Below are 57,488 nucleotides of genomic sequence, written 5' to 3' on the forward strand. Positions count from 1 at the left end.
TGCCGATGATCACGCGTGCAATGCCCTTGTCGAGCCAGGCCTCGATGGTCTTGAGATCGCGAATACCGCCGCCGAGCTGCACCGGCATGGTGACCGCCTTCAGCATGCCTTCGACCGCCAGCGCGTTCATCGGCTTGCCGGCAAAGGCGCCGTCGAGATCGACGACATGCAGATATTCAAAACCCTGATCGGCGAAGGCCCGCGCCTGCGCCGCGGGATCGAGGTTGAACACGGTCGCCCGCGCCATGTCGCCCTGTTCGAGGCGCACGCACTGGCCGTTTTTCAAATCGACGGCGGGAAAAAGGATCACGGCTTCCATTTCAAAAAGTTCGAGATCAGACCGAGCCCAAAACGCTGGCTCTTTTCCGGGTGGAATTGCGTACCGATAGCGGTGTCCTTGCCGACCATCGCCGTTACCGGCCCGCCATATTCGGCGCGCAGCAGCACATCCGCTTCATGCGAGGCGTTGAGGTGATAGGAGTGCACGAAATAGGCGTGGCGGCCCTTCGGCCCCAGCGGCAGGCGCTCCAGCACCGGGTGCTCGCGCACCATGTCGAGCGTGTTCCAGCCCATGTGGGGAATTTTCAGATTCTCCTCGCGCGGCGTGATCTTCTCGACGTCGCCTGCGATCCAGTTGAAGCCGTCGGTGGTGACATGCTCCTTGCCGCGCGTCGCCATCAGCTGCATGCCGACACAGATGCCGAAGAACGGCCGCGCCTTGGAACGCACGGCTTCCGTCATCGCCTCGAGCATGCCGTCGACGGCATCGAGGCCCCTGCGGCAATCGGCGAAGGCGCCGACGCCGGGCAACACGATGCGATCGGCGCGGAACACCGCTTCGGGATCGCGCGTCACCATGATCTTCGGCGGATTTTCAATGCTCCGCGCGGCGCGCTCGAATGCCTTCGCCGCCGAGTGCAGATTGCCGGAGCCGTAATCGATGATCGCAACGCTCATCGTGATCCTCCCGGCTCGGGAAACAGGCCGATGATGCCGCCTTGCGGCATCGGCGGCGGTTTCGAGAACGGCTGTCCCGGAACGTTGCGGGTCGGCGGCGGCCCGCCGCGCTCAACCGCCCATTGGTCGTTGGTGAGGCCGCGCTGCCTTGCGGTCCAGCGATCGAAGAAGCGCTGCTCGGCGGCTTCCTCATCTTCGGCCACCACGATATCGAGCTGCCGCCAGTTGCGCCGCGAGAACGTCCAGCGCCGCAGGCTGGCCGCTTCAAAGCCCATCAGAAGCGCAACCAGGAAATTGGCGAACAGGATGGTACCACCGCCGGCGCCCAGCGCCCTCAGGCCGAATGCGATCGCAACTGTCAGCGCGATCCAGCCGATCAGCGCCAGCCACAGACGATGCCAGACAAGCCACGGCAGGCTCATCACCACGGCCCAGTAATGAAAGCCGTCACGGACGAAAATAAACCTGTCGGTCGCCGCCAGACCGGCGCCGCCATTGACCGGGGCATGCACTGTATAGACCGGCATCGTCACTCTCCGCCGCGAACCAGATCGAGCTGATTGGTCAGTCCGATCAGCCTTTTAGTTCAAGCATGGACCGTTTCGGGAAAACCGGTTCCCACTTTTCGCCAGCGGGGCCCTCCGGGTCCAGATCATGGTCCAATATCAGCCGCCGAGCTGACCCTTGGTGGATGGCACTTCGCCCGCGGTTTTTGGATCGATGGCAACCGCCGTACGAAGCGCCCGGGCCAAACCCTTGAAGCAGGATTCGGCGATATGATGGCTGTTCTCGCCATATAAGGTTTCGACATGCAAAGTCACGCCGGCGTTGATCGTGAACGCATTGAACCATTCGCGAACCAGCTCGGTGTCGAACTCGCCGATCTTGTCGCGCGGAAAATCCACCTTGAACACCAGCACCGGCCGGCCCGAAATGTCGATCACGACGCGCGACAGCGTCTCGTCCATCGGCATATGGATCGAGGCATAGCGGGTAATTCCGGCCATGGTGCCGAGCGCCTGCTTCACGGCCTGACCCAGTGCGATGCCGACGTCCTCGGTGGTGTGGTGATGGTCGACATGAAGATCGCCATCCGCCTTGACGGTGATGTCGATGCGCGAATGCCGGGCCAGGAGGTCGAGCATGTGGTCGAAGAAGCCGATACCGGTCGAAACCTTGGACACGCCCGTGCCGTCGAGGTTTACCGCCACCTCGATGTCGGTCTCCTTGGTCTTGCGCTTGATGGTCGCTATGCGCATGAAATGTGCTTTCCTTTGCCTCTTCCCGGCCGAAAACGCGGCCCTTTTAACAGGCCGAAGTCGCCTTCGCCACTGCGGGATCGTGCTTAAAAGGCTCAACTTCCCCCTATAGTGACCAAATCCGACCGATTGTAACGGTGCGCTCGAGCCCCTAAATCTGGTCGGACACGAGGTATTCCATGCAAGCATCCCCCAACGAGCCGTCGGTCTGGCACGGCACCACCATTTTAACGGTCCGCAAGGGCGGCAAGGTGGTGATCGGCGGCGACGGCCAGGTCTCGATCGGCCAGACCGTGATCAAATCCAACGCCAAAAAGGTCCGCAAACTCGGCAAGGGCGACGTCATCGGCGGCTTTGCCGGCGCCACCGCTGATGCTTTCACCCTGTTCGAGCGGCTGGAGAGCAAGCTGGAGCAGTATCCGGGTCAATTGACCCGCGCCGCGGTCGAACTCGCCAAGGACTGGCGCACGGACCGCTATCTGCGCCGCCTGGAAGCGATGATGATCGTCGCCGACAAGGACGTCTCGCTGGTGCTGACCGGCACCGGCGACGTGCTGGAGCCGGAGGCCGGCGTGATGGCGATCGGCTCCGGCGGCAATTATGCGCTGGCCGCCGCCCGTGCACTGATTGATACCGACAAGGACGCCGAGGCCATCGTTCGCCGCGGGCTGGATATCGCCGCCGATATCTGCGTCTACACCAACCGCAACGTGACCATCGAGGCGCTGGGCGGCTGATTGATGGCGGCTTACGTCTTTCGCGCCATGACCTCAGCGGATCTGCCGGTGATCCGGCAATGGCTCGCGCATCCCCATGTCCGGGAATGGTGGGGCGATCCGGACGAGCAATATGCGCTGGTCAGCGGCGATCTCGACGAGCCGGCCATGGATCAATTTGTCGTTTCGACAAACGGCGCCGATTTCGGCTACATCCAGTGTTATGATCTTACCGCCTGGAATTCCGGCTTCGGCACTCACCCCAAGGGCACCCGTGGCATCGATCTCTTTATTGGTGAACCCGGCATGATCGAACGCGGCCATGGCTCGGCGCTGATTCGAGCCTTCGTCGACGCGCGGCTGGCGCATGGCACGCCGCGCATGGTCACCGACCCCGATCCCGCCAACCACCGAGCCGTGCGCGCCTATGAGAGGGCTGGATTCGAAAGAGCCCATATGGTCGATACACCCGATGGTCCTGCGCTGCTGATGGTTCGCAACCCATGACCACCGACAGCGCCGCCGCACGGCCTCCCCTCGCCAACAGTGTTACGGCCTGGCACTGGCTGCTGATGGCCGCCGGCATCCTGGTGCTGCAGGCCTCGATCCTCTATGCGATGGGCCGCCTGCCGATCTGCGCCTGCGGCTACGTCAAGCTCTGGCACGGCGTGGTGCAGAGCTCGGAAAACTCGCAGCACATCGCCGACTGGTACACGCTGTCGCACATCCTGCACGGCTTCCTGTTTTATGGAGCTGCCCATCTTCTGTTTCCACGTCTCGCCTGGCCCGCACGCCTGATACTTGCGATGCTGGTCGAGGGTGCTTGGGAGCTGGTCGAGAATTCGAGTTGGATCATCGATCGCTATCGGACCGGCACCATCTCGCTGGACTATTTCGGCGACACCATCGTCAATTCGATTTCCGACAATTTCGCCATGATCGGCGGTTTCCTGTTGGCTAGGAAGTTACCGGTCGCGGCCACTGTGGCGCTGGCACTGGCGTTCGAAATCGTGTTGGCGCTGCACATTCGCGACAATCTGGCGCTGAACATCATCATGCTGCTCTACCCCTTCGAGGCGATCAAGCAATGGCAGGCCGGCCCGCCGATTATCTAGAGCACGATCCGAAAAGTGGGTACCGGTTTTCCCTCGGGACAAACGCAAAGCGTTTGCCCGGAGGTCATGCTAAGAAGATTGGACTTCCAGCCGCCTTGCCGTGAACGAAATTTCACCCTAGCTAAAGCCAATGACCGACTTTTCCCCCCGTGAAATCGTCTCCGAACTCGACCGCTTCATCGTCGGCCAGTCCGACGCCAAGCGCGCCGTCTCGATTGCGCTGCGCAACCGCTGGCGGCGGCTGCAGCTCACCGGCAATCTGCGCGAGGAGGTGCTGCCGAAGAACATCCTGATGATCGGGCCAACCGGCGTCGGCAAGACCGAGATCGCGCGACGGCTGGCGAAATTGGCTGGCGCCCCCTTCATCAAGGTCGAAGCCACGAAGTTTACCGAGGTCGGTTATGTCGGCCGCGACGTCGAGCAGATCATCCGCGATCTCGTCGAGGTCGCGATCTCCCAGACCCGCGAGCGCAAACGGAAAGACGTGCAGGCCCGCGCCCAGCTCGCGGCCGAGGAGCGCGTGCTCGACGCGCTGGTCGGGCCGGCTTCCAGTCCTGCCACCCGCGATTCGTTCCGCAAGAAGCTGCGCGCCGGCGAACTGAACGACAAGGAAATCGAAATCGAGACGTCGTCATCGGGCGGCATGCCGATGTTCGAAATCCCGGGCATGCCCGGCGCCCAGCTGGGTGCGATTTCGATCGGCGATATCTTCGGCAAGATGGGCGGACGGACCAAGACCCGCCGCCTGACGGTCGAGAGTTCGCACGAGACCCTGGTCAACGAGGAATCCGACAAGCTTTTGGACAGCGATCAGCTGGTGCTGGAAGCGATCAACGCGGTCGAGAACAACGGCATCGTGTTCCTCGACGAGATCGACAAGATCTGCGTGCGCGACGGCCGTACCGGCGGCGATGTCTCGCGCGAAGGCGTGCAGCGCGACCTGCTGCCGCTGATCGAAGGCACCACCGTCTCGACCAAGCACGGCGCGGTCAAAACCGACCATATCCTGTTCATTGCGTCCGGCGCGTTCCACATTGCGAAACCATCGGACCTGTTGCCCGAGTTGCAGGGCCGGTTGCCGATCCGGGTCGAACTGGAAGCGCTTACCCGCGACGACATGCGCCGCATCCTGACCGAGCCGGAGGCGTCGCTGATCAAGCAATATATCGCGCTGATGCAGACCGAAGGCGTCACGCTCGACATCACCGACGGCGCCATCGACGCGCTGGCTGACGTCGCGGTCGCCGTCAACTCCACCGTGGAAAATATCGGCGCGCGGCGTCTGCAGACGGTGATGGAGCGCGTGCTCGACGAGATTTCCTTTGCCGCCCCGGACCGCCACGGCGAGACCATCAAGGTCGATGCCGACTACGTGCAGAAGCATGTCGGCGATCTCGCCAAGAACGCGGATTTGAGCCGGTTTATTTTGTAGCAAATTGTCGTCCCGGCCTAGTGCGCAATTGCGCACGGGAGCCGGGACCCATAACCCCGGTCATCTATAGTTGGAAGACGCCATCGGCCATTGTGCTAAAGCAACCACGGCCGCGGCGTATGGGTCCCGGCTCCCGTGCGCAATTGCGCACTAGGCCGGGACGACAATGAGCTTGAATCTGTTTATCCGGGAAAACCCCTGGCGCTTGATGCTGGCCGTCAATGTCGCCGTGTTCGTCGGGGTGTTCCTGCACAAGATCACTCTGCCGCCCTTTGTTCCCTACATTCATCTCCTGGTCGACTATCATTTCGGCTTCACCAAGCGCGCGCTGATCGGCGCCATCGTGGCGCTGTTCACCGCGAAAGTGCCGGTGTGGCTGGTGTTCGCGATCAGTGGCGCCGTCTGGCTCATCACGGCGGGCCTGTTCGTGCGGCTGTTCAAGCGGACGTTCGGCTTCGACGACGCGCATCTGCCCCTGTTCGTGTTCATGGCCGGTTCGCCGTTCTTCCTGAAGAATTTCATGCACACGCTCGGGCATTTCGACATCTACGGATGCCTGTTCGCAATTGTCCTGCTGCTGATTCCGGCGCGCTCGCTGTTCTATGTGCTGCTCGCCACGCTGTTCTCGATGATCCTCGTGCTGATCCACCACATTCACCTCTTGATGTATGTGCCGACCATCGCGGCCATCGTGGTGCTGCGTTACTATCTGGCGCAGGGTGTGAGCCGCCCAGGCGCGATCGCGGGCATTGCCGCGCTCGCGGCCACCGGCATTCTTTTCATCGCCGCGCAATTCTACGGGACGATGGCGATTCCTGAATCGGAGTTCGCCGGTTACCTGCAAGGCAGGATGGCCGACCCATCGCGCACCAATCTGCTGAGCTTCAGTTACATCTGGTATCAGCCGCTATCGAAGGAAATGTTGGATACCTGGGCGCGTCTGCCGTCGAACCTGCTCGGCATCCCGGTGTTTGCGCTGCTGATCTGGTTGCATAGCCCGCTGTGGCGATATTTTTCGAGGTTGATCGCAGCGCTTGCAGTCGACGCGCATCGCCGCATCGTCATCGCGGCGATAGCAATCGTCACCCTCGCCTATCTGGTGATGTTCGTGATCGTGTTCGATTACTCGCGCTGGATTTCGAACTGGGCGGTGTGCCTGTTCCTGATCCTGCATGCGGTGAAGATGCTGCCCGCAGCACGCGAGGCGGTGCTGATATCGACCGATGATCGGAAAACCCAGATCTTCGGCTGGATCGTCACGCTAATCCCGCGCGTCGGCATCGTGCGGCCGTTCTAAATACTCACCTGACCCTCCGCACCCGCACATACAGCGCGCCCTCGCCGCCGTGGCCGATATGGGCTTCCTCGAATCCGACCACCAGCGAGCGGAATTCCGGCAGGCTGAGCCATTGCGGCACCTGACGGCGCAACACGCCGCGCTCGGCCTCGGAGCCGCCCACTTTGCCCTTGCCGGTGATGACGAGCACGAAGGTGAGGCCATCGCTGTGCGCGCGCTGCAGGAAGGTCAGCAGCACGCGGTGCGCGCGGATCTGCGTCATGCCGTGCAAATCGAGCCGGGCGTCGATCTCTTTCCGGCCACGCGAAAGCTGTGAGCGTTCACGGCGTCCGACCGGCGCCAGTGGTGGCGGCTCCGGCCGTGACGGAGGAATGATTCGTGGCGAAGGCATCGCCTTCGGTGACGCAACGGGGTTGGCGGCGACACCGGCTTCCGCCTCCGGCGCGGCTGCCGGCGGCTTGACGGCGCGGCGCCGCTTGCGCAGCGGCTTGACCTGCTTGGCCACGCTTTCCCACAGCGCACGCTCCTCTTCGCTGAGGCTGCGCTGGCGCCGCGGCGGCATTGGTATTTCGGGGATCGAGCTCGACGTCCGGCGTTTCATTGACGGTGGCGGAAGCGGCGAGTGTGGCGGTGGCGGACCGGTTCGGAAACCGGTTTGACATCGGGACGGGCCGCCGGCAGCGGCACCGGTTTTACCACAGCAGCCTGCGCGGCGGATGTGGGTGCGGTCACGGCCGGCGTTGCAGCGGGAGTGGCGTTCTTCGGATCCTTTAACGGATCAACCTGCGGAAACAGCTTTGCGATTTTCTCCGACGGCCGCTCGTCCGGCACCGGCATCTTGCGGCCACGCGCGGAAGGATCGAGGCTCTTCGGCAGCAGCATGACAAAACGCATAGGATGGCGGAAGCGGCCTGCTACCTTGCCGGCGTCAGCCCCGGCGCCGAGATAGAGGTCGGCGCGGGCGGGCCCGACGATCGCCGAGCCGGTATCCTGCGCTATCATCAGCCGCCGAAACGGCGTTTTGGATATATCGGTTTCGATCGGCAACTCGCCCTCGATGAAGAACGGCGTGCCGTAGACATGCAGTGCTTTATCAACCGCGATCGAGCGGCCCGGCGTCAGCGGCACGCCCTGGGCGCCGACGGCTTCGTCCTTGTCGGAGAGGTTTACCTCGCGGAAGAACACGTAGGACCGGTTCTGGCGACGCAACTCGTTGGCGCCATCGGGGTTCGCCGTCATCCACTCCCGGATCTTCTGCATCGACATCTGATCCCTGGGGATGATGTTGCGTTCGATCAGGATGCGGCCGACCGGCGTATAGGGATAACCATTATGCGCATCGTAATTGATGCGAACGGTCGAGCCATCATCGAGGCTGACCCGCGCCGAACCCTGGATCTGCGAGAACAGCAGATCGGTCTGGTCTTTCAGCCAGCAGATCTCGAGGCCGCGGCCCTCAATCGCACCGTCCTCGATCTCGGCGCGATCGTAATAGGGCACCAACTTGCGGCGGCCAATCTTGCGAAACACCTTGCCCCCGTTGGGCAACCCGGCCGAGCTCTGCGTGGCGCCGCGAACGAACAGATTGGACGGCCGGCGATAGACCGGCACTTTGTAGACCTCGTTCTCCGTCCGCGAGCCGTCGACGATGGGCTCGTAATAGCCGGTGACAAAGCCCTCGGGCTCGCCGAGCCGCGATATCCGCAAGGGCAGAAAATGCTCCTCGAAGAACGCTTTCGCCCTGGCGCCGTCGGTTAGCTCGAGGCCCCTGGCGACCCGGCAGGGATCGCGCAGCGAGGTACCAATCGCTTTCGGTTCGGATGGTGGCTTGGTTTGCGCTGCTATCGGCTTGCAGCTGTCGCGAAAGGTCTTGTAGGCGGCGAGATGATCGTCTTCGCGCCAGCCGGTGATGTCGGACCAGGCGACCGGCGCATATTGGGTGTTGGTGATCTGGAACGGCAAATCCAGCTGCGGATAAGGAAGGTGACGCTCGGATACCGGATGCGATGGCGGATGTGAATGCGACCGCGTCCGACGCGCGGCAGATGCGTCCAGGGGAGCCAGTGACAACGCGATAGCGATCGCAGCCAGCGCCAGCCTTGCAAGAGACCTTACAAGGCTGTGCGCGCTAGCTGGCGCTTCCGGTGCCAACCAACTTCCAGTTCGGATCGCGGGAACTCGTGTCGCGGGCAAATGTCCAGACATCGGTGATATCGGCGACCTTATCCGGCGTTCCATCGACAATGGCGCCGGTCTTGTCGCGGGTGACCGAGATCATCTGCGACACGAACCGCACCGTCAGCTGTGCCGCCTTGTCGCGGGCTTCCGCACCCACCAGTTCGGCCTTGTCGATCGAAACAAACCGCGTTTCGGTTTTCTGCTCGTGCTTCTCGCGATCCTTGATCACGGAGTCGAAACTCTCATAGACCTCGCTCGACAACAGATCCTTGAGCGCGCGGCGGTCGCCATTGGCAAACGCCAGCACGATCATCTCGTAGGCGCTGCGGGCACCGGAGAGGAAGTGACGGGGATCGAACGAGGAATCCTGCGCGACAAGCGCGTCGAGCCCTTGCGCCAGCGGCGTGCCCGCTTCCGCAATGCCCTTCCAGCGGTCGGTCGCCGGCGCAACGTCCGCGGTCGGCGCCAACGGCGTCTGATCGATCACGGCACCGGGCATCGGCACGACGTTGTTGTCCTGCGTACGCTGCACGACGTTCGGCGCGGCGCGATCGTAGGGCGGCCGTTCGCCCCCAGTGCGCTGTCCGAGGACGCTGCGCAGGCGCAGGAAGATGAAGACGGCCAGCGCCAGGAAGATGATAGTGTAAATATCCACGTCGTATTCGCTTTCTGGTTCTAACGCCGGCAACGGGTCCGGCGGTCGAGGGTTCCCTCATGAGCCCGGGAACGGCAGAGATTACATCTTCAATCGACACTGCAGCATGTAGGCATGAAACTTTGCCCGGCCAATGGCGCGTTTTGGCGCGGGTGAATTGTAGCGCGTTTTGGCCGCGAGGGGAAATCCGATCATGTCCGGAAATCACGCATATTCAATTATTTAGGATGACCCCAAAGGGGCTCGCTGGGAGGCTGGCCGCGCGCTATTAGCCATATCTGTCACAAATGGCGGTTGGCCGGACCCGCCTTCAGTCCGTCGTCCTTGTGGAATAAGGCGGGGCTATGATAGCCACTCGCCCGGCAATGGCATTTCCGCCCGCCGAGCGAATTCAGACTATAACCCGGGCTCCGCTCGCCAGCGTTTTTAGGAGAGTTTCATGACCAACGGTAACGGCGCGCCCGCAGAGCAGGCCCCTGCCCAGCTCAACGTATTGGCGCAGTATACCAAGGACCTGTCGTTCGAGAATCCGAACGCCCCGGGATCGCTGGCGCCTCAGCAGCAGCAGCCGGCCATCAATATCCAGATCAATGTCGGCGCCAATAATCTCTCCGAAAGCGAGTTCGAGGTGACGCTTTCGATCGAGGGCAAGGCGGAAAATGCCGGCAAGGTCATGTTTTCGTTCGACCTCGCCTATGCGGGCGTGTTCCGCATCGTCAATGTGCCGAAGGAAAACCTGCACCCGCTGGTCATGATCGAATGCCCGCGGCTATTGTTCCCGTTCGCACGCGAGATCATTGCCACCGCGGTGCGTGACGGCGGGTTCCCCCCACTGATGCTCGATCCTGTGGATTTCGTCGGCCTCTACCGCCAGAACATGGAGCGGCAGGCGGCGGCGCAGGCTGCTTCGGGCGCGAAACCCAGCTAACGGACGCTCAGCGGCTAAACGCCGCTGCAGCGTTTCAAGCGGCTCCCAGAAACTCGTTCCAGATCGGCTTGTCGCCCAGCGTGGCGACAAAGGCCCGGTGCGCCTCGCGGTCGGCATCGGTGATTCGGGGTGCGAGCGGCGTCTCGCGCTGCCGGCGCGGCATGTCGCCGGTCCGCTCCGCCCGCGACTCGCGTGTCTCCGAGGCCAGGACCAGCTGCGACTGCCGTGCTCCGATCAGGTCGATATAGACCTCAGCCAGCAATTCGGAATCAAGCAGCGCGCCGTGCTTGGTGCGGCGGGAATTGTCGATCGAATAGCGCGAGCAGAGATCATCGAGCCTGTTGGACACGCCGGGATGCTTGCGGCGCGCCAGCAGCAAGGTATCGACCAGCCGATCACGTGCGATCACCGGCCGTTTGATGCGGTCGAGTTCGGCATTGATGAAGCTGATGTCGAACGATGCGTTGTGGATCACCAACGGCGCATCGGCGATGAATTCCAGGAACTGCTCCACGACTTCCGTGAACAGTGGCTTGGTGGACAGGAACTCGGCGGACAGACCATGCACCGCGAACGCCTCGGCCGGCATGTCGCGTTCGGGATTGATGTAAACGTGAAACGTCTGCCCGGTCGGCATGCGGTTGTAGATCTCGATACAGCCGATCTCGACCAGCCGGTCGCCGCGCAGCGGATCAAGGCCGGTGGTTTCGGTATCGAGAACGATTTCACGCATGGGTTTTCTCTAAAGCGTTTTCGAGCGAAGTGGGTACCGGTTCGCGTAAGGAAAACGCGTCAAACAAAAGGACCGGGCCGGAAAGTCAGCGAATCACGTCCGCCGCTGCGGCATCTTAACAACCTCGGCCAGAATGTCCCTGATACGGGCGCGCACGGGGTCGAGACCATGCGAGGTATCCACCACGAAATCAGCGCGCTTGCGCTTTTCCGCATCAGGTAGCTGCCGCGCCACAATGGCGTCAAAGCGCGCTTCGTCCATCGTGCCGCGCGCCAGCACGCGTTCGCGCTGCATTTCGGGCGTCGTCGTCACCACCACGACCGCATCGACACGCTTCTCGCCGCCGGTCTCATACAGCAGCGGGATATCCAACAGCACCACCGGCTTGCCCGCCGCTTCCGCATCTTCGAAGAATGTCTTTCGCGAGGCGCTGAGCATCGGATGAACGATCTGCTCAAGCTGCTTCATGGCATCGGGATCGTGCACCACCTGGACGGAGAGCAGCGCGCGATCGACCTTGCCGTCCACGGTGGTGCCGGGAAACGCCGCTTCGATCGCCGGCGCAGCCTCACCCTCGTAGATTTTGTGCACCTCCGCATCGGCGTCGTACACGGGAACCCCCGCCTCCGCGAACAGTTTTGCGGTGGTGGATTTTCCCATTCCGATCGAACCGGTCAGTCCAAGGATCAGCATTCAGATCGCCGTTGTTTGAGAGTTCAGACACCAAGCAGTCGCTCGCTGCGCAAAAGTGCGAGCAGCGGCAGCAACGGCAGGCCGAGGATGGTAAAATGATCGCCTTCGATCCGTTCGAACAGATGCACGCCGAGCCCTTCCAGCTGATAGGCGCCGACGCTGGTCGTTACCGCGTCTCCCGCCTGGTCCAGATAGGCCTCGATTTCGTCCTTGTTGAGAGATCGCATGGTCATGTGTGCAACGCTAATATCTGCGGACAGTATCTTGCCGTCGCGGGCAACGGCAAATGCCGAGTGCAATTCGTGGCGCTTGCCGGCGAGCAAACCCAATTGCTCCGCTGCTGCGGCGCGCCCGGCGGGCTTGCTGAACAACCGGTCTCCGAGTGCGAGCGTCTGGTCGGCACCGACGACGTAGCGGCCGGGTTTTTGCCGCGAGACCCACAGCGCCTTTTCCCGCGCCAGCAATTTTGCGATCTCGCCGGGTGCGACAAGACCGGAATCCTTTTGCACGGCGCGCTCGTCGATATCGGCCGGAACAGCTTCAAAGGCGATGCCGGCGTTGGAAAGCAGCATCTGCCGCGCGCGGCTCTGCGAGGCCAGGATCAGCGGGTCTTTTCCAAGCCAGATGCTCATGGCCGACGATCGTTGTTTTGACGCGTTTTCTTGACGCGAACCGGGGTCCACTTCGCTGGAAAACGCTTTGGTTTCATTCCGGAAGCCGTTGCCGCTGCCGGTCGGTGAAAAGTTTCAAAATGGCCGCCGCGGTTTCCTCGATCGACCGCCGCGTCACGTCGAGCTGCGCCCAGCCGAATTTTGCGCTGAGCCGCCGCGCATACGCCACCTCATCGGTGACCGACTGACGGTCGATGTAATCGTCGTTGTGAGTATCGCCCATGCTCAACAGTCGATTCTGCCGGACCTGAATCAAGCGCTCCGGCGTCGCATGGAGGCTGACCACCAGCGGCTTCTTCAGCGTCTCCAGCTGATGCGGCGCCGGAATGCCCGGTACCAGCGGGACATTCGCGGTGCGGATGCCGCGGTTGGCCAGGTAGATCGAGGTCGGCGTCTTGGATGTACGGGATACACCGACCAGTACGATGTCGGCATCTTCGAGGCCTTCCACATGCTGGCCGTCATCATGGATCATCGTGTAGTTCAGCGCGTCGATGCGCTTGAAATATTCGGCATTGAGCACGTGCTGGGCGCCGACGCGCCCCGTGGTGGCCGCACCGAGATAGGCTTCGAACAATTGCATCACCGGCCCGATGATCGACAGGCTCGGGATGTTGATATCCTTGCACTTGGTCTCGAGCCGGCCAACCAGATCCTTTTCCAGCAGCGTGAAAAGCACGATGCCCGGCGCCTCCTCGATCTCATCGAGCACACGGTCGAGCTGCTTCTGGCTGCGCACCAAGGGATAGACATGTTCGACCGCGGTGACGTTGGCGTACTGCGCGGCCACCGCGCGCGCCACGGTGATCAGTGTCTCACCGGTCGAATCGGAGACCAGATGGAGGTGAAAATAATTGCCGGTCGTGGGCACCAAAACCCCTGTGTATCCTGTGAATCCTTGTGGACCTTAGCCCAGAGATTTGGCCCTGGATCGCCCTCTCGGGGATAACCCGGCTTTTTCTTCACAGGGCTCCCAAAAGGATAAGTCAGATCCCCAATCCGAACGATAGTGAGAATTTGTGGATTTGTCTCTGCATAAGCTCCGGGCAAACCAACGCAAGCGTTTGATGCAAGGCGCATTATTCGAGCGACCAGATTGTCTCGCCGAAATGTGGATGGATGTGAACAAGCCGGGAGAACTGCTGGACAGTTTGTTGTGAGTCCAATTCACCGCTACTTAGACTCAAACCTAAGATTCTAAAAATATTAGTTAGAGAAGCGGTGCATTGAGGATATGTCTCCGTCCCGCCGCTGGCGAAAGCTTTTCAGGCAATGCTGAGAGCGTCTGAACGTTCCAAGCGGCGATGAGGACGAGGCGACGCGCGATGTACGAGTGGATCACGATCACGGCCTACCCGTGGATCAAGGCACTGCATGTGATTGCGGTCATCTCCTGGATGGCCGGCATGCTCTATCTGCCGCGGCTGTTCGTCTATCATTGCGATGCCGAGGTCGGATCGAAGCAATCCGAAACCTTCAAGGTGATGGAACGCCGGCTGCTGAAGGCGATCATCAACCCGGCGATGATGGTCACCTGGCTGGCCGGGCTGTATCTGGCCTGGAGCGGCCATTGGTACGTGTCCGGCTGGTTTCACGCCAAGTTCGCACTGGTGATCGCGCTGTCCGGCGTCCACGGCTTTTTTTCGCGCTGGGTGAAGGATTTCGCCGCCGACAAGAATATGCGAAGCCAGAAATTCTATCGTATTATCAACGAGGTACCTACTGTTCTGATGATCGGGATCGTTATTCTGGTCGTGGTTAGGCCGTTCTAGGCGGCCTTTTTGGCGCGAGGAGTACTTCAGGCCTGCTTGCGAAGCGGCGGGCGATTTTCTATATTAGCCAAATCCCACCCCACGCAGGCGGATGTGGTTGTGTCCCGGTCTCCTCGTTGAGCCGGCCACCGCATCAGGTTTGAAGCCTTACCGGCACTTTCCTCGCTTAGACCTGCGGACCTTCCGTTTTTCGTGTCCGCTTTTCGTTCGAAGCCCCTCGCACCCCTCCTCCAGTTATTCTCCACAGGACCACCCCAATGCGGGAAATGAAACTCCAAGACCTCAAAGCAAAAACGCCGGCCGAGCTCGTCTCGTTCGCGGAAGAGAACGGGGTCGAAAATGCCAGCACCATGCGCAAGCAGGAGCTGATGTTCGCCATCCTCAAGCAGCTCGCGATCCAGGAAACCGACATTATCGGCGAGGGTGTCGTTGAGGTTCTCTCCGACGGCTTCGGCTTCCTGCGCTCGCCTGACGCGAATTACCTGCCGGGCCCGGACGATATCTACGTCTCGCCCTCGCAGATCCGCCGCTTCGGGCTTCGCACTGGCGACACCATCGAGGGCCATATCCGCAGCCCGAAAGAAGGCGAACGCTATTTCGCGCTGCTCAAGGTCAACACGCTCAATTTCGAAGACCCGGAAAAATCCAAGCACAAGGTCAATTTCGACAATCTGACGCCGCTGTTTCCGGACCAGCGCTTCCGCCTCGAACTTGAAGACCCGACGCGAAAAGACCTTTCTGCAAGGGTTATCGACATCGTCGCCCCGATCGGTAAAGGCCAGCGCGCCCTGATCGTGGCGCCGCCACGCACCGGCAAGACGGTGCTGATGCAGAACATCGCGCACTCGATCACCGCCAATCATCCTGAATGCTATCTGATCGTGCTTCTGATCGACGAGCGTCCGGAAGAAGTCACGGACATGCAGCGTTCGGTGAAGGGCGAAGTCGTCTCGTCGACCTTCGACGAACCGGCGGTGCGTCACGTCCAGGTCGCCGAGATGGTGATCGAAAAGGCCAAGCGGCTGGTTGAACACGGCCGCGACGTCGTGATCCTGCTCGATTCGATCACGCGTTTGGGCCGCGCCTACAACACCGTGGTGCCGTCATCCGGCAAGGTGCTGACCGGCGGTGTCGACGCCAATGCGCTGCAGCGGCCGAAGCGCTTCTTCGGTGCCGCCCGTAACATCGAGGAGGGCGGTTCGCTCACCATCATCGCGACCGCGCTGGTCGATACCGGCAGCCGAATGGACGAAGTCATCTTCGAAGAGTTCAAGGGAACCGGTAACTCCGAACTGATCCTGGACCGCAAGGTCTCGGACAAGCGGACTTTCCCGGCGATCGACATCTCGCGCTCCGGCACCCGCAAGGAAGAGCTCATCACCGATCCGCAGCTCCTCAAGAAAATGTACGTGCTGCGCCGTATCCTCAATCCGATGGGCACCATGGACGCGATCGACTTCCTGCTCGACAAGCTCCGCAACACCAAGAACAACTCGGAATTCTTCGATTCCATGAACACCTGATCCGTCAGGCGAGGTTTTGGGGAAGGGCGCCTCGTGCAGACGGGGCGCCCCTTTCGTTGGTCGACCATGTTGCAGCTATTGCTGCAGCAAAGGTGCAGTATGGCCGGGGAGGCGCATCGGAGCGGACTTTCTATTAAGTATATGATATTGCTTGGTTTAGATAGGGACGGGCCACGAAACTCAGCCAAGCCATCGGTTTTCGCAGCAAAATTGCTGCACAAATGCTGCAGCAAATTGGCTCTCGGGAAGGGCGTTTCCCCTTCTGATCGGGATGTCGACCCGCAGCTCAAATTGCGTTGCCTTTTCAAGCACTCCTGCACAAATAGGCGATGCATCCGCGGGATCAGACCATTTTTGCGCTGTCGTCGGGCCGTGCGCCCAGTGCAATCGCGATTGTGCGGGTATCGGGGCCGGGGGCCGGTCCGGCGCTAATGGCGCTGGGGGGCAAAATCCCGCCGGCGCGGGCAGCGACCCGGATGCTTCTCCAGGACGCCAGCGGTCTGCCATTGGACGATTCGATGGTGCTCTGGTTCCCGGGACCAGCGAGCGCCACCGGCGAGGACGTCGCCGAGTTCCAGGTCCATGGTGGGCGGGCGGTGCTGGCCGCGATCTTTGCGGCGCTGGCCGCTTTGGAAAATATGCGGGCCGCCGAGCCCGGCGAATTCACGCGGCGCGCGTTCGAGAACGGCAAGCTCGATCTGACCGAGGCCGAAGGTCTGGATGATCTCATTCACGCCGATACCGACCGGCAACGCCGCCAGGCGCTGCGCCAGCTGAAGGGGTTGCTCGGCGACAAGGCACGCGACTGGCGTGCGCGCATCATCGAGGCGTCAGCGCTGATCGAAGCCGGTATTGATTTTTCGGATGAGGGCGATGTGCCCGCGGAATTGATCGCGCCGGCGCTGGCGAAAATCAAAACGCTCTTAATCGAAATCGAAGAAGTGCTTGCGGCACAGGGCCAAAGTGAACGCCTGCGCGACGGCCTGGTGGTGGCGATCGCCGGACCGCCGAATGTCGGAAAATCGACCTTGATGAATCAGCTGGCGCGGCGCGAGGTGGCGATCGTATCGCCGCACGCCGGCACCACGCGTGACGTCATCGAGGTGCAGCTCGATCTCGACGGTTATCCGGTGACCGTCATCGACACCGCCGGTATTCGCGAGACCGACGATCCGGTGGAGCAGGAGGGTGTGCGTCGCGCGCGGGCTCGTGCCGCGGAAGCCGATCTGGTGCTGTGGCTTGCCGATGGGGCGGACGCGAGAATTGATCACGCAGGCACCGCGCCGGTCTGGCGCGTGCGCAACAAGATCGACCTGGATCCGGCCGGTCGGCCATTGGCCGAGGTACCGGGCCGAGGCGAGTTTGCGATTTCGGCCAGGAGCGGGGACGGGCTTCCCGAGCTGATCGCGGCCTTGGTCCAGTTCGCCCAGGATTATTTCGGCGCCAGCGAGGGCGGGTTGATCAGCCGAACCCGGCAGCGGCAGTTGCTGCAGCAGACGGCGACTTCGTTGCGGCGCAGCATTGAGGTGGTCGGAGAGGGCGAGGAACTGGCGGCCGAGGAACTTCGCGTCGCCGCGCACTCCCTTGGGCGGCTGCTGGGGCGCGTCGATGTCGAGGACATACTCGACGTGATCTTCCGGGAATTCTGTGTAGGGAAGTAATACTTCTTTCTCTTAGTTCTTAATTCATTTCATGGCTGACGTGTTTCACGTGAAACAGTTCCCGAGGCGCTGGTGGAACCCGCTGTTTCACGTGAAACAGATCCATTCCTTTCAATTTCCCGCAACTTCCCGCTTCCGCGATTTCTGACTCCGCGATAGAAGTCCGCCATGATTTCGCGCTCAGATTCCTTCGACGTTATCGTCATCGGCGGCGGCCATGCCGGCTGCGAGGCCGCGAGCGCGGCAGCCCGGATGGGCGCGAAGACAGCGCTGGTCACCCACAGCTTTGCGACCGTCGGCGCGATGTCCTGCAATCCCGCCATCGGTGGTCTGGGCAAGGGTCATCTCGTCCGTGAAGTCGATGCCCTCGATGGTCTGATGGGCCGGGTCGCCGATGCCGGCGGCATCCAGTTTCGGATGCTGAACCGTCGCAAGGGTCCTGCTGTTCGCGGACCGCGGGCCCAGGCCGACCGCAAACTCTATGCGGCCGCGATGCAGGCGGCGATCATCGAGACCGCCAGTCTGAGTGTGGTCGAAGGCGAGGCGGATGAGCTGATCGTCTCAAACGGGCGTGTCACCGGCATTCGTCTCGGCGACGGCCGCGAACTTGGCTGTGGTGCCGTCGTCATCACCACTGGGACGTTCCTCCGTGGTCTGATCCATCTCGGCGAAAAGAACTGGCCTGCGGGGCGGGTCGGCGAGGCTCCGGCGATGGGGCTTTCGACTTCCTTCGAGCGTGCTGGGTTTACGCTCGGCCGTCTCAAGACAGGGACGCCACCGCGGCTGGATGGCACGACTATCGACTGGTCCGCGGTCGAAATGCAGCCCGGCGACGATCCGCCGGAGCCGTTCTCGGTCATGACCGACCGCATTACGACCCCACAGATCGAGTGTGGGATCACCCGCACCACGCCGGCGACCCATGACGTGATCCGGGCCAATGTACATCGCTCGCCGATGTATTCCGGTCAGATCAAGAGCAGCGGTCCGCGCTATTGCCCCTCGATCGAAGACAAGATCGTCCGCTTTGGCGATCGCGACGGCCATCAGATCTTCCTGGAGCCGGAAGGCCTGGAAGACTCCACCGTCTATCCCAACGGCATCTCGACTTCGCTTCCGGAGGAGGTGCAGCTCGCGATCCTCTCGACCATTCCTGGTCTCGAACAGGTCAAGATGGTCCGCCCGGGCTATGCGATCGAGTACGACCATGTCGATCCCCGGGAGTTGGAGCCGACGCTGCAGGCCAAGCGGCTGCCGGGACTGTTCCTGGCCGGGCAGATCAACGGCACCACCGGCTATGAAGAGGCTGCGGCACAGGGAATTGTTGCGGGGCTGAATGCGGCACTGTCCGCCAGCGGCGGCGAGGCGATCGTTTTCGACCGTGCCGACGGCTATCTCGGCGTGATGATCGATGATCTCGTGACCCGCGGGATATCAGAACCCTATCGCATGTTCACTTCGCGGGCCGAGTATCGCCTGACGCTGCGGGCGGACAATGCTGACCAGCGCCTGACCGACAAGGGGATCGCCTTGGGTTGCGTGGGGCAGGCGCGTTCGCTGCGCCACGGCACCAAGATGGCCGCGCTCGAAGCCGCGAAGTCGCTGGCGAAGTCTTTGACGATCACGCCCAACGAAGCCGGCAAACGCGGCCTGGCGCTGAACCGGGATGGCCATCGCCGCTCGGCGTTTGAACTCCTCGCTTATCCGGAGATCGAATGGTCGGCGCTACAGGGCATCTGGCCCGAGCTATCCGCCATTGACCCACCGATCGCCGTCCACCTCGAGATCGATGCCAAATATGACGTCTATCTGAAGCGCCAGACCGCTGACGTCGACGCCTTCAGGCGCGATGAGGGCCTGGTTCTGACCGACATCGATTATTCTGACGTGCCCGGCCTCTCCAATGAGGCGCGCTCAAAGCTTGAGGCGGCGCGCCCGCGAACCGTGGGGCAGGCGGGGCGGCTGGATGGTTTGACTCCGGCCGCGCTCGGTATCCTGGCGGCATATCTGCGGCGTGAAGCCCGGCGAAAGACTTCGAAGGTGACGGCTTAAAACGTTTCACGTGAAACGGGGAGGCCCACAGTCCAGAGGGGGCAGGCGACGACCTGTCCGCAGTAACTCATGAGCGAAGGCGGACGCAATCCACCTCCGTTATGCTGCGCGATGGATTGCTTCGCTTCGCTCGCAATGACAGCCTCAGCAGCGGCGGCCTTCGAGCGAATCGATAAGATGCCGAGCAAGTAAAATTCATGGTCCCAACCTCCGACAAAGCCGCCGCCCTCGCCCTCACCCCCGTTTCACGTGAAACAGAGGCGCGGCTGGATCGCTATGTCGATCTGCTCCGGGAATGGCAGGCCAAAACAAACCTGGTGGCGCCATCGACACTTCCACATCTCTGGACCCGCCATATCGCCGACTCGCTGCAGCTGCTGAGCTTGGCCCCCACTGCAACCAGGTGGGTCGATCTCGGCAGCGGCGGCGGCTTTCCGGGTGTGGTCCTCGCCTGCGCTTTGGCCGAGACGCCGGGCGCCAATATTCAGCTGGTCGAACGCAACGCCAAGAAAGCCGCGTTCCTGCGCGAAGCAATTCGTGTGACCTCGGCGGCCGGGACCGTGCATCTCGCTGACATCGGGGATATCGTGGATAGAATCGCCGGCCCTGTCGATTGCGTCACTGCGCGGGCGCTGGCTCCGTTACATCAGCTCATCGGTTTCGCGGAACCGCTGATAGGAAAGGGCGCAAAAGCGTTATTTCTAAAGGGCCAAGATGTAGAGGCTGAATTGACCGAAGCCACTAAATATTGGAATATTGAGCCGCAACTTCATTCCAGCCGCACGGGCGGACAAGGCTGGATCGTCGAACTCGACCGCATCGAGCGACGCGGAACTTCCGCGATGGGTACCGGGTATGACCGTGATTGATGAAGTATATCAAGAGGATAAGGCGCCTACGCCGGCAGCCCATCCGCGCATATTGTCGCTCGCCAACCAGAAGGGTGGCGTCGGCAAGACTACCACCGCGATCAATCTTGGCACCGCACTCGCTGCGATTGGCGAGCGCGTGTTGATCGTCGACCTCGACCCCCAGGGCAACGCCTCCACCGGTCTCGGCATCGATCGCCGCAACCGCAACTGTTCAACCTACGATGTGCTGATCGGTGAAGCCCCGCTGCGCGAAGCTGTCGTTGTAACCGCCGTGCCGCGTCTGCATATCGCGGCTTCCACCATGGACTTGTCGGGTCTCGAATTGGAGCTGGGATCGACGCCCGGCCGCGCCTTCCGGCTGCGCGACGCCATCGCGGCGCTGAACAGCAACGCGGCGCCCGACTCCGATTACACCTATGTGCTGATCGACTGCCCGCCGTCGCTCAACCTCCTCACCGTCAATGCGATGGCGGCATCCGACGCGATCCTGGTGCCGCTGCAATGCGAGTTCTTCGCGCTCGAAGGTCTGTCGCAATTGTTGCAGACCGTGGAGCAGGTGCGCTCGACGTTGAATCCTACCCTGTCGATCCACGGCATCGTGCTGACCATGTTCGACTCGCGCAACAATTTGTCGAACCAGGTCGTCGCCGACGTCCGGCAGTTCATGGGCGCCAAGGTCTACAACACCATGATCCCGCGCAACGTGCGCATCTCCGAGGCGCCGTCCTATGGCAAGCCGGTCTTGGTTTACGATCTCAAATGCGTCGGCAGCGATGCGTATCTGAAACTCGCAACCGAGGTGATCCAGCGCGAGCGTGAGCTGCGAACGCATTAGCGCGAAATCGTAGGGTGGGTAGAGCGCAGCGAAACCCACCGCCACATACGCGATCAAGATGATGGGTTTCGCTGCGCTCTACCCATCCTACAAGAAACACAGTTTCTAATTTCGGAGTAAGTTGCGTGAATCCAAGGGAGCTGGCGATGGCCGACGAAGCGCGTTCGCGACTGGGCCGCGGTCTTGCAAGTCTGATCGGCGATGTCGGCGGTGAGGCCGCGCACGTCGAGCGCCCGCGCAATCAGCGCAAGGTGCCGATCGAATTTCTAAAGGCAAATCCGCGCAACCCGCGCCGGACGTTTGCCGATGCCGAACTCGGTGAGCTCGCTGCTTCCGTCAAGCAGCATGGCGTGATCCAGCCGATCGTGGTGCGTCCGGTGAAGGGCGTTGCTGATCGCTACGAGATCATCGCCGGCGAACGCCGCTGGCGCGCCTCGCAGCTGGCCGGCCTGCATGAAGTGCCGATCGTGCCGATCGAGGTCAGCGACAGCGACGCGCTCGAGATCATGATCATCGAGAACGTGCAGCGCGAAGACCTCAATGCGATGGAAGAGGCGCAGGGCTATCACGCGCTCGCGGAAGAATTCAAACGCAGCCAGGAAGAGATCGCCAAGGAGGTCGGCAAGAGCCGCAGCCATGTCGCCAACATGATGCGGCTGACGAAGCTGCCGGCGGAAGTGCAGGCCCTCATCGCCAACGGCGAATTGTCCGCCGGCCACGCCCGCGCGCTGATCGGCGTGCCGGATCCGCTTGCCTCCGCAAAGCGCATCGTCGCCGAAGGCCTCAACGTCCGCCAGGCCGAAGCGCTGGCGCATGAAGAAGGCGTGCCGGAGCGCAAGCCGCAGAAGGCCCGCAGCGGCGGCAAGACCAAGGACCCCGATACGATAGCGTTGGAGAAACGCGTCAGCGACGCGCTAGGGCTGGCCGTCACCGTCAATCACCGCGATCCCGGCGGCAGCGTCCAGATCAGCTACCGCAACCTCGAGCAGCTCGACGAAGTGATGCGGCGGCTGGCGAAGGGCGGTTGAACGGAGCGCTCGAATTTATTTTCGGCGTCCCGGCCTTGAGCTCAGATGCGCAATTGCGCATCGGGGGACCCATAACCACCAGCGGTCATTGTTTTACCCGCTGGTCGTTGGCTTCCTTTTCCAATAACGCCGGCCGCGGCGTATGGGTCCCGGCGTTCGCCGGGACGACGAGGAAATTTCATCCCCGCCGTTTCGCGTTCGCCGCGATCGACAGCAGCGTGCGTTGCGCGATCGCGGCTGCCAGCGTGGCTTGTTTGCGCATGTCGAATGCGGCGGTCGCGAGCTGGTCGATAATCGCGACCAGCCGCGCGGCGCTGAAATTCCGCAACGCGACTTCAACTGCGCCCTTGCGCGAAAAATGCAGCCGCGGATACCCGCTCTCCAGCAACGTCGAGACCGGCGTGCCCTCGACCACCGCAAGCGCCGATTTGTGCAGCCATGCGGCCTGACGTTGGGCTGCCGAAATGATCACGCCGGGATAGGTGCCGGCGATCATGGCTTTGGCGAATTCGCTTTCGACCAGATCAGGCTTTCCCGCAAACGCGCCGTCGACGATCGGGTCGAGCTTCAGCTCGGATGCGTCAGCGACAACCGCCATCACGTCGTCGATCGACACCTCGCCCTGGCCGTGGGCGTAGAGCGCGAGCTTGCGCAATTCGTTGCGCGAGGCCTGCCGGTCGCCGCCGAGCAATGCGGTCAACACCGCGCGGGCGTCGGGCGCGATGCGCAGATTGGACGGCCGCAATTCGTCATCGATCAGCTTGGCAAGGTCGCGTTCGGTGTCGGGATAGCAGGCGATCGCGACCGCGGTCTTGGCGCGCTCGCAGGCCTTTCGCAGCGGCGATTCCGGCCGGAGTTCGCCGGCCTCGATCACGATGCGGCAATCCTTGAGCGGCATCTCCGCCAGCGTGTCGATGCCGCCAGCAAAACTGCGCGAGCCGGCACGCACGCGGATGGCGCGGCGGCCGCCGAACAGCGGCACCGTCATCGCTTCATCGACCAGCCGCGACGGCTCGGCCGACAGCTCGTCGCCGTCCAGCCGCACCATTGAGAACGGATCGTTGGGATCGTCGACGGCGGACGCCAGCAATGCGTCGGCGCGTTCACGCACCAGGCCGGCGTCCGGGCCGTACAGCAGAATGATGGGACGGGCGGAATCAGGCCGGGCGAGAAAGGCGTCGATTTCTTTTCCGCGAAGCGCGACCATACCAACCTTGTCATTCCGGGACACGCGTCTTCGCGTGGACCCGGAATCTCGATCGAATAATCTCTGGATTCCGGGTTCGCGCTAACGCGCGCCCCGGAATGACGGGCTCTTAGCTTCCAGCGACGAAGAACGACGCCAGCCGTGTCTGGATGTTCTCGGCGATCTCATTGGCGGAGCGATCCTCGGCGTCGCGGAAGGCGCGGGCGCGGGCGAAACGCTGCATCTGGCCCGGGATGTCATAGGACACGCGGGAGAAGGTCGTGCCGGTCATGACAGATTTGTTCGTCGCCAGATCGATCAGATTGTACTGCGCATCGATGCCGTAATTCTCGCTCGACGGCAGCGCTGTGGTCGGATCGAGCATCAGCGACGAGCGGGTGGTGGAGAACCGCAGCACCAGCCGATGGGTCGGCGGCATGCCGGTCGCATTGCCATAAAGCTTGAACGCCAGCTGGTTGCGGATTTCGACCTGGATGCGGGCCTCGCGGGAGGCGTTGTTCTTGTCGACGGGCGGGATTTCCACGCCCATCAGCTTCTCGCGCAGGCCGGGCGAGCCGTCGGCGCGTTCGGCATACATCGGCTGAAAACAGCCGGCCGTCAGCGCCGCCAGAGCGACAACGGCCAGCAGCCGAGCGGCGATCCGGGTCCTAGCCAACGACATTCACGATCCTCATGGGAACAACAATCACCTTGCGGACGGCCTTGCCACCCAAGGCCAGTTTTACCGCATCAAGGGCCAGAACGGCAGCCTCAATTTCCGGATTTTGGGCGCCCCGTGGCACGGTTACATCACCCCGTTTTTTGCCATTGACCTGAACCACCAGCGTCACCGTGTCTTCAACCAGCAAATCGCGTTCGATTTGGGGCCAATCGGCTTCCGAAATCAGCCCGGATTGCCCCAATACCGTCCAGCACTCCTCGGCCAGATGGGGCATCATGGGCGCGAACAGTTGAACAAGGATGACCGCGGCCTCCCGGACCGACCAAGAAAGATCTGGACTCAGGTCAGGCGCCGGCTGCCCCTCGCGCCCCAGCACTTCGGCCAGCGCATTGGTGAATTCGCGGATATGGGCGAGGCAGACGTTGAAATGCAGCCGCTCGATGCCGTTCGACACCTTGTCCAGCGCGCCATGGGCCGCCTTGCGCAGGCCCAACGCATCGTCGCCGAACGAGGCCGGCCGGGCGGCCGGGGCCATTTTGGCGATCTCGGCCGATTCGTTGACCAGCCGCCACAGCCGCTGCACGAAGCGCGAGGCGCCCTGCACGCGCTCGTCGCTCCAGATCACGTCGCGATCGGGCGGTGAGTCCGACAGCATGAACCAGCGCGCGACGTCGGCGCCGTAGGTCGCGATGATATCGTCGGGGTCGACGGTGTTCTTCTTCGACTTCGACATCTTCTCGATCGCGCCGATGGTGATCTCTTCACCCGTCGTCAGCAGAAGGGCGCGCTTGCCATTGCCGCCGGTCTCGACCTTCACCTCGGCGGGCGTGACGTAAGAGCCATCGGCCTTCTGGTAAGTCTCGTGCACCACCATGCCCTGCGTGAACATGCCGGCGAACGGCTCGTCCATACCGATGTGGCCGGTCGCCTTCATCGCGCGGGTGAAGAAGCGGCTGTACAGCAGATGCAGGATCGCGTGCTCGACGCCGCCGATATACTGGTCGATCGGCAACATCCGGTTCACGACATCAGGCGTCGTCGGCGCGTTCTCGTTCCAGGGATCGGTAAAGCGCGCGAAGTACCACGACGAATCCACGAACGTGTCCATGGTGTCGGTTTCGCGCTGGGCCTTGCTGCCGCATTTCGGGCAGGCGACGTGCTTCCAGGTCGGATGATGGTCGAGCGCGTTGCCGGGCTTGTCGAAGGAGACATCCTCCGGCAGCACTACCGGCAGGTCGCTGTCCGGCACCGGCACCACATCGCATTTCGGGCAATGGATCACCGGGATCGGGCAGCCCCAATAGCGCTGCCGCGAAATGCCCCAGTCGCGCAGGCGGAAATTCACCTGCCGCTCGCCGACCGGCATGTTGCCGCGCAGTTCACTTTCCAGCCGCTTTGCGACCTCTTCCTTGGCCTGTTCGATGGTCATGCCGTCGAGGAAGCGGGAATTGATCATGCGCCCGTCACCGTCATAGGCGGTGTCTGTGATCACGAACGTCTTCGGGTCCTGGCCTTCGGGGCACACGACAGGCGTAACGCCGAGCGCGTATTTATTCACAAAGTCGAGGTCGCGCTGGTCGTGCCCGGGGCAGCCGAAGATGGCGCCGGTGCCGTATTCCATCAGCACGAAGTTGGCGACGTAGACCGGCAGCTTCCAGTTCGAGTCGAACGGGTGCACGGCGCGGATGCCGGTGTCGAAACCCTGCTTTTCGGCGGTGTCGATGATTTCCTGGGCGGTGCCGATGCGTTTGACCTCGGCGATGAACTCCGCGAGCTTCGGATTCTTCGCTGCCGCCGCGATCGCCAGCGGATGGTCGGCCGCGATCGCCATGAACTTGGCGCCGAACAGCGTGTCGGGGCGCGTCGTGAAAATCTTCAGCTCAGACTCGCCGGCCGGCGTCGTTGCCGCATCCAGCGCGAAGCGCACCAGGAGGCCCTCGGAGCGGCCGATCCAGTTGCGCTGCATCAGCCGCACCTTGTCGGGCCAGCGATCCAGCCCGTCCAGTGCGTCCAGCAGTTCCTGCGAGTACTTCGTGATCTTGAAGACCCATTGGCTCATCTCGCGCTGTTCGACCACGGCGCCGGAACGCCAGCCGCGGCCGTCGATCACCTGCTCGTTGGCGAGCACGGTCATGTCGACCGGGTCCCAGTTGAGCTTGCGCTTCTCGCGCTCGGCGAGACCGGCGCGCAGCATGTCGAGAAACATCTTCTGCTGATGCTTGTAATAGCTGGGGTCGCAGGTCGCGAATTCCCGGCTCCAGTCGAGCGACAGTCCGATCGACTGCAGCTGCTTCTTCATCGCGGCGATGTTGTCGTAGGTCCAGGCCTTGGGCGCGACCTTGCGCTCGATCGCGGCGTTCTCGGCCGGCAGCCCGAACGCGTCCCAGCCCATCGGGTGCAGCACGTTGAACCCCTTGGCGCGCATGAAGCGCGCCAGCACGTCGCCCAGCGTGTAGTTGCGGACATGCCCGATATGGATGCGCCCGGACGGGTAGGGGAACATCTCGAGGACGTAATATTTCGGCCGGGAATCGTCGTTTTTGGAGGCGAAGATCGCCTTCTGGTCCCACTGGCGTTGCCAGCGCGGCTCGGAGTCACGGGCGTTATAGCGTTCGGAGGTCATGGAATCGCTGGGCTTTTATGGATTCGGGGCCGTCTGAAAGACGGCGGACTAGGCCACAAAAGCGGTTGCGGGGTCAACGGGTTGGCGCAGATCGACAGGCCCCCCGGGGCGTCTGGAGCCGCATTGCCGGCGGGTCGGTTGAGGGGCATTTAACGAATTCGTGGGAACCTGCCTATGAAAAGAGCACCAATTCACCGGTAGGAAGCCATCAAAGCCGTGACCGCGGGATTCGACGAGCTCGATTTCGAGTACGCGACGTCGGTCGCTGAAACGGCCATGCGCTCAATGGCCGAGCATCGCGTGCCGCCGACGCCGAACAATTTCCACGTCTGGTTCAATTATACGCTCGGCACGCCGCCGGTGCTCAAGCGGGCGATCGATATCCTGATCGGCAACAAGCGCAAATTCGACGCCCAGACCAATCGCGAAATCTATGAGAGCTATGTCGGATCGAAGGCCACCGACGAGGCGGTGGCCTATGAAGTCTCCCAGCAATTGCATTCGGTGATGGCGTCGGCCAAGCAGTTCCTGACCACGGCGATCGCCGACAACCGCACGCAAATGGCTGCCATCAACGATGTCACCGAGCGCACCGAGGCCGGCGTCGATCCCAAGCAGCTGATCGAGAGCCTGATGGGCGAACTCGCCAAGGCGACGACGCGCGCCACCAAGCTCGAAGTCAGCTTTGTCGAGAAATCACGCGAACTGGCGACGATCCGCGACTCCCTGGTCAAGTCCGAGGAGCGGGCCAAGACTGACACGCTGACCGGCTTGCCGAACCGCCGGGCGCTGGAGGAGTTCTTCCGCAAGGCTCAGCTCGCGGCGATGGAACAGGATGATCCAGTGAGTGCGCTTCTGATCGATATCGATCACTTCAAGCGCTTCAACGACGAGTTCGGTCACGGGGTCGGCGACCAGGTGCTGCGCCTGATGGCGAGGGTGCTGCGCGAGGCCGTGCGGGACATCGATCTGCCGGCGCGCTACGGCGGCGAGGAGCTGATCGTAATCCTGCCGAACGCCGGCCTGACGACGGCTGCCACGATTGCGGAACGTATCCGGCGTCTGGTTGCTGAATGCCACATCTCCCGCCGTTCGACCGGCGAAGCACTGCCCGGCATCACCATCTCCATCGGCGTGGCCCAGTTCCAGGGCGGCGAATCGATGTCCGACCTCATCGAGCGCTGCGACCGCGCGCTCTATCAGGCCAAGAAGACCGGCCGCAACCGGGTCGTCACCGAGGCTGAACTCGTGCCTGAGCAGCAGGTGGCGGGCTAACCCGCCAGCGCCATTCCGGCCTGATCCGCCATCCGCGCAAATCCATGCTCGACCACGGTGTTGCGGCCGCGGTGCTTGGCGGCGTAGAGGGCGGCGTCGGCGGCTTCGATCAGGTCGCCCGGGCGCAGCGCGTCGTGCGGCAGCGTGCCGGCCACACCGATGCTCACGGTGACGGTGTGATGGCTGCTGGTGTGGTGCGGTATTTTCAGGTCCAGAACCGCGGTGCGCACCATCTCGCCGATCGCCAGTGCCTTGAGCGAATCGGTGTTCGGTAGCAGCAGGCAGAATTCCTCGCCGCCATAGCGGCCGGCGAAGCCCATGGTGTCGGCGGCGATCCCGGCCAGCGTTTCGCCGAGCCTGGTCAGGCAGGCGTCTCCCTCGGGATGGCCATAGGTGTCGTTATAGAGCTTGAAGTGATCGACATCGATCATCAGCAGGGACAATTGGCTGTTGTATTGCTGCGCCTTCATCCACTCGAAATCCAGACGGCTCTGAAACCCGCGGCGGTTGGCAAGACCCGACAACATATCGATCGATGCGATCACAGTGAGGCGGTCGTTGTTGGCGAGAAGCTCGCGCTCGCGCTGGCTGAGCTGGGTGGCCATCGCGTTGAAGGCGCGCGCCAGCGGCATGAATTCAGCAGGCAGTTTGCTGCGCGCGACGCGCGCCGACCGGTCGCCCTCGCCGAAGCGCTTGGCCATGCCGGTCATCACCTCGATCGGGTTGATGATCAGCTTTTCCGCGCCGATCAGCGCGCCCAGCAGCACGAACAGGCAAACGAATCCCAATTGAAGATAGGCGGTGCGGATCTCGCGATTGATCGCGGCGGTAACCCTGGTTTCGTCGATGCTGACGATCAGGCGGGATTGCGTTCCGGAAATGCGGGAGAAACTGATCGTGCGATTCGAGCCGTCGGAAGCGGTGAACGAAAGCGAGCCGGTCGGTGCGTCGGAGCTCAGGGCCTTCTCCGCCACGGCGGACATCAGCGGCACCGAATCCAGCGGCCGGCCGATCATGCTGGTCTGATCGGTGGGCGCGGCGAGGACGACGCCGGCGCTGTCGACCAGCAACGACGAAATTCCCGGCCGCCCGCCGAGATTGGTCATGATCTTCGACAGCCAGTCGATATTGATGCCGGCGACGACGACGGCATCTTCCTCGGGATTGATGGCAGACACCGGATAGGCCGCCATCATCATCGGCCGCCCGTTTGTCTTGCCGAACAGATAGTCGCTGAAAACGAAGTCGCGGCTTGCCTGCGCCTTCTTGAAGTATTCGCGGTCGCCGATTTGCAGTCCCACCTGAATGTTCAAGGTCGAGCACTGCACGAGGCCGTCCTTGGACGCGATCATGATGCTGCGGATCCAGGGCAGGTTGCTCGGCAGGCTGGCGCGCAGGATTTCGCAACCGCGACCGATGCCGCTGGACGCGCGGATATAGGCCGCCGATTTCAGCATCGTCTCGACGGAGGAGACGACTTCGCGCTGGGTATCGGCGCTATGCTGCGCGATGTTGAGGAATTCTTCGGTGGCAAGGGCGATTTGCTTGGAGCGGGCATGTTCGAGCGAACGGACGCGTTCCAGCATCAAGGGCGCCACCAGGATCAACGCCAGCAGCACCAGCCGCGTCCGGATCCCCAGAAGCTTCTTGAGTTTCACTCTGTTGCGGTTGAAAGTAACGGCAGACATCTTGTTCCCCACCCCGCGTGGCAGGGTAAAGCGAAGGATTCAAAAAGCCCTTCCCGAACTTGGTAAAATCCAAGGAAATCCCGTAAATGTACGAGCCACAATTCACATGACGCCTCCGACGACCAGCTCGCTAACAGAACCTTTACCTGGCGGACTTGCTACCGTGGAGCAGGACATCGCGCGCGCTTGCAAGGAAGCGCGCCGCGATCGGGCGACGGTACAATTGATCGCGGTGTCCAAGACGTTCGACGCGTCGGCGATTTCGCCCATTATCGACGCCGGACAGCGCGTATTCGGCGAGAATCGCGTGCAGGAAGCCAAAGCGAAATGGCCTGGGTTAATGTCCGCTTACCAGGGGCTGGCGCTGCATCTGATCGGGCCGCTGCAATCCAACAAGGCGAAAGAGGCCGTGGCGCTGTTCGATGCCATTCATTCTGTCGACCGCCCGAGCATTTGCGAAGCGTTAGCCAAGGAAATCAATTCCCAGAAAAAACAGCCGGAATTGTTCGTCCAGCTCAACACCGGCGAGGAGCCGCAGAAGGCCGGCGTCGCGCCCGGCGAGGCCGATGCGTTCATTGCAAGCTGCCGGGAGAAGTATGGCCTGCTGATTTCCGGATTGATGTGCATTCCACCGGTCGACGAGGCGCCGGCGCCGCATTTTGCGCTGACCGCAAAGATCGCCGCGCGCAACGGCTTGAAGAGTCTGTCGATGGGCATGAGCGCCGATTTTGCGATCGCGATCCAGTTCGGCGCCACGCATATCCGCGTCGGCTCGGCGATTTTCGGGCATCGCTGACTTGTCGTCCCGGCGAAGGCCGGGACCCACGCCGCGGCTTCTCGGTGGTGCACGGTCGGAGTTGATACACTTTGTAAACAATACATAGCGGTGGTTATGGGTCCCGGCCTTCGCCGGGACGACACCGAGTGTGAAGCCGTCTACTCGAACCCCACCGACACTTTCCCGAGCACCCCGAAATCGACCGCGCAGAAATCGCCAGCCTGGATCGGCAGCGGCGGATGGCAGGTGCCTGTGGTGACGACCCGGCCCGCCTTCAGTGTCACGCCGAGCTGGCGCAATTCGTTGGCGAGCCAGGTCAGCGCCAGCCGGGGGTCGCCCAGCACGTTCTTGCCGTGACCGATGAATTGCTGGCCGCGCAGCGTGGTGACAGGTCGTTCCTCGACCAGGTCGCGCGCGCGCCAGTCCGCCGTCGTGGCCGGGCCGAGCACGAACAGATGCGCGCAGGCGTTGTCGGCGATGATCTGGGCGTCGCCGGCGCTGACGAAATCCGAAAAGCGCGAATCCGGAATCTCGATCGCCGGATGCAGCGTGTCCACGGCATCGAGCACCTGGCTCATCGTGTAGGGCGTCGATCGCGACGGTAGATCGTAGCGCATGCGAAACGCGAATTCCGGCTCGGCAACGCGCATTTCGTTGCCGGCCATCGACGCCATGCCGCCGTCAGGGATCACGGTCTCGGCGAGAATGCGTCCGGCCATCGGACCGTCGACATTGATGTGTTTCTGCCCGGCCTCGCTGGTGGCTGCGATCTTCCAGCCGAACAGATGGGTCGTCGAAAATCTTTCGATCGCGGCCTGGATCGCATACGCCTCGATGCGGTCCTGTGGCCGCAGCCAGTTGTCGAGCGCGTCAAGCTTGGTGCCGGCGCGCCAATGGCCGTGCAACGTCTGCGATGCAGACGCAATCTGATGTCTGTCCTGCATAATCCCCGCATCCTGAAATGAAGTTCATCCAATAGTAATTTTGGTTTGCGGCCCCATCCGCCGCAGCAACCGCAGCATCGCAGATTTTGTCATCGAAACGCAGCCTGCTGTGGCGGAAAAATTCGTGCGCGCCAGATGCAGGAACACCGCGCTGCCGCGGCCGGCAATACGCGGCGCGCTGTTGTGATCGATCTCGACGATGAAGTCGTAGAGGTGATCGTCGCGTGTGAGGCGGTCGCCGGTCTGGTCACGCATGAGCTGTATTGGCTGGTTGTAGTGACGGTCCTTCGGGTCTTCGCACCAGCCGTCCTCGGGCCGGATTGGCCGGACCGGCAGAAAGGTTGGCGGGCGCGAGTGGCGGTCGGCGCGCCACCATAATTGCAGTGGCCGGTAGGTGCCCCGCGGGGTGCCGCCATCGCCTTCGCGCTTGTTGGCGAGGATGCCGCCGCGACCAAGTGCCACCGGGACGGTCCAGCCGTCCGCCGTCAGCCAGCCCCGGCGCGGGTCGCCGGCGCCGCGGTGAACCCTGATCGCCGAGAGCGGCCGATCACGCGCTTCTGTCCCATAAGTGATTGAAAAATTGGTGCTTCCCATGCCAAACGTCCAAATCCTGGGGTTGCCTCCCCGGCCGCAATTGCTCTATTTGACGCCCATTACAGGACATTCATCCAACAGCCCCTCGAATATGGGATACACTGCGGTTCGCCTTGTGAAATTGTAACAATCTCCTACCTGATTCCGTACCCGATGGCCGAGGTTCGCCCGCGAACCAGTTTCGTCATCGACCAACCGACCAAGACCGGCTTGAGACGCTCCCACTTGTGTCCGCCGCCTGCCTCAAGAGGATCGTACCTATGGCCAATGCCCGCAAGATCCTGATCGTGGATGACGATACCGATCTGCGCGACACGCTGGTCGAGCAATTATCACTGCATGAGGAGTTCGAAGCCTCCGCGGTCGATACCGGCGCCAAGGGCGCCAGCGCCGCCAAGGCCAATTCCCCCGATCTGGTGCTGATGGATGTCGGCCTGCCCGATACCGATGGCCGCGAAGTGGTCCGCTCCCTGCGCAAGGGGGGCTTCAAGGCGCCGATCATCATGCTGACCGGCCACGACACCGATTCGGATACCATTCTGGGCCTCGAATCCGGCGCCAATGACTACGTCGCCAAGCCGTTCCGGTTCGCCGTGCTGCTGGCCCGGATCCGGGCGCAACTGCGCCAGCACGAGGCCAGCGAGGACGCGGTGTTCTCCGTCGGCCCCTACAGCTTCCGGCCCGGCTCCAAGATGCTGACCGGCGCCAACGCCCGGAAGGTGCGGCTGACCGAGAAGGAAACCGCGATCCTGCGCTTCCTGTACCGGGCCGGCCAGATGCCGGTGTCGCGCGAGACGCTGCTGCAGGAAGTCTGGGGCTATAATTCGGGTGTCACCACCCACACCCTGGAAACCCACATCTACCGGCTGCGGCAGAAGATCGAGAAAGATGCCGCCAATCCGGAGATCCTGGTCACGGAAGCCGGTGGCTACAAGCTGGTGCCGTGATACGATTCGGCCCACGAATCGTACCTCCCTGGGCATCACCGGTTCCGTATGTCGATCGAAGATGATGTAGCTCTGCTCGAGCGCGTCCCGACACTGCGCCTGTTGGGGACGACGGCGTTGCGCATGCTGGCGATCGGCTCGGAGCAGCGCGAATTCGGCCGCGGCGACCAGTTGTTCAACGCCGGCGACGAGGCGGATGCCGGCTATATCGTGCAGCGCGGTGCGTTCCGGGTCGAGGACGGCGGCGCTGAAATCATCGCAGGCCCCGGTGCCCTGATCGGTGAGCTGGCGTTGATCGTGGCGATGAAGCGGCCGTCGAGCGCGATCGCGATCGAAAATTCCACCGTGATCCGGGTGTCGCGCAGCCTGTTTCAGCGCGTGCTCGAGAGCGACCCTGCCGCGGCGCGGGCGCTGCGCGACGAACTCGCCACCCGCACCAGCCAGCTTGCCAGCGATATTCTGATGGCCGGCGCCAAGCTCTCGACCTGATCGCAATCACACCTCCAGCGTCACCGTAACCGGCACGTGATCCGACGGCCGCTCCCAGCCGCGGGCATCGCGCGTGATGCGGAAATCGCTGACGCCATCCTTCAGCGCCCGCGAAACCCAGATGTGGTCGAGCCTGCGGCCGCGGTCGCCGACGGTCCAGTCGGCGGCGCGGTAGCTCCACCACGTGTAGACCTTCTCCGACATCGGGATGCGCTCGCGCGCGACGTCGAACCATTCGCCATGGGTCTGCGCCGCCAGCAGCTTTTCGCATTCGATGGGGGTGTGCGAGACCACCTTTAGCAGCTGCTTGTGCGACCACACGTCGTTCTCATGCGGCGCCACGTTGAGGTCGCCGACCAGGATATGCCGGTCGTCGCCGCGCGGATGCAGCGGCTCGCAGGCTTTCATCTCGTCGAGAAATTTGAGCTTGTGATCGAACTTCGGATTGAGCGCGGGGTCGGGGATGTCGCCGCCGGCCGGGACGTAGAAATTATGCAGCACCAGCGGCTTTGCGAGCTGGGCTTTTTCGCCGAACGCCACCGAGATGTGCCGCGAATCGATGTTGTCGCAGAAGGTACGGATATCCTTGGTCTCGAACGGCAGTTTCGAGACGATGGCGACGCCGTGATATCCCTTCTGCCCGTTCAGCGCGACATGCTCATAGCCGAGGCGTTTGAAGCGCTTCAGCGGGAAGGCATCGTCGATGCATTTGGTCTCCTGCAGGCAGAGGACGTCAGGCCGTACCGATTTGAGGAATTTGGCGACGATGTCGATGCGCAGGCGCACCGAGTTGATATTCCACGTTGTCAGGGAAAAACGCATGCGGGCCCGAAATGAAAAAGACGTGCGGTTGATGACGCACGTCCTTTGCCCCTAATCAAGAATGTTCAGCCTGGTGGCATCGAATAGTTGGTGAAATCGATCCTGAACAGGCCGGGGTCGACCTTCTTGGAGGTATCCAGATTATAGACCGCGATCGTGGTGTCGTAGCCCTGCGGGTCGGTCACGGTCCATTGCTTGAGCTGGCCGTCCTTGGTGCCGACCATCAGCATCAACCGGCTGGTGCCGATCAGCGCCTGCTTCTCCTCGATGGTGACGCTGATGAAGACGTCATCGGCGGTGACGCTGACGACGTTGGTATCCTTCAACAGATCGATACGGTCCGACAGCAGGAACCGGAGCGGCGTCTGCGACAACGGATAGATGTCCTGGGTCGCGAGCTTCTTGTCGCGCACAGCGAGCGAGGATCCGTCGGCGACGATCGCGATCTGGCTCGGCGCGTCATATTCGAAGCGCACCTTGCCCGGCTTCTGGATCACGAAGTCGCCCTTGGTCTTGCTGCCGTCCGGCCCGACCTGGACGAAATTCCCGACCAGCGTCTGCAGCGACGACAGATACGAGCTCACCCTGGCGGCCTGCGCCTTCTGGTTGGCATCGAAGGTCGCGAAAATATTGGCGGGCACATTGCGATTTCGATCGGGGATGACAGGGTTCGGCGGCGCCTGGGTCGTTCCTGTCTTTGACGGCGCCTGGGTCGCACCTGTCGTCGCCGGACCTTTTTGCGAATCCTGCGCGCTCATCTGCACGCCGCCGTCGCGGGCCTTGGGTGCGGGCTTTGGGACCGGAACGTTCTGCGAAAAGCCTGATGTCGCTGCGCCGGCAACGGACATGGCGGTCACAAGCGCCAGTCCGTAACGGACGCCGCGAAGGGTAAAGTAGTGTGTCATCAGATATTTCGAATCTCTATTCAACGGATCGTCCCACTGCCGGTGGTTTTATCGCGCTTTCGACCAAAGGAGATATCGTTTTTCCGTGAGAATTATTACGCCAAACTCAGTTCGTTAGTGGGTCCAATCGCTTGAAATCGCTCTAGAAACCGCTTTCTTCTTCCTCGACCAGAATTTCGCGTTTGCCGGCGTGGTTGGCCTGGCCGACGATGCCTTCGAGTTCCATCCGCTCCATCAATGACGCCGCGCGGTTGTAGCCTATTTGCAGCCGGCGTTGAATGTAGGAGGTCGAGGCCTTGCGGTCGCGCTTGACGATCGCCACGGCCTGCTGGAACAGGTCGCCGCCGCCGTCGCCACCCATGCCGGTGGAATCGAATACCGCGCCGTCCTCGCCCTCGGCAGGTTCTTCCGCCGTAACGGCCTCGAGATATTCCGGCTGGCCCTGCGTCTTGAGATGGCGCACCACCTTCTCGACTTCCTCGTCGGAGGCAAACGGGCCGTGCACGCGGCTGATCCGTCCGCCGCCGGCCATATAGAGCATGTCGCCCTGGCCGAGCAGTTGCTCGGCGCCCATTTCGCCGAGAATGGTGCGGCTGTCGATTTTCGACGTGACCTGAAACGCGATGCGGGTCGGGAAGTTCGCCTTGATGGTGCCGGTGATGACGTCGACCGACGGACGCTGCGTGGCGAGGATCACGTGCAGGCCCGCGGCGCGCGCCATCTGCGCCAGCCGCTGCACCGCGCCTTCGATGTCCTTGCCGGCGACCATCATCAGGTCGGCCATTTCGTCGACGATGATGACGATGTAGGGCAGCGGTTCGAGGTCGAGCTTTTCGTCCTCGTAGATCGCCTTGCCGCTTTCCTTGTCGAAGCCGGTGTGCACCGTGCGCGTCAGCTCCTCGCCCTTGCCCTTGGCTTCGACGAGACGCTGGTTGTAGCCGTCGATGTTGCGGACACCGAGCTTGGACATCTTCTTGTAGCGCTCTTCCATCTCGCGCACCGCCCATTTCAGCGCGACCACGGCCTTCTTCGGGTCGGTCACGACGGGCGTCAGCAGGTGCGGGATGCCGTCATAGACGGAGAGTTCGAGCATTTTGGGATCGACCATGATCAGCCGGCACTGATCGGGCCGCAGCCGGTAGACCAGGCTGAGGATCATGGTGTTGATGGCGACCGATTTGCCGGAGCCGGTGGTGCCGGCGATCAGCATATGCGGCGTGCGCGCCAGGTCGATGATGATGGATTCGCCGCCGATGTTCTTGCCAAGGCAGAGCGGCAGTTTGGCGTGCGACTCGTCCTTCAGCGACAGCAGTTCGCGCAAATAGACCTTTTCGCGATGCGCGTTCGGCAATTCGATGCCGATGGCGTTGCGGCCGGCAACCACGGCGACGCGAGCCGACAGCGCGCTCATCGAGCGGGCGATGTCGTCGGCGAGACCGATGACGCGGGAGGATTTGATGCCGGGCGCGGGCTCGAGTTCGTACAGCGTGACGACAGGGCCGGGATTGGCCTTGACGATCTCGCCGCGGACGCCGAAGTCGCCGAGCACGCCTTCCAGCGCGCGCGAATTGGCTTCCAGTTCGCTCTTGCTGAGCGGCTGGCGATCGGACGCTTTTGGTGCCGTGAGCATCGAGACCGCCGGCAATTCGAACTTGTCGGATTTCCGTGGCGATGCCTTTGGCGCCGCCTTCTTGCGCGGGGCGCGGGCGACCGGGGCTTCCTCTTCCTCGTCTTCTTCCTCTTCTTCGTGCTCGTCTTCTTCCTGGGCTTGCGGGGCAATCGACGGCGCCGTCCGGCCGCCGAGGCTGGGCTCCTGCCGCTCGAAGGAAGCGGTGCGGGGCTGCGGCGCGCTTGCGACCAGCGAACGATAGGCCGTGGACATCAGCCAGCCGAGCCGGGCCTTGGCGCTCATCAGGGCATGATAGACCCAGCCGAGCGAGACCGAGCTGCGATCGCGCTCTTCCTCGAACGGCGCGTCATCGTCCTCGATCGGTGTCAGCTCCTCGTCGTCGCGCGGACGCGAACCCCAGCCGCTCGCAAACAGGAAGGTGGCGCACATCGCCGCGAACAGGATGATGCCGAGCACCAGCCGGTAGATGAAACCGGCGGGCCCGAAGATTACGGCCGGCGCGCGCACCAGCGCATCGCCGACGACGCCGCCAAGCCCGGTCGGCAGCGGCCATGCGCCGCCATGCGGCCAGCAGCTGGCAAAGCCTGCCGCAATGATAGTGCAGAGGATCCAGCAGGCCAGGCGCAACGCTTCGCGGTCGAAGGTGCGATGGGTCAGCATGCGCCAACCCCACACCGCGACGGGCAGGATCAGCATGATCGCCCCAAGGCCGAGAATCTGCATCAACAGATCGGCGCCGATCGCGCCGGGATATCCGAGAACGTTGCGGATCGCACGCGAGGTCGCGTGGCTCAAACTTGGATCCTGCACCGACCACGTCATCAGCGCGGCGGCGGCGACGCCGGAGATCGCGATCAGGCACAGGCCTGCGACCTCCCGCAGGCGCCGCGCCAGCGCGTCGCGGATCGAGGCCGGCAGATGGCCGACCAGGGGAATGACACGTTCGATCGCTGGCATGCTCATGGGGCCCTGCGATTAAGCCAAGGTTTCGACCAGGCGGTGCAACGCCTCGGCCGTTGATTCACTGTCCGATACCAGCGCCAGGCGGATATAGCCGGCGCCAGGATTGCTGCCGTCGTTTTGCGGACGCGACAAATAGGTTCCGGGGATCACGCGCACGCCGGCATCGCGATAGAGCTGCACCGTTGCAGCCTCGTCGCCGCCACGGTCCGACACATCGAGCCAGACGCAGAAGCCGCCGGCGGGCCTGACATAGCCGTAGCGATTGCCGAGGATCTGATCGGCGAGATCGAACTTGATGCGATAGAGCCGGCGGTTCTCCTCGACATGCGCCTCGTCGCTATAGGCGGCAACCGCGACGTGCTGCAGCGGCACCGGCACCTGCGGGGCGGCGACATTGCGCAGTTCGTGAAAGACGCTGAGAAATTTCTTGTCGCCGGCCGCGAAGCCGACGCGCATGCCCGGCAGGTTGGAGCGCTTCGACAGCGATTGAAACGCGACGACGTTGCTGAAATCGGATCCTGCGCATTCGAGCACGCTGCCCGGCGCCTGTTTGGTGTAGATTTCCGAATAGCACTCGTCGCTCAGGATCATGAAGCCGTAGCGATCGGCGAGTTGCGTCAAGCGGGTGAAGTAGTCGCGCGAGGCGACGGACCCCTGCGGATTGGCCGGCGAGGCGATGAACATCGCAACAGTGCGCGCCAGCGTCGCTTCATCGAGCGTATCGAGATCCGGCAGGAAGCCGTTGGCGAGCGTGGTCGGCAGATAGATCGGTTCGCAATTGGCGGCGCGCGCGCCGGCGCCATAGGCCGGATAGAACGGGTTCGGCATCAGGATCGCCGGCCTGCCCTTGCGGGGACCGACATAGCGCGCGGCCGTGATCGCCGCGAAGAACAGGCCTTCGCGGCTGCCGTTCAGCACCAGAATTTCGCTCTCGGGATCCATTGCCCGGGGCAGCTGGAACCGGGCCGAGAGCCAGTTCGCGACCGCCCGGCGGAATGGCTCGATGCCCTTGGCGATCGGGTAGCGGCCGAAATCGGCGATGTGTTTGGCCAGCACCGGCCCGACGAAGCTCGGGACAGGATGCTGCGGTTCTCCTAACGATAACGCGATCAATGGCTTACCGGGTTGATAGGGAGCCAGAAGCTCGGCCGTCCGCAGAAACGGCGAACGCTCGGCCTGACCGGCAGCGGGGACACTGCCGGCGCCCTGCGCCACGCCGGAAGAGGCGGTCATTGCCATGTCTAAAACGCCAGCACTTTCAATTGCGGTCGGGGGGACGGACGGAGCGACCGGAAGCGGATCAAACCACCATAGATACGGCGAGGTTAAGACGCGATTAACCATCGGCGCCAGCGTCGATTTTGGTGGATTTTGGTCGATCCGGACCAGCAGTTCCGCGCCACATTCGGTTGTCATCCCCGCGCATGCGGGGATCCAGTACGCTGCGGCCTCTCCGTTTTGTCATTGACGCCTCTGGAATACTGGATCACCCGCCGCCCGTGCGCAATTGCGCACTCGGGCGGGTGACGACAGCTGAATATGTGGCCGCGATCTCGCGACGCATTGCGCCCGAGCTTTGCCAGAAATTCCTTGCCCCCAAAATAAGAGGGCGCAGGGAAGACCGGGTGCGCGCTGCACCCGCGGTCCCGTGTGCGGTTTGCACAAAACAAAGTGCACACGAGCATACAGGGCAGCGGAGAACACCCGGCCTTCCCTGCGCAATGGCTTTACGGCTTATGCCGTGCTCTCCCCGGAGACGAGTTCTTGGTTGACTCCGTCGCTGCCGTTCCCGCTTGCGCTTCTCCGACAGCTTGACGCCTGCAACGGGCGCCAGGACCACACGGTTTTGCCGTACGCTCGATCCACGCCGTCGTCAGACGTAGCCCAGCGTCCACCGCAACCCGTCCAACGTCCGTGACGACGGCCGACGCCCTTCTGAGTAGGACGGGATGGGCAAACATATGCACCTGATTTGCCTTCTGGTAAACCGAAATATTTTTCATTTCGGGGCTTGACATGATTTCTGCAAAACAGAACTGATTTGCCCGTCGGGTCGTTTTCGTGGAAGCCGGCCACACGAAAGGGTCCTCCCCCTTGCGGGGGAGGGAACGCACTATGTGCTTGGCGCGACTGCGTACCGCAACCCGCAAAACCACTTCCCTACCCATACCCCATCCCTCCCCGACGGGCAGCCATCCCGGATTGGGCATTGTGCGGCGCAACAAAAGGAATAGATTCACGGCCTGAAACGAGGTCGTAAGTGTCTGAAATCAATGCCAATGCCTGGGTTTCCTCAGGCCACCGCCCGATGGGCTTCCCCGAATTCGTTATCATCATCGCCTCGATCATGGCGCTGAATCCGCTGGCGATGGACATGATGCTGCCGGCGCTGCCGAACATCCGCTCCGCGTTCCACCTCACCGACGCCAACCGCCCGCAAATGGTGCTGTCGATCTTCCTGGTCGGCTTCGGTGTCGGCCAGTTCGTGATGGGGCCGTTGTCCGACCGCTTCGGCCGCCGGCCGGTGCTGCTCGGCGGCATGACCGTTTATTTTATCGCGAGCCTGCTGGCGATCGCCGCCCCCTCGTTCGAGACGTTACTGCTGGCGCGCGCGCTGCAGGGCCTCGGTACCTCGGCCACCCGCGTCATCGCCACCTCGATCGTGCGCGACTGCTACGCCGGCCGCCGCATGGCGAGCGTGATGTCGCTGGCGATGATGGTGTTCATCGCGGTGCCCGTCATCGCGCCGTCATTCGGGCAGGCGGTGCTGATGCTGACGCAATGGCGCGGCATCTTCATCGTGCTGATGGTCTATGGCATGGTGACGCTGATCTGGAGCGCGTGGCGCATGCCGGAGACGCTGCCGCTTCAGCTGCGCCGGTCGCTCGCCGTCCGCGACATCCTCGACGCCTTCCGCCAGACCGTGACCAACCGCCAGACGCTGGGCTATGCGCTGGTCTCCGGCGGCGTGCTCGGCTCGCTGTTCGCTTACGTATTCACGTCGCAACAGGTGTTCACCGAGATCTACAAGCTCGGGCATTATTTTCCCATTGCTTTCGCAGGCATCGCGATCGGCACCGCCATCGCCGGCTTCGTCAACTCCCGCTTCGTCAATCGTCTGGGCATGCGCGTGATTTCACACGCCGCATTGCTCGGCTATGTTACCGTATCCGGCATCATGCTGGCGGCGGTGAAATTGCAGATGCTGCCCTTGCCGCTGTTCATGGCGCTGTCGGCGCTGATGATGTTTTCGTTCGGGCTGATGATCGCCAACTTCACGGCACTGGCGATGGAGCCGCAGGGCCACATCGCCGGCACCGCCTCGTCGCTGTACGGATCGATCACCACCCTGCTCGGCATCGGCATCGGCACCACGATCGGCCAGGATTACGACGGCACGCTGCTGCCGTTCGCGACCGGCTTCTTCCTGTGCACGCTGGCATCGCTCGGCGTCGTGCTGGTGGTGGAAAAAGGCCGGCTGTTCCGGCCGCATCAGGTGGCGGGATACTAGCTTCGTAGGCGGGTAGAGCCAACGGGTCGCGGATCGGCCGGAACCATCATGAGCCAGGCGGCTTGGTCTCCAGCAAGGGATAGCCAACACCGGTGTTCGACCAACCCGACCTCGATCCGGGGGTCTCGGGCTATCTGCCAATGCCCAGGAAACGCTGGAACAAGCGAAGGAACCGTATGGCCATCAAAAAACACGGCGTCATTATCGAAACGCCAACGGAAGCTCGCCAGGCCGAGCCTGGACCGTCGATACTGTTTTTGCTCCTCATCAGCCTGAGTATTGCCGTGGTCACTCTGGCAATTGTCTATTTCGTGTTTTTCCGAACCTGACGCTTACAATTGCATCAGCATAATTCCGGAACGATACGGAGGAGCGGGCTTTACCTCTTCAGATCGAACTCAACCGATGAGATGGCTCAATGCAAACGCTACCCGTTGACCGCGCGCTGAGCATATACGGCGCCCTTGCGGACCGTTCCGAGACGAAGGGCACCCGCGAGCGTCTTTCAAGGCATCTGATGAAATTATACATCGACGGTGAAACGAACGAGCACCGCTTGACCGTGCATGGGCTGTCATACCTTCAAGAGCTGGATCGGGAAAACGATTCCAGGAACTGAGGTTTTTCGGGCGTCATCCCTTTTGCGCCAGCCGCTGCTTTCGCAGTGAATTACGCCGCATGATTCTTGCCTTCGCAGCGCGGACGGCATCGGCTCTGGTCAGTTTGGTTTTCGGCAGTGATGCTCTCGAACGATCCGCGTCGTCGGAGCCGGGCATTGCAGGAAGCAACGGTGCCGGCCTCGTCGAACCGTGATCGACGGGCTGCATGTTCATTGGGCCGGCGCAGCGTGGTTTGCCTTTTTGCATACAGGAATAACGCGTTGCTGCCGGATTAGTTCGACGTCGCGGACCGCACCGGGCTGGCAACCTGCTCGCCAGAGTGCCTTCGACGAAGGCTGGTTCGCAGTTCGCAAAATGGTTCCGCGGTCTCCAGTGAATAGGCTGCCCCAACCGGTGCAACCTATGCGCCGGTCGCGCCTTGGTTCACGACTGGATGTTCAGACCATTTTTCGTTGCGCCGGCATCTACTTCCCGCCCCGCCTTAGAAAGCTTCAATGAGTTTGATCACCCGAAAAGTCAGCACCGGACGCACGATGGACGAGTTGCTGGCTTTGCTGAGTGCCGTCGCCTGCTCGATCCTCGCCGCATTGTTCATTGCGGCGCTGTATTTCGGCCGAGAAATATTCGTACCCATCGCGCTGGCTATTCTTCTCAGCTTTGTGCTCGGACCGCCGGTCGGATTGCTGCAGCGAGCCCGCGTTCCCCGCGGCCTGGCGGTCGTGGGCATCGTCTTTCTGGCATTCTCCGTGATCTTCGGACTTGGCACCCTCATCGCCAATCAATTGACCCAACTGGCTGGAGACCTGCCGGTTTATCAATCGACGATGCGTGAAAAGATCAAATCAGTGCGCGGCGTCACGGCGAGCAGCGGCACCCTCGAACGTGCGGCGGATATGCTCCAGGAGTTGAGCCGGGAGCTCGACAGGCCGAAGGATGACAAATCGGTCCGCGGGGCGATCCCGCGTCTCGGCGCGCCAAATGCTGCCGTCACGGCCTTGCCGATCCCAGTTGAAGTGCGTCAGCCTGACCCGGGAGCCCTGGAGAACCTGCGAACCCTGATCGCACCATTGCTAAACCCGCTTGCGACCACCGGCATCATCATCATCTTCGTCATCTTCATCCTGATCCAGCGCGAGGATCTGCGAAACCGCCTAATTCGATTGGCGGGCTCGCATGATCTGCAACGCACGACAGCGGCGCTGGACGATGCGGCGACGCGCCTCAGCCGGCTGTTTCTGGCTCAGCTGATGATCAACGCCACTTTCGGCGTGATCATCGGGGCGGGACTTACGTTAATAGGTATTCCCAGCGCGATCCTCTGGGGCATTCTGGCGGCCGTGCTTCGGTTCGTCCCCTACATCGGCACAGCCATCTCGGCGGCTTTTCCGCTGGCGTTGGCGGCCGCCGTCGATCCTGGCTGGTCGATGCTGGCATGGACCATCGTGCTTTTTCTGGGAGTCGGACCGATCATCAGCCAGGTGGTGGAGCCTCTCGCCTACGGCCAGAGCACCGGCCTTTCTCCCGTCGCCATCGTCGCTTCGGCGACGTTCTGGACCGCATTGTGGGGGCCCATCGGGCTCGTCCTTGCAACGCCCTTGACCGTTTGCCTCGTCGTCCTCGGACGTCATGTCGAGCGGCTCGAATTTCTCGACGTGATTTTTGGCGACAGGCCTGCATTGTCACCGCCGGAAATGTTCTACCAGCGAATGCTTGCCGGCGATCCGATCGAGGCGGCAGGAAAGGCCGAAGAATTCCTGAAGGAGAAATCGCTGTCTTCCTATTTCGACGAGGTCGCCCTGAGAGGCCTTCAACTGGCGCAGGCAGATGCCAAGCGCGATGCCCTGGACCAGGCGCGCATGATCAAGATTCGCGACGCCGTTACCGAGTTTGCCAGCGACCTTTCCACCCAGGATGATTCGATCCCCGAGGTGACCTCGCCGACCATGGATGCGGAGGCGGCGGCCGCGGTCGAAACCGTCCCGGATGCCGCGATATCAAGCAATTTGCCGGTCGTGCAAAAGGCCGATCTACCGCCCAGCTGGCAGGGAGAAGCGCCGGTGCTCTGCCTGGCCGGACGCACCCCGCTCGACGAAGCCGCAGCGGTGCTGTTTGCGCAGCTTTCCAACGCGCATGGCCTCGGTGCACGGGTCGAGCCTGCGGACGCACTTTCGTCGACCAGGATCGTGCAGCTGGATTTCTCCGGTGTCGCGATCGTCTGCCTGTCCTATCTCGACGCCAGCAGTCCCGCCCATATGCGCTACTCGGTTCGGCGCCTGCGTCGCCAATTGCCAAAGGCCACGATCATCATGCTCGGTTGCTGGGCCGAGAACCTCGACAAGGAATCGCTGGAAGAACTGCGGGAGGCGGCTAAGGCCGACATCGCCGCGGGGAACTTGCGTGAAGCGATGATGATCTGCCGGACGGCTGCCGGCGTGGAGGAAATCGATGAACCGCCGGGCCTCGCTACACCAGCCCTCAAGATTGCGTAAGAAACCGCTGGATCAACCTGAGCACCTCATCCGGTCTGTCGTGCTGCAGCCAGTGGCCGGCGCCGGCGATCTTGGCGAGTTCGGCGTGCTTGAAATGCGACATCACACCGGCCTTCTCGGGATCGGGCAGAAAGCTTTCGCTGGCCGCGACCAGCAGCGTCGGGCAGGCGATGCGTGACCACAGCCCGATATTGTCTTCGAGCGACAGCCGGTACGGCGCCCGCGCGCGCAAATAGGGATCGTACTTCCAGCTGAAACTGCCGTCGTCGTTGCGCTTCATGCCGTGGGTGGCCAGATGCATCGCCTGCTCACGCGTCAGCCGCGGGTTGCGGCCGACGATCCGATCGGCGCCGTCGGCCACGGTCTGATAGCGATGGATTTTCCGCTGCGCCAGCTTGTCGAGGTCGCCGGCCCAATCCGATATCCTGACGTCGGCGGGTTTGGGGCGCCGCGCCGGAAAATTGGTCACGCCGTCGAGCACGACCAGCTTTGAAACACGCTCCGGAAAAGCCCCGGCATAGGTCAGGCTGACCATGCCGCCCATCGAATGGCCGACGATGGCGACCTTGTCAAAACCTTCCGCTTTCGCGAGGCCGGTCAGATCGTAGACGTGATCGGCAAGGCTGTAACTGGAGCCGGAAGCCCAGCCGGAATCGCCATGGCCGCGCAAATCGGGCGCCACGACGTGATAATCCGCAGCCAGCGCCCGCGCCAGATAGTCCCAGCTGCGGGAGTGATCGAGGCCGCCATGCACCAGCAGCAGTGGCGGCGCCTGCGCGTTACCCCAATCCGTAAAATGAAGCTTGAGCCCCTGCGACTGAAAATAGCGCGACTGCGGCGCGTCCGATGCGATGTCCATCGGGAATACTTAAAGGCTGGCGCAGCAGAGGTCCAGCGTCGCACCAATACGTGAGCCGCCTATTGAGGCATGGCCGACCGATGGAAATGCACGATCTGCCAATCGGCGCCGCGCTTTGCCACCACGAAAGTGACCCGTCCCGATGCGCTGATCGGGGTTCCGTCTTTGACACGAGTCGTCGTATCGAGACCGGTAACCAGCACGGCGTTGTCAGAGAGCACCATCGAATCATAGCTGTTGAGGGTCGCCCCTCTCGGCCGGTTGTTGAGAAGCGCGGCTTCAAAATAGGTTCTGATACCCTCGGGCTTGGTCACGACTGCCTTGCTTCCGGTCCCCATGAACAGCGCGTCCGGCGCATAAAGTTTGACGATCGCGTCAACGTCCGACGCTGTGAATGCCTTGGCCCATCTATCGATGATCTGAAGCGCATCTGTTTTTGAATCCGCAGCCGCCGTCGAAATCGAAGCCATCAAAATAAACCCATAGAGAAAGAGACGCATGGCACACCTCCCAATATCTCAGGCGATGGAGGTTACGACAACTCAGGGAAAATCATAGCCCCATGATAGGCGGTGGTGTTGATCGCAATGGCGTGGGGCTCAGTTCAACCGCAGCTCGGTGATGTGCCGCGGATCCGGCTTCAGCTCGCCCCGTTCGACGCGCATCACGATGTCGGTCAGCGCGGCATTGGCGCGGCACGCAAGCCCGACCTTCTCGCCCTCATCAACCACAAAGCCGTTGATGAATTCGATCTCGGTGCGCCGGCCCTTCTGCATGTCCTGGCCCATCGAGGGACGTTGCCCTGATGCCGTGCGCTTGCCGTCCGCAAAACGCTGTTCGTCGCAGGCGCGCATCGCCGCCTCGTCGCCCTCGCCGGCCAGCGCGATGGTCTCCGGCGCCAGATGCAGGATCTCTTCCAGCTGATAGCCATGCGCCTGGCCGACGCGAATGGCTTCGCTGCCGAGCCGGGTGGAGAACCGGCGGATCGGCTCGCTCTCCAGCATCTGGCCGCCGGTCATACCGGTGCAGGCGGAAAGCCCGTTGCCCATCGCATTGGCGACCAGTTTGGACCAGCGTTCGCCCCACAGGTTGCTGGTCACCTTGGCGCTGTCGGTGTAACCGACCAGGCGGCAGATTTCCTCCGCCCGTGGCGTGATGCGGCCGTGCACTTCACCGGCGCGAAACACCGTGTGCGCGGCCCCGTGCTTGCCGGCTCCGCGATGGATGTGGCCAGGCTCGGGCAAATTGACCGTGATGCTGCTGGCGATGCAGCCGAGCGTCTTGCCCCAGCCGACGATGCCCGCGATGGTTTCTTCATTCATGCAGTTCTGCAGCGACACGACATAGCCGTCCGGCGCCAGATATTGCCGGATCAGCATGGTGGCCCAGGCGGTGTCGTAGGATTTCATGCAGACGAAGGCGATGTCGACCGGCGCCTCCTTCGCAAGCTGCTGCGCGTCCGTGACGTGCAGCGCGCGCACCGGAACCGAGAATTCCGGAACATCCATGGCGTGGGTGACGCGCAGGCCGTGCTTTCGCATATGCTCGACATGCTCGGGCCAGGGATCGATGAACGTCACGTCCTCGCCCGCCTGCACCATGTGGGCGCCGGCATATCCGCCGACGGCGCCGGCTCCGACGATCGCTATCTTCTTGCCCATGCTTTCCCCTTCGTTTTCTCTTTTTCTTACTGGCGAGGCTAGCGCACCGGAAGGCCTCCCCACAATGGCCGAACGCATGCGGCAGCCGATCGCCGCTATGACGTCATGGTGCATGAGTTTCATATATTCGCCAAAACCGCCTATACTCGCCCGGTCTGGCGCTGGATGCGACAGGCGCAACAAGGAGAATTTTCGTGACGGGAATTGCGACGGCGCAGGCCTTTGAGCCGCGCTACATCCGGCTCGGCCCCAACGACAATGTCGCGATCGTGGTCAACGATCTCGGACTGCCGGCGAAGAGCCGTTTTGCCTGCGGTCTCGAGCTGCGCACCTTCGTGCCGCAGGGCCACAAGGTGGCGCTGTCGGATATTGCGCCGGGCGCGCCGATCCGCCGCTACAACGAGGTGATCGGCACCGCGGCACGGCCGATCCTGGCCGGGGAATGGGTCGACGAGGCGCGCATCGACATGCCGACGCCGCCTGAACTCGACAGGCTTGAACTCGCCACCGCCGTCCCTGCCCCGCAGGCGCCGCTTGAAGGCTATACGTTCGAAGGCTTTCGCAATCCCGATGGTTCGGTTGGCACCAAGAACGTGCTGGCGATATCGACCAGCGTGCAATGCGTCGCCGGCACGCTGCAATTTGCGATCAAGCGCATCAAGGCCGAACTGCTGCCGAAATATCCCAATGTCGACGACGTCGTCGGGCTGACGCATAATTACGGCTGCGGCGTCGCGATCAATGCGCCGCTGGCGATCGTGCCGATACGCACCCTGCAGAACCTGGCGTTGAACCCGAATTTCGGCGGCGAAGTCATGGTGGTCGGCCTCGGCTGCGAGAAGCTCGTGCCCGAGCGGCTGCTTCCGGAAGGAACAGACAGCAGCGTGGTGCGGATGCAGGACGAGGCGTTCGACGGGTTTGGCGCCATCGTCGACGCGGTCATGGCCATGGCGGACGCGCGGCTTGCCGTGCTCAATGCGCGCCGCCGCGAAACCTGCCCGGCTTCCGACCTCGTGATCGGCCTGCAATGCGGCGGCTCCGACGCGTTTTCCGGCGTGACCGCCAATCCTGCGCTGGGTTTTGCCGCCGATCTATTGGTGCGTGCCGGTGCCGCCGTGATGTTTTCCGAAGTCACCGAGGTGCGCGACGCCATTCATCTGTTGACGCGGCGCGCCGCCAATGAGGATGTCGGCCGCGCGCTGATCCGCGAAATGGACTGGTATGACGGCTATCTCGCCAAGGGCGACGCCGACCGCAGCGCCAACACCACGCCCGGCAACAAGAAGGGCGGGCTCGCCAACATCGTGGAGAAGTCACTCGGCTCGATCGTCAAGTCCGGCACCAGCGCGATCGTCGACGTGCTGTCGCCGGGCGAGCGCGTACGCAAGAAAGGCATGATCTTCGCGGCTACGCCCGCCAGCGACTTCATCTGCGGCACGCTGCAGCTTGCGTCGGGAATGACGTTGCAGGTGTTCACGACCGGCCGCGGCACGCCCTATGGCCTCGCCGCCGCCCCGGTCATCAAGGTATCGACGCGCACCGAACTGGCGCGACGCTGGAAGGACCTCATCGACTTCGACGCCGGCCGCATCGCCACCGGCGAAGCGACGATCGAGGAAACCGGCTGGGACCTGTTCCGCCTGATCCTCGACGTCGCGAGCGGCCGCACCAAGGTGTGGTCCGACCGTTGGGGCATTCACAACGATCTCACGCTGTTCACGCCGGGACCGGTGACCTGAGGCGCGTCCACTTCGTCGCAAGTTGCCATTAGGCCTGCGTTAACCATTGCGCCGGGCGATTGCGCCTGGCTCGCGATTGGGCCGTTGCGCCCGGCGCTTCAAATCATGCGATTTATTTAAGCGAACATTACGGAATCTAGCATAGGCAAAGGGGCAGCATCGCGCATTGGTCGGCGATTGAGGAGCCCTGTTTTGCAGCCCTTCCCGAGAGTTACTGGCCGCCACTATTTGCAATTTTCGTATTGGCTTCCGTCACGCTGTCCTACCATTGCAGTGGAACAGCGAGAGCGCCTGAATCGTATGCGTGACGCGCAAGGGATCTAGCCATGAATGCGGACAGCGTTGACGTGCTGGGTGTTCGACAAAGGAGAATGTTGCCGCGATCTCGCTGGCTCGCTCTGCTGGGACTGGGTTTTGCGTTTGTACTTATTGTGCCATGGCTGCAACGAGCCCTCTGGTTGACACCATGCCCTGGCCGGATCGCGGGCGACTGCGCAGGTGAGTTGGACGACCTGCGCTGGACGTTCGCCATCCAAACCGGGCTCTGCATCGGTGCCATTGTGATCGGCGCAGCAATCAGCTCTGTTGGCGAGGTTGGTCGAATAACCGGGAAGATCGCTTCCTGGATCGGGGCACGGACGAATTGGTGCATATCCGTGACCGTCATCGCCGCGATGCTGCTGCCGTTGGCAGTGGCCTACTTCATCCTGGACCGGTTTCCGAATTCCGGCGACGAGGACTGCTATCTGTTTCAGGCGGGAGCGTTTGCTGCGTTTCGATTGTGGGAAGCCCCGCCAATCCTGGGGACGGATTTGATCCCGTTCCGCACCTATCTTTTCGAATCCAAATGGGTCAGCCAGTCCCCACCGGCATGGCCGATGGTGCTCTCGGCAGGGATGCTGCTGGGAATACCGTCATGGACGGTAAATGCCTTGCTGGGTGGAGCCAGCGTCGCAACGCTTGCCGCGTTTTGCCGGCGTGTCGGTAATCCATCCGCGGCTGTCGTTGCGGCGGCGCTTTTTGCGCTGACCCCGTTCTACGTCATGAACGCGGCTTCGTATTTTCCGCACATCCTCGCGTCACTGCTGATCCTGTCGTTCTGCCTCTGCCTGCTGCCGGATGGTGAGATTCCGCGGGGGCACAGGCTGGTCGCGGCGGGAGCCATCGTCGGTTTGCTGGGGGCGACACGCTATTTCGACGTGTTGCCGCTGATTCCGGCGACGCTGTTGTGGTTGACCCGGCAGCGGCGGAACGCATGGCCGCGCCTGATCGGACTTCTGGCGGCAGGACTTATCCCGGTACTGCTGCTGCTGATGCTCTATCATTATCTGATCACCGGCAGCCCGTTCCGCACCGCATATTACGTCATCAACACGCCGGAGGTATCCAATATTTTCGTAAGCCTCGACCCCCTGCGGATCTTCAATGGGGTGGCGATAACCGCGGGTCGCCTGGTCGAACTTGCGTTGTGGACGTCGCCGGTTTTGCTGATCGTGTATTGTTGTTGCCTCGTACTCAAATTCAAGGACCGCAAGCTCGCCTATTACGATCTGATTTTTCCGGGCTTCGTGCTGGCCTATGTGATTTACGCCGATTTCGGCGGCAACCGCTATGGTCCTCGCTTTTACTTCGATGCGTTCCCTCTGATGATGGTCACCATCGTTTCGGCGCTCCCTTCAGTCACCGCGAGACTGGAGCGGTCGACGGATCGCGCGATGCTGCCGCTCGCTCCGATTGCCTGCGTGCTGTATCTAGTTGGCATCTGGCCGCTGGTGCTGACGGCCTTCCAGTTCCAGGTGTTTTCGCGCCAGGAGCCGTTTCGGTTGGTGCAGCAAGCCGTGACCGGGAAGGCGATCGTCATTCACGACACCTCCAGCGGCCTCGGCATGCATGATTGGGACCTCGTGCGCAATCCGCCATCCATGGACGCGGCCATTCTTCATGCCCGTGTGGGGACCGATGTCGGCGCGCTGCGCAAAGCGTTCCCCGACCGGTCGATCTGGCGCTACAGTCGCCACGATCCAACGCAGCCTGGTCAGCTGATTCGTGTCACGCCGTAGTTGCCTCTGGGTTCTGTCCCGGAAATTCGCTGACAAAGTCGCGCGCGCTTCTGAAGGATGGAGTCGACGGTGGCGGTCCACACGGATGGCGCGTTGGGCGATGAGGGCGAAGCCCGGAGCCGTTCGCTGAATTATTTCTGTTCCCGCATCGCCAAATCGTACGCGCGGATCGTGGCCCTGGCGCGTTCTGCAACTTCGGCCGCGGTCATGCCCGGCTTGTAAAGGCTGGTGCCGAGACCGAAGGCGTGAATGCCGGCTTTGGTGTACTCCGCAAAATTCTTGTCGGAGATTCCGCCGACGGCGGCGATCATCAGGCCTGCGGGAAGAACGGAACGGATCGCCGTGATGCCCGACGCGCCAAGGACGCCGGCCGGAAAGAATTTCAGCGCGGAAGCCCCTGCCTTCGCCGCCAGCAGCGCCTCCGTCGCGGTAAACACACCGGGCATCGTGACCATGCCGCGGTCCCAGGCGGCGGCAATGACATCAGGATCGACGTTGGGGGACACCATCAGCCGCCCGCCAACGTCATGGAGGCGCTCGACATCCTCTGGCGTCAGCACGGTGCCCGCACCGATCAGAATATCGGCGGGAGCCCTCTTGACCGCGATCTCGATGGAGCGGAACGGATCCGGGGAGTTGAGTGGAATCTCGATCGCCGTCATGCCGTGTTCGATCAACACGTCGACGATGCCCTCGGCCTCTTCGGGCTTCACGCCGCGCAGGATCGCGACCAGCGGACGCTTCATCGGCGGGAATGGAACAGGGGTCACGCGCTTATCCTTCTACAATGTCCAGATGGCCTTGGCGGCCAAGGCAAGACCGCGTCGGACCGCATCATCTGAATCGATGGATTGGACCGCAACGGAAAGGCTGTCAAACGCCAATCGGTACAGCGCCTCGAGCCTGCCTGACGCAACCAGGGTAATGTCGCGCCTCGATCGATCACCAGCCAGTCCCGCCGCCAGTTCGAGGCCGATCAGGGTTCCCGATATTTTCTCGCGGGCCGCGGCAGCACTGCCGCCATATAGAAGCTGACCCGAGCGCACCTGGAACAACAAATTGGCCGCGAATGCAGGCGTCTCAAAGGCGGCAACGACAGCCGATTTGAAGGCTTCGGTGTCCACGGCTTCGTCCGCGTTCGCTACGGCCAGCGACAGGATCGTCCCTTGCGATACGGCGCTGAAGAGTTCGCCCGTCATGAATGTGGTGAAGCGTTCAACGGTCCCACCACGCACGCTCGCCCATTTCGAATGGGTGCCGGGCATGCAGACCAGCGCTTCACCATCTGCACCGAGAGCACCGAGAAGTTGGGTTTCTTCGCCCCGCATCACGTCCGGCGCCTTGGGGTCGCGCTGCGCGATGCCTGGAAGGATCCGGATATCACGCGACCCTCCGGGAACCGGCACGGCACGCTGCAGGATGGATGTGAGGCTTGCCGGCGTGTCGAGATATCCCGCTTCGACCCAGCCCTGCCGGGCGCCCGCCATGCCGCAGATGACGACTGGCAGGTGATCGGCGGCACCGGCGGCATCGAGATGCGACTGCAACACGCTGGCAAAACCGATCCTGGCGGCCGCCATCATGCCTTCATCGCTGCGTCGTTCCGCCAGCACGTCGCCGGAACGATCCATCAGCCAAAGCCGGAAGCTGCTGGTACCCCAATCGACGGCGACATAGGCGGCCTGGCTCATTTCGAAATCCGTCCTGATGTTCGTGCTTTCTGGATGGCGCTCCACACCAGATACGGCGTCGCCGGCATGTCCAGTTCATTGATACCGAGCGGGGACAAGGCGTCGAGCACGGCGTTCATGATGGTTTGCGGCGCGGCGATGCTGCCGGCCTGCCCGGTTCCCTTCACACCCAGCGGATTAGACTTTGTCGGCGACGATTCATTCAGACCACCGGCAAAATTCGGCAAATCCTGCGCGCGCGGCAGCGTGTAGTCCATGAAGGAGCCGCTGAGCAGCTGCCCCTCGGGATCGAACACGATGTGCTCCAGCAGCGACTGTCCGATGCCCTGCGCCACCCCGCCATGCACCTGGCTGAGCGCCACGCGCGGATTAATGAGGCGGCCGAAATCATCGACGATGGTGTAGCGATCGAGCCGCACGACGCCGGTGTCGGGATCGATCTCGACTTCCGCGACATGGCAACCGTTCGGAAAATTGTAGAGTTCGGAACTGTTGGTCGCGCTTCCCTCGAGCTCCGGCGTCAGTCCTTCCGGCAGATTGGCGGGATCCCGCGCGGCCTCGGCCACCTTGCCGATCTCGATGGCGCGCTCGGTGGATTTCACGACAAAGCGGCCATCGACGAACACCACCTGGTCGGCCGGGGCCTGCAGCAGATGCGCTGAAATCAGCCGTCCCTTCTCGATCAACTTCTCGATCGCCATGACAAGCGCGGTGCCGCCCATATGCATCGAACGCGCGCCGCCATGGCCGTTGCCGCCCGGCAGAAAGTCCGTGTCGCCCTGCTGGAAGCGGAATGCATCGATCGGCAATCCCAGCAGGTCGGCTGCGACCTGCGGATAGGCGGTCTCATGACCCTGGCCGTTGGACTGCGTACCGACCGCCAGCGACACCGTGCCGTCGGCCTCGAACGCGGCCCGCGCCATTTCCAACGGCACACCGCGGGACGTTTCGAGGAAGCAGGCAATCCCGAGGCCGCGCAGCAGGCCGGCTTTGTCCGATTGTTTCCGCCGCTTGCGAAAACCGTCGCGATCGGCGAGCGCGATCGCGTCGTCCAGATTGGCCTTGAAGCGGCCGCCGTCGATCTTCATGCCCATCGCGGTACGATGCGGAAACCTGCTGACGATGTTGCGGCGGCGCAACTTGACGGCATCGATCCCGGTTTTGATCGATGCAAGATTCACCAGCCGCTCGATCAGATAATTGGCTTCGGGCTTGCCGGCGCCGCGATAGGCGTCGATCGGCGGCGTGTTGGTGAAAGCGCCGCGCACTTCGTAAAACACCGAGGGGATGTCATAGACGCCGCCGATCGCGCTGCCGGCCGCGTTGGTGGAGCTAATCGGGCCGCTGGTCGACAAATACGCGCCCATATTGGCGACCGCCTTCACTTCCAACGCAAGAAACCGGCCATCGGTGTCGAGTGCGAGCCGCGCGCGGGAAAAGAAATCGCGGCCATGCGCCGAGCTGACGAAATCCTCTGATCGTTCGCAGACCCAGCGCACCGGGCGGCCGAGCTTCCTTGCCGCCCACATCACCAGCACATACTCGGGATAGACGTAGTTCTTCATCCCAAAGCCGCCGCCGACGTCAGGCACCACCACGCGCAGACGATCGAGTGGAATCTTGAAGACGGAGTTCGCGAGCACCTTGCGGGTGTCGTGGACGGCCTGACCGGTCACCGACAGCAGAAACTTGTCGGTCGTGCGATCGTGGAAGCCGATCGCGGCGCGCGTCTCCAGGGGAGCTGCCACGACGCGGTTGTTGAACAGGTCGCATTCGACGATATGCGTAGCCTGCACCATCGCCGCGGCAACAGCCGCCGCGTCGCCCCTATGGAACAGGAAGGCGGAATTGCCCGGCGCCTCCTTCCATAGCAGTGGGGCGTCCGGCTTGAGCGCCGCGGTCGCCATGGTGACGCAGGGCCTGGGCTCATAGGCGATGTCGACCGCTTCGGCGGCCGCCACCGCCGCCTCCAGCGTCTCTGCGACAATCAGAACGACGGGATCGCCGACATGCCGCACGAAATCACGGGCCAGCGCGGGGCGCGGCGGCGCGATGATCGGCTCGACCGCATCAATTGCCGTGACGCAAGGCAACTCGCCGATGCCGTCCGCCGCGAGGTCGGCTTCGGAAAGCACCGCCACGACGCCGGGGAGCGCACGGGCAACGTCCAGACTAATCCGGGTAATTCGTGCGAAAGCGTGCGGCGAGCGGACCACATGGGCGTGCAGCACATCAGCCACGTGATCATTGGCGACGTAGGTCCCGCGCCCGGTGAGGAAGCGATGATCCTCCAGCCGGTTCAGGGGCTTGCCTTGATAACGCTCGCGCAACCGCTCACCTCCTTGCCGAAACACCAAGGGTTATATTGGGCGCTTGCGGGGACCGCCACCCTCCTTGCCCCGTCGAATTTGCGTTGCGGACCTGTCGAGCACTTCGCGCGCTCTAGCGGGCCGGACCCGACGACGTCTGCCGAGCCCAATTCCTGTTGGCCGAGACGACACCGGTGCCGACCAGGATCCCGACGAGAACGAGGGCCATACCGGCGACCAGTTCCACCGTCAGCGATTCGCCAAGCATCGCGATGCCCAGCGCCATCGCCGTGATTGGATTGAGCGTCAGATACAAGACGGTCGTCGTCGGCGGCAGCCAGCGCAATGCCCACATGAACAGTGAAAACTGCAGAACACCGGCGACGGTTCCAAGGAACAGCACCGCGATCCATCCTTTTGTACTGATCGCCGGCAAAGCAACGCTGCCTTGCTGGAGACCGACAACCGGCAACAAGACAGCGACGGCAAATACCATCGCCAATGCCGTCACGAAAATCGGCCCGTGGCGCATCAGGGTTGCGCGGCTGAACACGGAGTAGATGGCGGCGCAGAGCACGCTAAGAAGCATCAACCCGTCTCCGACCACGTAATCGGCATTTCCCCGCCCGAATGCAGCGGTGCCAAACGCCACGGCGATACCGGAAAACGCCAGCACGACACCTGCGACCTTCGCGGTTGTCAGCTTCTCGCGTCCAAAGGCAGCTGCGACGATCAGGGTCTGGATCGGTATCGTCGCCAGACCAACCGCGCCGCGCGCGGCCGGCACGTACTGGAGCGACGCATTGAAGGCCCAGGGAAAAAGCACAAAGAACAGAATTCCGAACCCGGCGATCTTTGCACACTCGGATAGCGCAAGGCCGCCGCGCGGCCACATCGCCAGCAGAAACGGCGCAAAGCAGGCGATCGAGATCAGGTAGCGGTAAAAGACCAGCGAGATCGGGTCGATCTCTCCAATGACCGAGCGCGTGGCAACGACGGCAGCCCCTGCGATCAAGGCCGCGGCCGCCGCGGCGGCATGGGCGAGTACAATCCTGTTCATGACGTCGCCACCTCGATCTGCCGCCCGCCAGCCAGTAACTTTAAAATCGAAAGTTACACTAGCCATGACACTTTAAAAATGCAAGTCGGTCTGATAGATTATCGAGGCACACCGTTCCGGGCAGGTCCGGTGCTGGAAACACGGGCACGTTCGCCATGGCAAAACATGACTTCCGATCGACATGCTCCATCGCGCGCGCGCTGGAAGTCGTGGGCGACAAGTGGACCCTGCTCATCGTTCGCGACCTGATGTGGCACCGCAAGCAGACCTTTCAGGCGCTGCAGGACAGCGCTGAACGGGTCCCCTCGAACATCCTGTCCGAACGGCTCAAGAGGCTTGCGGAATGGGACCTGGTGAAACGCGAGCCCTACCAGCAAAACCCGGTCCGATACGCCTATCAGCTGACCGACGAAGGAAAGCGCCTGGAGCCCGTCCTGCTGCAGATCATGAATTGGGGCCACGAGCACCTCGGTGGGGGGCGCTACGACCCGAAATCAGGCAAGAGCTGGAAAGCGCGAACCGGGCTTTAAACGCGCGACTAGTTCGATCTGTCGCTGGATCGCTCCCGGCAACGCTTTCGCATTGAGGGTGAAGTTCACAGGTCCTTTTCGGCGAGTTTACGAAACGCGTCGGGAACGGAAGAAGAGACGTCCGGCGCCACCGATCCGTAGCCGATCGCATCCCATCCGAAGCGTTCGCGGATTTTATCAACCGCATGGTCGGCCGCCCCACGTGCCATGCCTCTTTTGGTGCCGGGGCGGCGTGCTTCATCGCCAAGTCCGAGTGGGAGTTCGAGCTCCACATCCCGCTGCTCTCCAAGATGCGACACGGAAATCGCCAGCAGCGAGATTGTTTTCTCGTGAGGATGATCGGCAAGGACTGCGCGCACCAGCTCCTCGGCGACCTCGGCCAGAATCAGGGTCGCGGAGATTGGTGCGTCGAGCGTGACCGAACGCGTGACTGAATTCAGGTTAGCGAAGCGAACGCGGACCGTCACCGTCCGCCCAGGCCTGGACTTGGCGCGGAGCCGGCTGCCGATACGGTCAGCAAGGTGAAGCAAGGTGGATCGAACAACCCGCTGTTCGGCGGGTTTCCTGCCAAGCGCCGATTGCGCTCCTGCCGATCGAGCCCGGCGGTGAGTCTTGATTTCCCGTGGATCACGATTCCACGCCAGCGCCGAAAGTTTCGTCCCTGCCGCGGAACCAAGCACCCGCTTGAGCGAACATCCGGGTGTCGCTGCCAGCTGCCCGATCGTGAGCACGTCGATTTCGGCCAGCCGTGTCCGCGTCGCCGGACCCACGCCCCACATCAGCTCGACCGGCAGGTGGTGAAGGAATCTGAGCTCCGTGTCGGGATCGACAACGACGAGCCCGTCGGGTTTGGCCACTTGCGAAGCAATTTTCGCCAGATGCTTGGTGCGCGCGACACCGACCGAGATCGGAAGGCCGAGCTCCGCGCGCACGCGTTGGCGGATCGCCGTTGCGATTTCGGCGGGCGGACCGAACAGATGGGTGCAGCCCGCGACGTCGGCAAAGGCCTCGTCGATGGAGATCCGCTCGACGAGGGGCGTGAAATCGCCGATCACC

Annotated in this window: 52 protein-coding genes (2 of these 52 cut by a window edge); 23 read left to right on the plus strand and 29 right to left on the minus strand. The window is 62.5% G+C overall.

The features are described from left to right. The 4 genes from hisA to hisB all read right to left on the minus strand — a co-directional run. Positions 1-319: the beginning of a 1-(5-phosphoribosyl)-5-[(5-phosphoribosylamino)methylideneamino]imidazole-4-carboxamide isomerase gene (hisA, locus tag JQ597_RS10705; protein WP_212207581.1), read on the minus strand. Its footprint begins 431 nt before the window's first position; the window shows 319 of its 750 coding nt (coding positions 1-319); the start codon lies at positions 317-319; its stop codon lies off the left edge, out of view. Next, positions 307-957, minus strand: coding sequence for an imidazole glycerol phosphate synthase subunit HisH (hisH, locus tag JQ597_RS10710; protein WP_212264140.1), 651 nt, complete (start codon positions 955-957; stop codon positions 307-309). Before hisH ends, hisA begins: the two co-directional genes overlap by 13 nt. Continuing rightward, a complete protein-coding gene (locus JQ597_RS10715; RefSeq protein WP_212264141.1) occupies positions 954-1,484 on the minus strand; it encodes a DUF2628 domain-containing protein in 531 nt (176 codons plus the stop codon). The genes hisH and JQ597_RS10715 overlap by 4 nt, the downstream gene beginning before the upstream one ends. A gap of 138 nt (positions 1,485-1,622) precedes the next feature. Then, positions 1,623-2,216, minus strand: coding sequence for an imidazoleglycerol-phosphate dehydratase HisB (gene hisB / locus JQ597_RS10720; protein ID WP_212264142.1), 594 nt, complete (start codon positions 2,214-2,216; stop codon positions 1,623-1,625). Between the two features lie 179 nt (positions 2,217-2,395). Here hisB and hslV point away from each other — a divergent pair, with 179 nt between their 5' ends. The 5 genes from hslV (at position 2,396) to JQ597_RS10745 (ending at position 6,776) form a co-directional block, all read left to right on the plus strand. Further along, positions 2,396-2,953, plus strand: a complete 558-nt coding sequence (gene hslV / locus JQ597_RS10725) for an ATP-dependent protease subunit HslV (protein ID WP_192736137.1) — start codon at positions 2,396-2,398, stop codon at positions 2,951-2,953. Positions 2,954-2,956: 3 nt separating this feature from the next. Continuing rightward, entirely contained in the window at positions 2,957-3,439 is a 483-nt protein-coding gene (locus JQ597_RS10730; RefSeq protein ID WP_409363263.1) for a GNAT family N-acetyltransferase, read from the plus strand. Further along, positions 3,436-4,047, plus strand: coding sequence for a DUF2585 domain-containing protein (locus JQ597_RS10735; RefSeq protein WP_212264144.1), 612 nt, complete (start codon positions 3,436-3,438; stop codon positions 4,045-4,047). The genes JQ597_RS10730 and JQ597_RS10735 overlap by 4 nt, the downstream gene beginning before the upstream one ends. A 130-nt stretch (positions 4,048-4,177) precedes the next feature. Continuing rightward, entirely contained in the window at positions 4,178-5,479 is a 1,302-nt protein-coding gene (hslU, locus tag JQ597_RS10740) for an ATP-dependent protease ATPase subunit HslU (protein WP_212264145.1), read from the plus strand. A gap of 166 nt (positions 5,480-5,645) precedes the next feature. Next, a complete protein-coding gene (locus JQ597_RS10745) occupies positions 5,646-6,776 on the plus strand; it encodes a hypothetical protein (RefSeq protein WP_212264146.1) in 1,131 nt (376 codons plus the stop codon). Between the two features lie 4 nt (positions 6,777-6,780). Here the strand turns inward: JQ597_RS10745 and JQ597_RS10750 are convergent, their stop codons facing one another. From JQ597_RS10750 to JQ597_RS10760, 3 genes are read right to left on the minus strand one after another with little or no spacing between them, the layout of a single operon-like run. After that, on the minus strand, positions 6,781-7,377 hold the full coding sequence (locus tag JQ597_RS10750; RefSeq protein WP_212264147.1) for a Smr/MutS family protein: 597 nt from the start codon (positions 7,375-7,377) through the stop codon (positions 6,781-6,783). Then, positions 7,374-8,927 (minus strand): murein transglycosylase A, encoded by a 1,554-nt coding sequence (gene mltA, locus JQ597_RS10755; RefSeq protein WP_409411324.1) that lies wholly within the window; start codon positions 8,925-8,927, stop codon positions 7,374-7,376. The genes JQ597_RS10750 and mltA overlap by 4 nt, the downstream gene beginning before the upstream one ends. Continuing rightward, positions 8,905-9,609 carry a Tim44/TimA family putative adaptor protein gene (locus JQ597_RS10760; RefSeq protein ID WP_212264149.1) on the minus strand — a complete coding sequence of 235 codons (705 nt, stop codon included), beginning with the start codon at positions 9,607-9,609 and terminating at the stop codon, positions 8,905-8,907. The genes mltA and JQ597_RS10760 overlap by 23 nt, the downstream gene beginning before the upstream one ends. Positions 9,610-10,048: 439 nt before the next feature. Here JQ597_RS10760 and secB point away from each other — a divergent pair, with 439 nt between their 5' ends. Then, positions 10,049-10,537, plus strand: a complete 489-nt coding sequence (gene secB, locus JQ597_RS10765) for a protein-export chaperone SecB (RefSeq protein ID WP_212264150.1) — start codon at positions 10,049-10,051, stop codon at positions 10,535-10,537. Positions 10,538-10,571: 34 nt separating this feature from the next. Here secB and dnaQ read toward each other — a convergent pair whose 3' ends face one another. The 4 genes from dnaQ to JQ597_RS10785 form a co-directional block, all read right to left on the minus strand. After that, on the minus strand, positions 10,572-11,270 hold the full coding sequence (gene dnaQ, locus JQ597_RS10770) for a DNA polymerase III subunit epsilon (RefSeq protein ID WP_212264151.1): 699 nt from the start codon (positions 11,268-11,270) through the stop codon (positions 10,572-10,574). 93 nt (positions 11,271-11,363) lie between these two features. Continuing rightward, on the minus strand, positions 11,364-11,963 hold the full coding sequence (gene coaE, locus JQ597_RS10775) for a dephospho-CoA kinase (RefSeq protein ID WP_212264152.1): 600 nt from the start codon (positions 11,961-11,963) through the stop codon (positions 11,364-11,366). 23 nt (positions 11,964-11,986) lie between these two features. Continuing rightward, entirely contained in the window at positions 11,987-12,595 is a 609-nt protein-coding gene (locus tag JQ597_RS10780; RefSeq protein ID WP_212264153.1) for a Maf family protein, read from the minus strand. Between the two features lie 73 nt (positions 12,596-12,668). Further along, positions 12,669-13,505 carry a pyruvate, water dikinase regulatory protein gene (locus tag JQ597_RS10785; RefSeq protein WP_212264154.1) on the minus strand — a complete coding sequence of 279 codons (837 nt, stop codon included), beginning with the start codon at positions 13,503-13,505 and terminating at the stop codon, positions 12,669-12,671. Positions 13,506-13,959: 454 nt separating this feature from the next. On the opposite strand from JQ597_RS10785, the gene hemJ reads away from it, so the two are divergent. From hemJ to JQ597_RS10820, 7 genes are all read left to right on the plus strand, one after another. Further along, a complete protein-coding gene (gene hemJ / locus JQ597_RS10790) occupies positions 13,960-14,406 on the plus strand; it encodes a protoporphyrinogen oxidase HemJ (RefSeq protein ID WP_212264155.1) in 447 nt (148 codons plus the stop codon). A gap of 257 nt (positions 14,407-14,663) precedes the next feature. Beyond that, positions 14,664-15,929 carry a transcription termination factor Rho gene (gene rho / locus JQ597_RS10795; RefSeq protein WP_074821153.1) on the plus strand — a complete coding sequence of 422 codons (1,266 nt, stop codon included), beginning with the start codon at positions 14,664-14,666 and terminating at the stop codon, positions 15,927-15,929. 329 nt (positions 15,930-16,258) lie between these two features. Then, positions 16,259-17,590 carry a tRNA uridine-5-carboxymethylaminomethyl(34) synthesis GTPase MnmE gene (mnmE, locus tag JQ597_RS10800; RefSeq protein ID WP_212264156.1) on the plus strand — a complete coding sequence of 444 codons (1,332 nt, stop codon included), beginning with the start codon at positions 16,259-16,261 and terminating at the stop codon, positions 17,588-17,590. 168 nt (positions 17,591-17,758) lie between these two features. After that, on the plus strand, positions 17,759-19,642 hold the full coding sequence (mnmG, locus tag JQ597_RS10805) for a tRNA uridine-5-carboxymethylaminomethyl(34) synthesis enzyme MnmG (protein WP_212264157.1): 1,884 nt from the start codon (positions 17,759-17,761) through the stop codon (positions 19,640-19,642). A 197-nt stretch (positions 19,643-19,839) separates the two neighbouring features. Next, positions 19,840-20,511, plus strand: coding sequence for a 16S rRNA (guanine(527)-N(7))-methyltransferase RsmG (rsmG, locus tag JQ597_RS10810; RefSeq protein WP_212264158.1), 672 nt, complete (start codon positions 19,840-19,842; stop codon positions 20,509-20,511). Next, positions 20,498-21,349 (plus strand): ParA family protein, encoded by an 852-nt coding sequence (locus JQ597_RS10815; protein WP_212264159.1) that lies wholly within the window; start codon positions 20,498-20,500, stop codon positions 21,347-21,349. The genes rsmG and JQ597_RS10815 overlap by 14 nt, the downstream gene beginning before the upstream one ends. A gap of 146 nt (positions 21,350-21,495) precedes the next feature. Continuing rightward, complete coding sequence (locus JQ597_RS10820) at positions 21,496-22,377, plus strand: ParB/RepB/Spo0J family partition protein (RefSeq protein WP_212264160.1); 882 nt, start codon at positions 21,496-21,498, stop codon at positions 22,375-22,377. A 178-nt stretch (positions 22,378-22,555) separates the two neighbouring features. Here JQ597_RS10820 and holA read toward each other — a convergent pair whose 3' ends face one another. The 3 genes from holA to leuS all read right to left on the minus strand — a co-directional run bounded on the left by holA (position 22,556) and on the right by leuS (position 26,868). Beyond that, positions 22,556-23,584 (minus strand): DNA polymerase III subunit delta, encoded by a 1,029-nt coding sequence (gene holA / locus JQ597_RS10825; RefSeq protein WP_212264161.1) that lies wholly within the window; start codon positions 23,582-23,584, stop codon positions 22,556-22,558. Positions 23,585-23,693: 109 nt separating this feature from the next. Then, a complete protein-coding gene (locus JQ597_RS10830; RefSeq protein WP_212264162.1) occupies positions 23,694-24,245 on the minus strand; it encodes an LPS assembly lipoprotein LptE in 552 nt (183 codons plus the stop codon). Continuing rightward, positions 24,232-26,868 (minus strand): leucine--tRNA ligase, encoded by a 2,637-nt coding sequence (gene leuS / locus JQ597_RS10835; protein ID WP_212264163.1) that lies wholly within the window; start codon positions 26,866-26,868, stop codon positions 24,232-24,234. Before leuS ends, JQ597_RS10830 begins: the two co-directional genes overlap by 14 nt. Positions 26,869-27,153: 285 nt before the next feature. Here leuS and JQ597_RS10840 point away from each other — a divergent pair, with 285 nt between their 5' ends. After that, positions 27,154-28,143, plus strand: a complete 990-nt coding sequence (locus JQ597_RS10840) for a GGDEF domain-containing protein (protein WP_212264224.1) — start codon at positions 27,154-27,156, stop codon at positions 28,141-28,143. On the opposite strand, the gene JQ597_RS10845 is transcribed toward JQ597_RS10840, so the two are convergent. Then, a complete protein-coding gene (locus tag JQ597_RS10845) occupies positions 28,140-29,831 on the minus strand; it encodes a diguanylate cyclase domain-containing protein (protein WP_212264164.1) in 1,692 nt (563 codons plus the stop codon). The two genes, JQ597_RS10840 and JQ597_RS10845, sit on opposite strands and share 4 nt — an antisense overlap. 106 nt (positions 29,832-29,937) lie before the next feature. On the opposite strand from JQ597_RS10845, the gene JQ597_RS10850 reads away from it, so the two are divergent. Further along, positions 29,938-30,627, plus strand: a complete 690-nt coding sequence (locus JQ597_RS10850; RefSeq protein ID WP_212264165.1) for a YggS family pyridoxal phosphate-dependent enzyme — start codon at positions 29,938-29,940, stop codon at positions 30,625-30,627. 140 nt (positions 30,628-30,767) lie between these two features. On the opposite strand, the gene JQ597_RS10855 is transcribed toward JQ597_RS10850, so the two are convergent. Beyond that, positions 30,768-31,553, minus strand: coding sequence for a 2-keto-4-pentenoate hydratase (locus tag JQ597_RS10855; protein ID WP_212264166.1), 786 nt, complete (start codon positions 31,551-31,553; stop codon positions 30,768-30,770). A gap of 24 nt (positions 31,554-31,577) precedes the next feature. After that, positions 31,578-32,147 (minus strand): L,D-transpeptidase family protein, encoded by a 570-nt coding sequence (locus JQ597_RS10860; protein WP_212264167.1) that lies wholly within the window; start codon positions 32,145-32,147, stop codon positions 31,578-31,580. Between the two features lie 260 nt (positions 32,148-32,407). Here JQ597_RS10860 and JQ597_RS10865 point away from each other — a divergent pair, with 260 nt between their 5' ends. Continuing rightward, complete coding sequence (locus tag JQ597_RS10865) at positions 32,408-33,094, plus strand: response regulator transcription factor (RefSeq protein ID WP_044539278.1); 687 nt, start codon at positions 32,408-32,410, stop codon at positions 33,092-33,094. A gap of 48 nt (positions 33,095-33,142) precedes the next feature. Then, the gene (locus JQ597_RS10870; protein ID WP_212264168.1) at positions 33,143-33,583 is read left to right on the plus strand and encodes a Crp/Fnr family transcriptional regulator; all 441 of its coding nucleotides are present in this window, start codon (positions 33,143-33,145) and stop codon (positions 33,581-33,583) included. Between the two features lie 6 nt (positions 33,584-33,589). Here the strand turns inward: JQ597_RS10870 and JQ597_RS10875 are convergent, their stop codons facing one another. The 4 genes from JQ597_RS10875 to JQ597_RS10890 form a co-directional block, all read right to left on the minus strand. Then, a complete protein-coding gene (locus JQ597_RS10875; protein ID WP_192740639.1) occupies positions 33,590-34,405 on the minus strand; it encodes an exodeoxyribonuclease III in 816 nt (271 codons plus the stop codon). Between the two features lie 65 nt (positions 34,406-34,470). Then, entirely contained in the window at positions 34,471-35,310 is an 840-nt protein-coding gene (locus tag JQ597_RS10880) for an outer membrane lipoprotein carrier protein LolA (protein ID WP_212264169.1), read from the minus strand. A gap of 142 nt (positions 35,311-35,452) precedes the next feature. Further along, complete coding sequence (locus JQ597_RS10885; RefSeq protein ID WP_212264170.1) at positions 35,453-37,903, minus strand: DNA translocase FtsK; 2,451 nt, start codon at positions 37,901-37,903, stop codon at positions 35,453-35,455. 12 nt (positions 37,904-37,915) lie between these two features. Beyond that, positions 37,916-39,142, minus strand: coding sequence for an aminotransferase class I/II-fold pyridoxal phosphate-dependent enzyme (locus JQ597_RS10890; protein WP_212264171.1), 1,227 nt, complete (start codon positions 39,140-39,142; stop codon positions 37,916-37,918). A 1,021-nt stretch (positions 39,143-40,163) separates the two neighbouring features. On the opposite strand from JQ597_RS10890, the gene JQ597_RS10895 reads away from it, so the two are divergent. The 3 genes from JQ597_RS10895 (at position 40,164) to JQ597_RS10905 (ending at position 44,523) form a co-directional block, all read left to right on the plus strand. Continuing rightward, the gene (locus tag JQ597_RS10895; RefSeq protein ID WP_349628808.1) at positions 40,164-41,414 is read left to right on the plus strand and encodes a multidrug effflux MFS transporter; all 1,251 of its coding nucleotides are present in this window, start codon (positions 40,164-40,166) and stop codon (positions 41,412-41,414) included. 92 nt (positions 41,415-41,506) lie between these two features. Then, on the plus strand, positions 41,507-41,743 hold the full coding sequence (locus JQ597_RS10900; RefSeq protein WP_212264232.1) for a hypothetical protein: 237 nt from the start codon (positions 41,507-41,509) through the stop codon (positions 41,741-41,743). 785 nt (positions 41,744-42,528) lie between these two features. Then, entirely contained in the window at positions 42,529-44,523 is a 1,995-nt protein-coding gene (locus JQ597_RS10905; protein ID WP_212264172.1) for an AI-2E family transporter, read from the plus strand. Here JQ597_RS10905 and JQ597_RS10910 read toward each other — a convergent pair. The 3 genes from JQ597_RS10910 to JQ597_RS10920 all read right to left on the minus strand — a co-directional run bounded on the left by JQ597_RS10910 (position 44,510) and on the right by JQ597_RS10920 (position 47,043). Continuing rightward, the gene (locus JQ597_RS10910; RefSeq protein ID WP_212264173.1) at positions 44,510-45,382 is read right to left on the minus strand and encodes an alpha/beta fold hydrolase; all 873 of its coding nucleotides are present in this window, start codon (positions 45,380-45,382) and stop codon (positions 44,510-44,512) included. The genes JQ597_RS10905 and JQ597_RS10910 overlap by 14 nt on opposite strands. Before the next feature lie 59 nt (positions 45,383-45,441). Continuing rightward, a complete protein-coding gene (locus tag JQ597_RS10915; protein WP_212264174.1) occupies positions 45,442-45,882 on the minus strand; it encodes an SgcJ/EcaC family oxidoreductase in 441 nt (146 codons plus the stop codon). A gap of 99 nt (positions 45,883-45,981) precedes the next feature. Beyond that, entirely contained in the window at positions 45,982-47,043 is a 1,062-nt protein-coding gene (locus tag JQ597_RS10920; protein WP_212264175.1) for a ketopantoate reductase family protein, read from the minus strand. Positions 47,044-47,246: 203 nt separating this feature from the next. On the opposite strand from JQ597_RS10920, the gene garD reads away from it, so the two are divergent. Both garD and JQ597_RS10930 read left to right on the plus strand, forming a co-directional pair. Then, positions 47,247-48,782: a galactarate dehydratase gene (garD, locus tag JQ597_RS10925; protein WP_212264226.1), complete on the plus strand. Its 1,536-nt coding sequence runs from the start codon at positions 47,247-47,249 to the stop codon at positions 48,780-48,782. Between the two features lie 326 nt (positions 48,783-49,108). Continuing rightward, positions 49,109-50,842: a glycosyltransferase family 39 protein gene (locus JQ597_RS10930; RefSeq protein WP_212264176.1), complete on the plus strand. Its 1,734-nt coding sequence runs from the start codon at positions 49,109-49,111 to the stop codon at positions 50,840-50,842. A 131-nt stretch (positions 50,843-50,973) separates the two neighbouring features. On the opposite strand, the gene JQ597_RS10935 is transcribed toward JQ597_RS10930, so the two are convergent. The 4 genes from JQ597_RS10935 to JQ597_RS10950 form a co-directional block, all read right to left on the minus strand. Further along, positions 50,974-51,588, minus strand: coding sequence for a 2-dehydro-3-deoxy-6-phosphogalactonate aldolase (locus tag JQ597_RS10935; protein ID WP_212264227.1), 615 nt, complete (start codon positions 51,586-51,588; stop codon positions 50,974-50,976). 36 nt (positions 51,589-51,624) lie between these two features. Next, on the minus strand, positions 51,625-52,533 hold the full coding sequence (locus tag JQ597_RS10940) for a 2-dehydro-3-deoxygalactonokinase (RefSeq protein ID WP_212264177.1): 909 nt from the start codon (positions 52,531-52,533) through the stop codon (positions 51,625-51,627). Beyond that, positions 52,530-54,863: a xanthine dehydrogenase family protein molybdopterin-binding subunit gene (locus JQ597_RS10945; RefSeq protein ID WP_212264178.1), complete on the minus strand. Its 2,334-nt coding sequence runs from the start codon at positions 54,861-54,863 to the stop codon at positions 52,530-52,532. Before JQ597_RS10945 ends, JQ597_RS10940 begins: the two co-directional genes overlap by 4 nt. Positions 54,864-54,975: 112 nt before the next feature. Beyond that, complete coding sequence (locus JQ597_RS10950) at positions 54,976-55,902, minus strand: DMT family transporter (protein ID WP_212264179.1); 927 nt, start codon at positions 55,900-55,902, stop codon at positions 54,976-54,978. Positions 55,903-56,057: 155 nt separating this feature from the next. Here JQ597_RS10950 and JQ597_RS10955 point away from each other — a divergent pair, with 155 nt between their 5' ends. Further along, the gene (locus tag JQ597_RS10955; protein ID WP_212264180.1) at positions 56,058-56,432 is read left to right on the plus strand and encodes a winged helix-turn-helix transcriptional regulator; all 375 of its coding nucleotides are present in this window, start codon (positions 56,058-56,060) and stop codon (positions 56,430-56,432) included. A gap of 65 nt (positions 56,433-56,497) precedes the next feature. Here the strand turns inward: JQ597_RS10955 and dinB are convergent, their stop codons facing one another. Further along, on the minus strand, positions 56,498-57,488 hold the 3' portion of the coding sequence (gene dinB, locus JQ597_RS10960; RefSeq protein ID WP_212264181.1) for a DNA polymerase IV. It continues 257 nt past the right edge of the window; the window shows 991 of its 1,248 coding nt (coding positions 258-1,248); its start codon lies beyond the right edge, outside the window; its stop codon occupies positions 56,498-56,500.

It is taken from the genome of Bradyrhizobium sp. AUGA SZCCT0177, assembly GCF_018130125.1.
GTDB lineage: Bacteria > Pseudomonadota > Alphaproteobacteria > Rhizobiales > Xanthobacteraceae > Bradyrhizobium.

Bases quoted from the DNA above. Each gene is read 5' to 3' on its own strand.
- JQ597_RS10715 (WP_212264141.1), bottom strand. From the start codon at position 1,484: ATGCCGGTCTATACAGTGCATGCCCCGGTCAATGGCGGCGCCGGTCTG.
- JQ597_RS10850 (WP_212264165.1), top strand. From the start codon at position 29,938: ATGACGCCTCCGACGACCAGCTCGCTAACAGAACCTTTACCTGGCGGA.
- JQ597_RS10870 (WP_212264168.1), top strand. From the start codon at position 33,143: ATGTCGATCGAAGATGATGTAGCTCTGCTCGAGCGCGTCCCGACACTG.
- leuS (WP_212264163.1), bottom strand. From the start codon at position 26,868: ATGACCTCCGAACGCTATAACGCCCGTGACTCCGAGCCGCGCTGGCAA.
- holA (WP_212264161.1), bottom strand. From the start codon at position 23,584: ATGGTCGCGCTTCGCGGAAAAGAAATCGACGCCTTTCTCGCCCGGCCT.
- JQ597_RS10890 (WP_212264171.1), bottom strand. From the start codon at position 39,142: ATGGCAATGACCGCCTCTTCCGGCGTGGCGCAGGGCGCCGGCAGTGTC.
- JQ597_RS10915 (WP_212264174.1), bottom strand. From the start codon at position 45,882: ATGCGTCTCTTTCTCTATGGGTTTATTTTGATGGCTTCGATTTCGACG.
- JQ597_RS10950 (WP_212264179.1), bottom strand. From the start codon at position 55,902: ATGAACAGGATTGTACTCGCCCATGCCGCCGCGGCGGCCGCGGCCTTG.
- JQ597_RS10910 (WP_212264173.1), bottom strand. From the start codon at position 45,382: ATGGACATCGCATCGGACGCGCCGCAGTCGCGCTATTTTCAGTCGCAG.
- JQ597_RS10830 (WP_212264162.1), bottom strand. From the start codon at position 24,245: ATGTCGTTGGCTAGGACCCGGATCGCCGCTCGGCTGCTGGCCGTTGTC.
- JQ597_RS10905 (WP_212264172.1), top strand. From the start codon at position 42,529: ATGAGTTTGATCACCCGAAAAGTCAGCACCGGACGCACGATGGACGAG.
- JQ597_RS10820 (WP_212264160.1), top strand. From the start codon at position 21,496: ATGGCCGACGAAGCGCGTTCGCGACTGGGCCGCGGTCTTGCAAGTCTG.
- JQ597_RS10885 (WP_212264170.1), bottom strand. From the start codon at position 37,903: ATGAGCATGCCAGCGATCGAACGTGTCATTCCCCTGGTCGGCCATCTG.
- mnmG (WP_212264157.1), top strand. From the start codon at position 17,759: ATGATTTCGCGCTCAGATTCCTTCGACGTTATCGTCATCGGCGGCGGC.
- JQ597_RS10880 (WP_212264169.1), bottom strand. From the start codon at position 35,310: ATGACACACTACTTTACCCTTCGCGGCGTCCGTTACGGACTGGCGCTT.
- JQ597_RS10860 (WP_212264167.1), bottom strand. From the start codon at position 32,147: ATGGGAAGCACCAATTTTTCAATCACTTATGGGACAGAAGCGCGTGAT.
- hslU (WP_212264145.1), top strand. From the start codon at position 4,178: ATGACCGACTTTTCCCCCCGTGAAATCGTCTCCGAACTCGACCGCTTC.
- JQ597_RS10730 (WP_409363263.1), top strand. From the start codon at position 2,957: ATGGCGGCTTACGTCTTTCGCGCCATGACCTCAGCGGATCTGCCGGTG.
- JQ597_RS10815 (WP_212264159.1), top strand. From the start codon at position 20,498: ATGACCGTGATTGATGAAGTATATCAAGAGGATAAGGCGCCTACGCCG.
- JQ597_RS10780 (WP_212264153.1), bottom strand. From the start codon at position 12,595: ATGAGCATCTGGCTTGGAAAAGACCCGCTGATCCTGGCCTCGCAGAGC.
- mnmE (WP_212264156.1), top strand. From the start codon at position 16,259: ATGCATCCGCGGGATCAGACCATTTTTGCGCTGTCGTCGGGCCGTGCG.
- JQ597_RS10845 (WP_212264164.1), bottom strand. From the start codon at position 29,831: ATGTCTGCCGTTACTTTCAACCGCAACAGAGTGAAACTCAAGAAGCTT.
- JQ597_RS10930 (WP_212264176.1), top strand. From the start codon at position 49,109: ATGAATGCGGACAGCGTTGACGTGCTGGGTGTTCGACAAAGGAGAATG.
- JQ597_RS10955 (WP_212264180.1), top strand. From the start codon at position 56,058: ATGGCAAAACATGACTTCCGATCGACATGCTCCATCGCGCGCGCGCTG.
- rho (WP_074821153.1), top strand. From the start codon at position 14,664: ATGCGGGAAATGAAACTCCAAGACCTCAAAGCAAAAACGCCGGCCGAG.
- coaE (WP_212264152.1), bottom strand. From the start codon at position 11,963: ATGCTGATCCTTGGACTGACCGGTTCGATCGGAATGGGAAAATCCACC.
- JQ597_RS10745 (WP_212264146.1), top strand. From the start codon at position 5,646: ATGAGCTTGAATCTGTTTATCCGGGAAAACCCCTGGCGCTTGATGCTG.
- JQ597_RS10750 (WP_212264147.1), bottom strand. From the start codon at position 7,377: ATGAAACGCCGGACGTCGAGCTCGATCCCCGAAATACCAATGCCGCCG.
- JQ597_RS10865 (WP_044539278.1), top strand. From the start codon at position 32,408: ATGGCCAATGCCCGCAAGATCCTGATCGTGGATGACGATACCGATCTG.
- hslV (WP_192736137.1), top strand. From the start codon at position 2,396: ATGCAAGCATCCCCCAACGAGCCGTCGGTCTGGCACGGCACCACCATT.
- hemJ (WP_212264155.1), top strand. From the start codon at position 13,960: ATGTACGAGTGGATCACGATCACGGCCTACCCGTGGATCAAGGCACTG.
- JQ597_RS10940 (WP_212264177.1), bottom strand. From the start codon at position 52,533: ATGAGCCAGGCCGCCTATGTCGCCGTCGATTGGGGTACCAGCAGCTTC.
- JQ597_RS10920 (WP_212264175.1), bottom strand. From the start codon at position 47,043: ATGGGCAAGAAGATAGCGATCGTCGGAGCCGGCGCCGTCGGCGGATAT.
- JQ597_RS10935 (WP_212264227.1), bottom strand. From the start codon at position 51,588: ATGAAGCGTCCGCTGGTCGCGATCCTGCGCGGCGTGAAGCCCGAAGAG.
- rsmG (WP_212264158.1), top strand. From the start codon at position 19,840: ATGGTCCCAACCTCCGACAAAGCCGCCGCCCTCGCCCTCACCCCCGTT.
- JQ597_RS10735 (WP_212264144.1), top strand. From the start codon at position 3,436: ATGACCACCGACAGCGCCGCCGCACGGCCTCCCCTCGCCAACAGTGTT.
- JQ597_RS10855 (WP_212264166.1), bottom strand. From the start codon at position 31,553: ATGCAGGACAGACATCAGATTGCGTCTGCATCGCAGACGTTGCACGGC.
- JQ597_RS10875 (WP_192740639.1), bottom strand. From the start codon at position 34,405: ATGCGTTTTTCCCTGACAACGTGGAATATCAACTCGGTGCGCCTGCGC.
- dnaQ (WP_212264151.1), bottom strand. From the start codon at position 11,270: ATGCGTGAAATCGTTCTCGATACCGAAACCACCGGCCTTGATCCGCTG.
- hisH (WP_212264140.1), bottom strand. From the start codon at position 957: ATGAGCGTTGCGATCATCGATTACGGCTCCGGCAATCTGCACTCGGCG.
- secB (WP_212264150.1), top strand. From the start codon at position 10,049: ATGACCAACGGTAACGGCGCGCCCGCAGAGCAGGCCCCTGCCCAGCTC.
- JQ597_RS10840 (WP_212264224.1), top strand. From the start codon at position 27,154: ATGGCCGAGCATCGCGTGCCGCCGACGCCGAACAATTTCCACGTCTGG.
- hisB (WP_212264142.1), bottom strand. From the start codon at position 2,216: ATGCGCATAGCGACCATCAAGCGCAAGACCAAGGAGACCGACATCGAG.